A 55,982-nucleotide genomic window follows, 5' to 3' on the forward strand; every position below is an offset into this window, starting at 1 on the left:
GGGTCAGTTCGTCGGTCTCGGCCTTGCGCAACGCGGCCCCGAGCTTGGGTGAACGCGCCGACAGCAGCGCGACGATCTCCTCGACGTAGCGCCAGGCGGTGGCCACCGACACCCCGAAGCCCGCGGCGGCCTCGACGAACGTCTCGCCCTTGCGCAGATGCACCAGCGCCAAGAGGGCCTGCTGGCCGGGGTTCAGCAGCCGCCATCGCGACCTGATCGCCCGGCGATGGCGGCGGACGATCCCCGCCACGTACTTCAGCGTCGGGCGCGACAAATCCACGGCGGCACGGTAAAACAGCATGCAGAAGCTCCTGGTGAGACGGTGTGGTTGTGGTGATCAACCCGTCTACCAGGGGCTTCTCTGCGTCCGAGGAGACTCCATCAACTCGCGATCATGCTGTGATCAATCGACCCGCCCGAGGATGAAAAAGGGTCAGTGGGCTCGGCCTGGCAAGTCGGGAGCCAAAACACCACTATGCCACTACGGCTACGGCAAACCCTCAGCATGACGCGGCAGACATCTTCGTTTAAGGTGTCGGTGGCATGCGCTAACGGTCGTGGTTGCCCCGGCAACACGGCCGCGCACGGTTACGGGATTGGGAAGCGGGCCGGGATCGTTAGTTGGCAGCGGTGGGTGGCGGGGTTGTGCGTGCAGCCATGCGCGCGGTATTCCGTAGGGGGTACACCGTAGACCGGCGCGCGATCCCGTTCCGGCAACCCGTATCGCCGCAGCTTGAAGACCTTGAGGGGTACGGCTCCTACCCGCGGGCAGGCGGCGAGGGGCTGAACCAGAGGGGATTGGTGCCGCCGCGGGTGTAGTCGACGGTGATCTCATCGCCGGGGCTGACCTGCCGGGTGGCGATGATGTCGACGACGGCGGCGCCGAAGTCCTTGTGGTAGCGGGCGTTGGCGGCGGTGTCGTGGTTGTAGAGGCTGCCGTAGCCCAGAGCGATCGCCGCGGCCCCGGCGTCCCAGTCGAAGTAGTAGTCGTACAGCATGGTGCGGTCCAGCCGGGCGACCTGGTCGGGCGGGACGAGAAGGACCGGGCACCGCTCGATGAGCTGTCCGGCGGTGAACGCGCGCCGGGCGAACACGCCTCGCCCGTGCAGCCGGGACAGGTGCAGGCGAGCCCGACTCACCGCTGTCGCTGACAGACACACGAGATCGGCCACCAAAGGCGGCAGGAGGCAGAACCACGAGGTCATCAGGAGGTCACATGACAGCGGCGAACAGGAAGGCGGGCCAGGACGGCGGCCATCTCGGGCCCGCCGTCCCACCAGGCGGCGCAACTCGGGGAACGGCTGTCCGCAAGCCGACACGTCGACTTCCCGCCGTGATCGTCGCACTCGCCGCGGCCACCGCCACGCTGCCGATCGGAGGGACCGCATCCGCCGCCGGGCCGCCCGGAACCACCGCGCCGGACCCGGGCGAGACCCGCACCGCCAGCCCCACCGGATGGCGGTCCGCGTACAACAACCGATGCGTGGACGCCGACCTCGACACGATCGGCGGCAACGGCACCAAGGTCCAGTTCTGGGACTGCAACGGCCAGCCCCAGCAGCGCTTCTACTGACGCCCCGAGCGGCCGGTCGCCTTCGCATCGGTCGGGCCGGCCGTACGCCGGAGTTCCGGATCCGTGACAGCGATCCGGAACGTCCGGGTGCCGCTCTTGCACGGGTCAGCGGGTGCCGGTAGTGGTCACGTCCTGGAGGGGCGCAAGAGTTGATCTTCGCGTGATCCTGTTCGGAAACCGGTCAGGACGAATCGGGTGGGGAGCCCAGGACGCGGGTGACGATCTCGGCCAGATGCCGCAGGACAGACGCGGGTACGGGCTGCTTGTCGAGGCGGAAGTCGAACTCCCAGCCGCCGTCGCGGCGCCGCACCCGAATGCTGATCTTGGTTTGCAGCCAGGTGACCAGGGCCGCGATGACCACGAGGGCGGTGGCGGCGGCTTCGGTGCCGAGCTGCTCGTCGGCGGGCGGATCGGCGAGGACCGCCGCGGCCGAGGCCGAGGTGTCCGGGTCGGCCGCCAGCTCGGCGAGGAGGGTCCGCGCGGCCTGTTCATCGAGCCTTTCGGGCAGGGCGGCGGAACGGCCCGCCGCGGTGAGCAGCGCGGCCAGGAGTGCGCGGGCCTCGTCCTCCTCGGCGGGGACGTAGTCCTGGTCTGCGGACAGGTCCTCGGTGAGCTCCTGCAGCGACAGCAGGACGGAGCGGTCGGAAAGCGGCAGGGTCATGACGGACTCCAGCTTCCGAAGAGGGTGAGCGCGGCCCAATGGTAGGGGTGGGCGTGCCAGGGACGCGCGGGATTCTCGATCATCGCGCGCTGGGCCGTCCAGAGTGAGCGCCACAGCGGTTGTGCCTGGCCGCGGTACGTGGCGGCGAGGAGGAGGCGCGAGCTCTCCTCGGCGACGTCCCACAGCGGCGCGATGACGGTGCGGACGCCTGCGGTCAGCAGGGCCTGGGCCAGGCCGGTGACGTCCTCGGCGGTTTCGGTGTCCTGCGCTCCGGCCGAGCAGGCGCGCAGCGTCATCAGTTCGAGCTGGACGTGGGCGGCAGCCAGGTCGCGGGGGGTGAGCAGGTGGTCGTGACGGATGTGCACGGGTTGTGCCGAGGGATGGCGGGTCGGGCGGCTGCCGGCATGGGCGACCAGGAGGCCGGAGTCGAGGTGCTCGCGCGAGTCGAAGTAGCCGTGGCAGGTGAGGTGGGCGGTGCGCGCTTCGCGGAGCGCGGCGAGGATCGCCTCCCTGGTCGCCTCGGTCCCGGTCAGCTCGCGGACCTCTCGCCCCGTCCCGTCGAACAGTTCCCCGTCGCGCTCCAGCAACTCGGGCACGAGGTCCTCGCGGGCGGCGACCCCCGCACACAGCACCGGGCCGTCACCCGGCTCCGGGGCGGCCGAGCCGGAGCGGACCACCGCGGTCGCGCTGAGGACGTACACGAGCGCGTGGCTCAGAGCGAGCGGCCCCCCGTCGGGGGTGGGCAGCGCCGCCAGCGGCAACCTCAGCAAGGGGCCGTGGGGTGCGACGAGCAGCAGGTCCCTTCCGGCCACCGTGTCGATCCAGGGTTCCAGAAGAGCACTGAGATCTTCGAGGAATGCCAGGTCACGCCGCCAGGGCCGGCGTGGATGCAGCGGCGCCAGCGGCGGGAAGTCGTCGGGTGCGCCGTTGAAGGTGCGTTCGAGGCGGGTCGCCGCCTCTGCGATCCGCGCTCGTCCGATGGGGACCGACCACATCGCCAGGTGCCCGGTGGCGGGGACGAACACGAAGACGGCCGTCGCGTCCGCGCCGCAGAGGAAGGAGACGAACGCCGCCTCGTTCTCGCCGGCCAGCCGCTCTCGCAGTGCCGCGAAACTGACCGGGTCGTCGCTTTTCGCCTCCTCGTGCAGGTCGAAGGCCAACTCGACGGGAGAGGCGCCGCCCGGCAGCAGCAGCCGGTCGCCGTGCTCGGCGAGCAACGCGATCAGCCGTTCCCAGACCCTGTGGTGGGTGCGGACGACCGCGGCCCGGTCGGTCGCCTCCAGCAACTCCCCGCGCGACCGCCACAGCAGGTCGAACGCCTCCTGGCGGCCCGCCGGTTCCTCCGCCAGCAGTTCGGCCAGGTCGAGGGCGACGCGCAGTGCGTCCTGGCGGCCTTGGCCGCGTTCGTGGATCCGGCTGTGGAGGACACCGCGCAGGTCGTCCTCCGCTCCGGCACGGTCACCGCGCGCCCTTTTCAGCCGGGCCTCGCCGAGGGTGAAGGAGATCACGCCCTGTGCGCCTCCGTTGATGATGAGGCCCTCGAAAGCCGTCGGGTGGTGGCTCAGCAGGTCCGTCACCTCGTTGCCGCGCTCGTACCGGTCCGCCAGAGACCGCCGGACGAACGACCGGGTCCGCCCGTCGCTCCCTTCCCCCACGCGATAAGCGTTGAGGTAGGCGTTCGCGGCGTCCTGGTAGCGGCCCTCATCGGCGGCGAGGTCCCCGAGCCCGAACATGGCGATCGCGTGGCTGATGCCTGTCGCCCCGTACTCCCCGCAGATCTCGAGGACGCGTGTGTAGCAGGCCCGGGCAGTCGCGGCGTCGGACATCCCCGCGATGTTGTTCAACGAGGCGACGATCTGCCCGGGGTTCCCCGCGTCCGTGGCCCGCTGGAGCAAGCGCCGGAACTCGCGGACGGCCGTACGGGGCCGTCCGGACTTGGAGTACGACGCGGCGAAGTTGGTGAGCGCCTCGAAAGCCATGCCCTCGTGACCCGCCTCCCGCGCGAACTGCGCCGACGCCGCGTAGCAGGCGCGGCCGAGTTCGTAGGAGCCGACGTCCTCGTGGAGCAGCCCCTCCATGTTGGAGAAGCGGGCGGCGGCGTACAGACCCTGCGGCCGGTCGAGGAGCAGGCCGGGCGGCGGCCCATCGGCGCTCCGGTACACGAGGATCTCCAACGCCTCGGCCGACCTGCCGAAGCCGCGCAGCGCGTCGGCGAGCATGTGCCTGGCGGCAGCGGCGTCGGCGTAGTGCTCGGGCCGGAGCGGAAGCGCGTCGGCCTGCCGCACCAACGCCAGCGCCTCGTCCACCTGGTCGCGGCGGGCCAGCTCACCGATGGAGGTCTCCAGGACGTGACGCCGGTCGTCCTGCTCGGTCAGCTCCCGCCGCAGGTCCAGGTCGTCCGTGCTCCGGGCGTTGCGAGCGGCGGTCCGCTCGATCACCGGCCGCTGCTCCATGACGTGCCTCAGCACCAGGGCCGCCAGCCGCGCTTCCGCAGGCCGTCCGCCATCGACAAGCCGGTCCCGCCGCTCGGTCAGGTCGGCGACCAGCGCCCCGAACGTGTACGGCTCCCGCTCGGTGACGAGCGTGGTGATGATCTCCGTGACGGAAGCGGCGGTCATGAGCCGCTCGGCCAGCCGCCGGTCGACCTCACTCAAACCGCACCCCCACGGTCTCCATCGCCAGGACGACGTCCTGCCGGTCGGCGTCGGTCCTCGCCGTGTCCCAGGCGAGCGCGAAGTGCTTCCGCGACCTGCCCAGGTCGCGGGCGAACGCATAGAACTGGCCGAGGTGGAAGTGGGTCTCGTGCGGGATCTCCGCCTCCGCGGCGAGCGCGTCGGCGATCGCTCTGCCCTCCGCGTAGTCCTTCCGCCCCATCGCAGCCAGCATCAGCCCGATCCGGTACTCGTGGTTGCGCGGGAACCGCCGAGCCAGGCGGCGCAGCTCGGCCATCGCTTCCGGATCGCCCTGCAAAGCCTGCTGCACCACTTCCCGGCTGCGCCGCCGCCAGGCTCGGATCCGGGCTTCGTGCTCCGGACCGTGCTCGCGCATCAGATCGAGCACCGGCGAGTGCGGAGCACGTCGCTCCAACTCCGCCAAGATGCGCTCGTATTCGCCCGGGTCGCCGGCGTTCAGCAGCGCCGCGGCGAACAGTTCGAGCGCGGTCGGGTCCTCCGGCGCCTCGCGGTGGGCGTCGCGCGCGGCGTCCAGTACCTGGTCCGGGGTGACGTCACCGTCCGGCACGGCGGCCAAGCCCGTCAGGATCCGGACCAGCCTCTTGCGGTCGCCACTCTCGGCGACCCCTAGGGATATCCGTTCGCGCAGCGCCGCGGCCTGGTGCTCGAGCAATTCCCGGTTCTGCGCCGCTTCCCGTTCGGCCTGCGCGTACTCCGCGCGCCGCCGTTCCGCCAACGCTCGTAGTTCGGGATCGGCCGCTCCCGCGACGGCCGCCTCGAGTATCGCCGCGACCCGTCCGACCACCGGCACAGCCGACAACTCGGCCTGGGCGAGATTGAGCAGGGCGATCGTGTCGTCCGGATGTTCAGCGACATGTGCCCGCAGCACATCGGCCGCTTGCTCCGGGCGGCCCGCCATCGCCAATCCGACCGCGAGCCGGTTCACGCCGTTCGCTCCCGCGCCGGCGGCCGCGTTCTGCAGGCGTTGCAGCAGCCGTTCCGTCTCCGCGGCAGGTGCCCCCCGCAGGCGTTCGAGGACGCCGTCGTCCTCCCGATCCGATCTGAGCAGCCAGGTCCATTCGAGACCAGCCATGTTCCCTCCAGGGGCACATCGCGTCCCCCCAATTCTCTCGGACCCGCTGCGCTCTGTCCTCGCTTCCGCCGCTCACGCGCAGCCCGATACGGCCGGGAATGATCGGGAAACGACACCACCGAAGAGGCCTTCGGGAGGACCATGTGGTCCCGAGAAATGGCGTGGCAATGTCGCTGACTTCGGAAGACGTCCGTCAGTTCGCCGCTCTGACGGCTGCCGCAGTAGAGGGGGCGGAAGACCGGTCAGGCGTTGAAGACGGCCTCGGAGCGGTCGCGGCGTTCGTGCAGGTCCCAGTACAGGGGTGCGATCTGCTCGGGCGTGGCGGTCGGGCTGCCTTCCGGGGCGTCCACGACACCCTCGCCGATCCAGGCGTTGATCGCCACGTGCCCGGCGTACACGCCGGTGCCCGCCAACTCCTTGTTCAAGTTGATCACCCAGTTGCGCAGTGCCGCCTGGGCGGCGTTGGCGTTGCCGAGCATCGGCAGCGGGTCCACCGAGCCGCCGCCGGTGGTGAACAGCAACGTCCCGGTGCCGGCCTTGCGCATGGCGGGCAGTACCGCCCGGGTCGCCGCGACGGCGCCGTAAAAGCCGTATTCGATCATCGGCTGCAGATTGTCCACCGTGACCTGCGAGGGAGCGGCCATGGTGAGGCCGGGGACCGGGGAGTGCGGGGCCAGCGAATACTCCAGCACGTCGATGCCGCCGAAGCGGGCCTTGGCCGCGGCCAGGGCATCGGTCAGTGATGCGCGATCGAGGATGTCGGCGGGGAACGCGGCGGCGTTGATGCCTTCCCGGCCGAGCCGGCCGACCAGCGTCTCCAGCTTCTCCTTGGTGCGGGCGATCAGGGCGACGTCGAAGCCGCGGCCGCCGAAGGTGCGGGCGATGGCCAGGCCCATGCCACCGCGCGTGGAGTATGCCCTCACTCCGCTGGGCCGCAGCCTCCACCAGGTCGTCACGTCCCTGATCACCTGGGTCGCGGACCACCACGACCAGATCCGTGAACACCGGTCCACCACCGCCCCCGCCCCGTGATGTCCAGCGGGCCGCGGGGCCGAGGAGACCGCCCGACGCGGCCCGAAAGGGGATTACAGTCGGGCGGATGTCACTGACGCGGTTGGCCGTGATCGATGATGGTGAACCGTTGAGTTTCGCGGGGCCAGGAGCGGACGTGGTCAGCGCAGGCGGCGCCGATGTCGCCGTCGGACCGGACGGGACCGTGATCGTCGCGGCGGCCGGGGACGACCTGGCGACCAGCGGGGTACGAAACCGCGACACGTTCGCGCTCGTGGGCCCTATGCCGGGTGAGCTCGCCGCCCGGTTCCTGGGTGGCTGGTCCACCGAACCGTGGCTGCGATCCGGGTCCGAGTCGCAGCCGATCCACCTGTTCGTCCGAGTCCGGGAGGGCGCCCTTTATCTGGGCACGGTCGAGCACTCGCAGAGCGGTTGGGGCACTGCCCCCTACACACTCGAGGACTGCATGCTCCGTCTCGACCCGCCCCTGGACGTCGACGTGCTGGACCAGGTGCGTCCACCGAGCCCGACGCCCGGAGCCTTGCCGGGGCTGGAGTGGCTTGACCACCTCGACCGAGACCGCACCACCGCGCTACGGATGTTCATCAAGAGCTGGTACCCGGCTCCCGCCGAGGAGTCCGCACCCGCCGCGGCGGGCGAGGTACCACCCGCACTGGCGGAGTTCTACCGGCTCGCCCACGGACGCCCGCACATCCTGGGCAGGCAGAACTTCATCCGCCCGTCCACGGACCTGCACTTCGACGAGGACGGACTGCTGGTGTTCGGCCACGAGAACCAAGGGGCCTTCTACTGGGCGCTCGACCCGGCCGGAGACGACCCGGCGGTGTGGACCATCGAGCCGCCTACGCCCCGGCAGGCGGAGCACGAGCGGCTGAGCGGCTTCCTGGTCCAGTTCTCGCTGCACGAAGCCTTGATAAGCGCCCCCTACATCGCCACGACCGAGCCGATCCCGCGGCCGCTCGCCGATCTGCTGACCGACACGATGCGTCGAGTACCGCTCAACGCGTGGCTGTGGTCCCAGTACGAGACCTCCTTCTACGTCGCGCCCGGCTTGATCGCCCGCGTCAGCGACCAAGGCGACGGCCATTGCGGTGTATGGGTCGGTGCCGTGCACCGCAGCCTCCTGCGGCCGCTCGCGCACCTTGGTGTGCCGTGGCGAAGCTTTGACGGGTGAGCCGCCACAACGCGCAACGGCCATGGTCGCTAGTTGGTAGTTAGACTAGGGACTGGTAGTCAGTTAGGCTACTTACCATGCCACGGAACATTCCGCAGCAGTGGCTCCATGGATTTCTGGACGTGTGCCTGCTGTGCCTGCTCGCTGACCGTCGGGACTACGGGAGGGGGCTGGTCGAGCGCCTCGCCGAAGTGGGCTTCGACGAGGTTCCCGGAGGGACCCTGTATCCAGCTCTCTTGCGGCTGGAGAAGCAGGGGCTCGTGCGGACGGAGAAGGAGGTCTCGCCGTCCGGCCCGCCGCGGAAGTACTACGAGCTCACCGACCTCGGCTTGGCCGCTATGCACGAGCGGCGCAGTGCCTGGATGCAGTTCCGCGCTGCGATGAGCGCCGTGGTCGAAACCCCGACCGGGACGCACGCGCCGTCAGGGGGAATGTGATGCACGACGCCTGGGGAGCGCTGCTCTACCGGCACCTGAAAGACGCCGGGATCGAGGAAGCCGAGGCCGGTGATCTGACCAACGACGCACTGGCCGAGGCGGCGGCCGCCGGGGTCGAGCCCGGTTCGATGTACGGGCCGGCAGTGTCCTATGCGGGGGCTCTGGCCCGGACTGTGCGGCAGGCCACGAGGCATGCGGCGCCACCGCCGCGCAGGCGGGGCGCGGTCGTTCTTCGTCTGAGGGACGTGACCAAGCGCTATCGACGGCGCCAGGTGCTGCGCGGGGTGAATCTGGATCTGCACGCGGGAGAGGTCGCCGCGGTCGTCGGAGCCAACGGCTCGGGCAAATCGACGCTTCTCAACATATGCGCGGGGCTGACTCGCGCCTCGTCCGGGACGGTACAGCGCACTGAGCGGATCGGGTACGCGCCCCAGCACGACGGGGTCGCCCCCCTGCTGACCCCGTCGGAGCACTTCAGGCTCTTCGGCGCCGCCTACCGGATGAACCCCAAGGAAGCCGTCTCCGTCGGTTCCCATCTGGCCGCCCAGCTCGGCTGGTCTCCCCGGAAGAACGTGATCGCCTCCCATCTCTCCGGTGGGACGCAGCAGAAGCTCAACGTGGTTCTCAGCGAGTTGAACCGTCCTGAACTCATCCTGCTCGACGAGCCCTATCAGGGCTTCGACCAGGACTCCTACGTCGATTTCTGGGACCAGGTCTTCCGGTGGCGCGACGGAGGCGCCGGCGTGCTGGTCGTCACGCACATGCTCCACGACCTCGACCGTGTCGACCATGTTCTGGAACTGCAGCCGATAGGCGAGAACTGATGCTCCTGACCGTTGCCTCCATCAGCCTGCAAGAGATGATCCGCCGGCGCGTGGCCCTGCTGTTCGTCTTCCTGCTGCCGCTGGTGTTCTACCTGGTGCGCATCGACGTGCACTGGCAGGCGATCCGCTTCCTGTCCATCGGTGTGGGCTGGGCGGTCGCGACACTGGCCCTGTTCAGCCATGTCGGAGCGCGCCGCCTCGACCAGCGCCTCAGCGTGATCGGAGCATCGCCGACCGCCTTGTTCTTCGGCAGGCAGCTGGCGCTCGCGGCCGTCGGCGTCCTCGTCGCCGGGGTCTACTTCGGGCTGGTCGCCGTGACCCAGGACGATCTGCCGCGGCTCGCCGGAGTGGCCCTGCTGCTGGTGACGACCGTGCTGATCGGCGCGCCGCTGGGCGCGCTCGTCAGCCTCGCCATCTCCCGGGAACTCGAAGGCGCCCTCGCGCTGCTCTCCATCATGGCCCTGCAGCTTCTGGTCGATCCGGCCGGGGCGACGGCCAAACTCCTGCCGCTGTGGTCGACCCGGGAGCTGACGGCGTACGCGATCGAGGAGCACGGGTCCGGCAGCCTGAGCAGCGGGACGAGCCATTTCGCCCTGATGATGACGGTGTGCGTGCTCATCGCCTGGGGCGCCAGCGTCCTCCGCCTCAGGGCCATCCGCGTCGGCCCGGTACGGGTGCAGGAGCCGCCCCACACCGCCGCTCGAGTATCTTACTCTCAGGAGAGATAGTTTCAGACAAGATTTTCTTATATGGTATCCATGGGCGGCTTGCAGTGCACGATCACCGATCGCTGTAGTGGAGGAGACATGCCTGCTCACGGCTCCGCGCGCACCGGCGCGGACCAGGCCGCTCAAGTGCCCGCGACCGTCAACTGGGCGCTGGCCTGCATCGGGGTACTGCTCGTCGGGCACGTGTTCGCCTGGCTGTACCCACCGCAGGGCCTGACGGACGTCTTCCATCTCGTCTGGGGCGTGGCGTACGCCTGGCTGGCGCTGCTCCTGCGGCGGCCGCGCCCCTGGGCCAGGGCCTGGCTGACGGGCCTGCTGGCGGTCCAGTTCACCGGAAGGTTCGTTGTCTTCGCGGTCAACGACGACGACGTTCTGCTCCGCACGCTCGTCGTCATCGGCTGGCTGGTGACGCTGGCCGTCTTCATCCTGCTGTGGTCGCCCGCCTCGAACCGGTACTTCGCGTCCGCTCGGGCCTGATCCGGCGGGACGGTCAGCCAGGGTTGCGCGGGGCCGCGAGGTGGTGGCCGTGGCGGCGGAGCCAGAGGGCACGGTGGCGGGCGGCCCGGCGCCGGGCCAGCCGCATCGCCGGAGCGGGCACCGGTTCGCGGCCCCACAGCCGCAGGGTCTCCAGCATGCCGCCGGCGAAGCCGGCGCCGGCCGGTGTCAGGCCGTCACCGTCGAGAAGGCTTTCGGACGCGACCAGCGCCGCCGTGCGCCAGCGTTCGAACTCGGTGTGCGCGTGCATGTCGCCCGGCCGCCGGCGGCGCTCCCTGCGCCAGAAACCCGCCACGCCGAGGTGGGCGTAGGCGCCCTGGAGCAGGCCGTAGACCGGGCGCGGGTCGTCCCGCCACGGCGCGTAGTACCGGCGGTCATGGCCGGGACGGATCATCGGGACCGCCTCGATGAGCGCCGCGAGCTTCGCGTGCTGGACCTCGTGGGCCATGATCAAGGCCAGCTCACGGGCCTCGCCGGTGGTGGAGAACGCGAGACTGCCGTGCGCCTCGCGGGAACTGGCGCTGACCTGCCCGGTGCGGGGGCCGGTGAGCGGCGTCACCGCGCGGATGCCCGCGCCGATCTCCGCGGCGGTGGGGCCGTGGCGGAGCACCAGGATCCGCCAGGCCGCCGCGAGGTCGTCCTTCCACCGCGCGAGTTCGGGCTCCGGGAGCCGGCCGCGCACCGGCATGCCGGGGAGGCGGTACGGGTCGAGGTCGTCGAGCAGCACGTCGAGGGTCAGGCCGGCGGAGGACACCCTGAGGCGGCGCAGCCCGAGCCAGCCGGGCGCGTCCGACTCCGGATCCGCGGGGATCGCGACCCGGGTACCGGACGCCTCGACGAGCCCCTGGCCGGACGCCACCCGTACCGTCGCATGCGAGACGGGGCCGAGCACGGCCATGCCCAGAGACGGCAGCATGAGCCGCCCATCCGGCGCCGGGACGCTCACGGTGGCGCGGGCACCGGCGCGGACCGCCGCCGCGGCGGCGAGCGCGCTCAGCCGCTCCAGGCCGCCGTACGAGCGGTGGAGCCGCGCGTCCCGGATCGCGCGGCCCGCCCACGCGCCGACCGCGGGGTGGCAGATCACCTGCCGCACCGCCTCCGGGTGGACGGCCTGCAGGTCGGCGAGCATCTCGTAGGCCGCCCCGACCCGCCCCGCCGTCCGGGGGTCGCCGGACGCGCGCGCCGTCTCCGCCACGCCGCGCACCAGCAGCAGGTGCCGGCTGGCCTGGATCCCGCCGAGCATGCGCATCGCGGCGACGCCGCCACCGCCCGCGGCCAACTCCCGGAGGAGGTCAGCCGGCGGCCGGTGGTAGCGGATCTCCATCGCGCGCCTCTCGTCTCGCGGCCATGCGGGAAAGGTCGGAGGCGACCCTGGCACGGATGTGCATGATGAGCCGGAGAAGGTCAGGGCAATACACCGAGGGGTTGAGGAAACCGTTCCCGTCCCGGTAGCGGTGCGCGTAATGCCCGCCGCCGCACACCTTTTTCACCGGGCAGGACGAGCAGACCGGGCACAACGCGCGCAGACCGATCTGGCGGGCCGCGACGAACGGCGAGAGCAGCACCTCGTCGAACGAGTCGGTGAACACGTGCCGCCCCGTTTCGGGCGCGCCCGGGAATGCGGATTTGAGGCTGTCGGACTGCTCGATCGCCCCGTCGGTCTCGATCACGACCACGCCGACCGGGGACAGCCCGATCGCCTCGGTGGTGGACGCTCCGCCGAGCAGGAGCTGGAGGATCTCCTCGAAGAGCCGCACGCCCGTCTCCCGCCGCGGCGCCGCGTACCAGCGGTCGAACACCGCGGCCAGCCAGTCGCCGTACGGGGTCTCGCCGCGGTCGCCCCGTCCGGGGGGCGGCTCCGACCAGTTCGCGTGCGGTAGCAGCAGGTCGATGGCGGGCGGGCCGTGGCTCAGCAGGGCCTCGTAGGTCTCCACCGGGTCGTTGCGCGGGTCGACCGTGCACAGCAGCCCGGCGAACAGGTGGCGGTAGGGGCCGGAGGAGAGCCGGCCGAGCGCCGCCTCGACCTCGGCGTGGCTGCCCCGCCCGTCGGCGTGGCGGCGGTGCCGGTCGTGGGCGGCCGCGGTGCCGTCCAGGCTGACCCCGACCCGGACGTCCAGCTCGTCGAACAGCGCCAGTTCGCGGGTGCCGAGCCGGACGGCGTTGGTCTGCACGACGGCGCCCACCCGGTCGCGGCCGTCCGGGCCGGGGCCGGCAGCCCGGCGCACCGCGTCGCGGGTCGCGCGGACCGCGTCGCCGAGCAGGCCGGTCCCGGCCAGCAGCGGTTCGCCGCCGTGCAGGACGAGCGTGACGGCGTCGAGGTCGTGCGCCCGGACGTGGTCGGCGATGCGTGCGGCGGCCCGGCCGAGGACCTCGCGGGACATGGCCCGCGGGCGGCCGCGCCAGCTCTGGTCGCGGAGCTCGTAGACGTAGCAGTGGTCGCACGCGAGATCGCAGCGGCTGACGATCTTCAGGACGAACTCGCGGAACGGGGTCGGCCGCCAGCCGCCGTCCAGCAGCGCGCGAACGTCCAGCCCGGCCGGCCAGGCGTCGCCGAACGGGGGGTGCGGCGAGGCCCGAGAAGAGATTTTCATTGTCATCCGGATCCGTATCCCGGCACGGCGGCGGCCGCTTCGCCCTTCGTTCCGGGCGAAAACGGACCGCCCCTTACCCGATAGTCCGTCGCGGTGAGCCCCCACCACAAAATAACATCTAATTCGGAGGTGCACCCATGCCCGATCACGGAGGCGACTCGCCCGATCTTCTGCTCGATGTCAGCGCCATCCCCCTGCATGCCTTGGATGATCTCGGAGATTCCGTGCTGGCACGCGCCCTGGACCGCTTCTTTGTGTCACTTGACACAAACTCATTCGATGCGGTCGCCGCTTTCCAGTCCGCGTTCGAGGACGATATGCAATGACGCGTTAATGCGCCGCGCCGCCGGGGGCCGGGTCAGGGGTAGCGGATGGCCCTGATCTGCCGGATGAGCTCGCCGGCGCGCGGCAGCGCGGGATCGTTCTCGGGCGCCTGGGCCAGGAGGGCGTCCGCGAGGGCGTCGAGCATCGACGCGTCCTCGTGCCGGAGAGCACGCTGGACCAGGTTGACGAGCCGGTCCCTCGTGCTGCTGCCGCGGATGTCGAGCATGCCCACATCGTCCTCGATCAGCCGGATCAGCCCCCCGACCTCGCCCGACCGGATGGGGTCCACCATGTACAGGGCGTTCACGAGGCGCCCCTTGAGCTGTATCGGCACGCGCCCGGGGGTCGCGATCGGGGCCGGCGGCGGGGAGGCCGGTGCCGAGGCGTCGCCGAACGCGGGCGGCACCGCGCGCGCCTCGGCCTCGCCGAGCGGCGGCAGCGCGAGCGCGTCGGCCTCGACGATCCATCGCGCGATCTTGCCCACCGCGCCGCGGTACCGGTCGCCGCCCGCTCGCTTGAGGTCGATCAGCAGGTCGTCGCCGAGGCTCCGGTGGGTGCTGTGGAGCCGGGCCACCGCGGCGGGCGGCTTCGTCGCCCCGGACCAGCGCAGCGGCATCAGGCAGCGGGTGCGCGCCGTGCCGGGCGGCGCGTTCAGCCGCTCGATCCGCGCGGCGAAGATGCCCCATTCGCGGCCGCACCAGCGGCTCCTGCCGTAGTCGGCGGACAGCAGCGCGATCATGGAGCGCGCGGTGCGGGCCCGCTCGATGAGGACCCGTTCCCAGTCGTCACCCGGATACAGCCCCTCGCGGTCGAGGAAGCCGGCGTCCTTGCGGTCGCGGCCGAGCAGCAGCCGGACCTCCACGTCCAGATCGTCGAAGAACCCGGCGACGAGGTCCTGGTCCACGTGGCGCGCGTAGCTGACGAAGAAGGCGTAGGGCGTCTCGGACATGAGGCTCCAGAGGTCGCGAACGATCAGGGATAGCGGATGCGCTTGATCTGGTCGATGAGCTCGGCGACCCGGGACACCCCGGGCTCGTTCTCGGGCACGACGAGGCGGAGGGCTTCGAGCATCGCTTCGAGCATCCGCGCGTCTTCGTGCCGGAGAGCGCGGTTGGTCATATTGACGAGTGTCGCCCGTGGTGCGGAGCGCCGGACGCCCAACTTCCCGAACATGTCTTCGATCTCCGCGACCCATTCGGAGAGTTGATCGGAAAGAGGCTGAACCTCCTCCAGTGCGTTGACGAGCTGGGTCTTGTACGCCATCTCCACCTTGGGAGGCGACGGCCGCTCGGCCACAACCGGCTGCTCGCCCGGGGGGCGTGGCTCGTCCGGGGGAGGACGACGCGGAGGCGGCACGGTCGCGCCGAGGGCGGGCATGCGGCGGCCCAGCCTCATCAGGGCGAGGCAGGTGTCGACGTCGATATCCGGTTTCCCCAGCAGCAGGTCGCCCAGTTCGCTGAGCAGCGCGGGCCGGTGGCCCACCGCCTCGGCGAGCCGTTTCGCCCGCGCCGGGTCCAGCTCGGGCGCCTTCCGCATCAGCAGGATGATGGACTCCGCGAGGGTCAACGGGCCCAGCGGGAACGTCCGGACGCCGGGCACGCCCCGGTCGCGGGGCCCATGGGCGCCATGCGAGGTCAGCAGCACGTGCGCCGGTCCGTCGGGCAGGTGCCCGTCCAGGTCCGCGGCTGACCGCACGCCGTCGTACACGCTCAGCCACCACCGCTCCGTCCCGGCGGCGTCCCCCGCCTGCTTCCGGAAGGCGTCCACCTGCGCGTCGAGGCCGTCCTCGGCGCGGCAGTCGAACCACCAGATCATGGTGTAGCGCTGGCCGAAGCGGTGGCAGTACTCCAGGGCGAACGCGGACTTGCCGGACCGCTCCAGCCCGTCGCCGTCGACGACCAGGACCCGCTCCGTGGCGAGCAGTTCACCGACCTGCTCCAGCTCGTCGTCGCGGCCCGTGAAATGGGGGTCGCGCGGGCCGCGGCGGCAGACCGGCGGAGGCGTGCCGGGGAGGCGCAGCGGTTCGGGCAGGCTCGGGGAGTAGAGGGTCATGGGGCCGCGGTCAGGCAGGGCGTCTTCGGACCGCGTCGAGGAACGTCCTGATCACCGCGTCGCTGAGGCCGTGCATGCGGATGGCGCGTTTGCTGAGGCCGCCGGGCAGGGGGCCGCTGTCGACCTGGACGGGGATCACGGGGACGCCGCTTCCCGGCGGCGCGGTCAGGGCCTCCTCCCAGCCGAGGTCCTCCTCCCGCACCAGCGCCTCCATGTGCGGGGCGACGTAGTTCTGCGAGAGCACGGCGACGACGCGCTCACCGCTGCCGCGGGCGCGGTCGACGGAGACGCGCAGGGGCTCGCTGCGTCCGGCGTTCCAGCGGACGAGTTCCACGTCGTAGTCGTAGGTGCGCAGCAGGTTGCCGAGGTACTCGGCCCAGGGCAGGTCGGCCCCGACGTAGCTGATCGCCACGGTGCGCGGCGGGTCGTCGGCCTCGGCGCGCACCGCCACCGGCTCGGTGGTGCGGTCCGCGGAGCGGACGCCGAACGCGGGCCCGGTGGCCGCGGCCGCCGCGGGGTCGAGCGGTGCGAGGCCGGCGCTCTCGGCGTCGAAGACCCGCGCCGCGATCGCGCGCACCACGGCGTAGTAGCCGTCCTCCCCGTCCAGCCGATGGGTGCGCATGAGCTCCAGCACTCCGGCGCGGGTGGCCGGCTCGATGGCCGCGGCGGTCCAGGCCTCCGGCATCGGACGCATGATCGTCGGCACGTCGGCGGCGTCGATCGGCCGCCACCGGACGGGTATGAGGCACAGGTCGCGCGCAGGCCGGTGGGTCGCGAGCCGCTCCTCGAAGATCGCCCATTCGCGGCCGCAGTGCGGATCCCGGAGGTAGTCGGCGGAGATCAGCGCGACCATCGCCGCGGACTCGGCCGCGCCGTGGACGTCCGCGCCCCCGGCCTCGGCCAGCCATCCCTCGGCGAACAGGCCGCGCCGGACGCGCACCTCGCGTTCGAGGTCGGTGTGGAAGCGGCCGACCCACGCCCTGTCCGCACCCCGGGCGTAGCTAGTGAAGAAGTAGGTCTTCACGTCACCTCGCATGCGCAGAACACCTCTGCCCGGGGCGAGCCCCGCGCGGAGTCCGGGACGGAGGGTCGGGGACGGCCGTTGACTTTTCGTTCTCATCGTAAGGGATGAGACGCCGATGGCCGCCCCGAAGTGCGGAGAAGACCATTGGCGGGTCATAAAAGTCTGGCCATCACCGCACATCAGCGATCTAAACCAGCCCAATTCGGCCTGATGCGGTCATGTTTCACCGGTTTTGGGACAGCCCTAAACTGGGCTCACGTGATCGTTTGAATGAATGTCACGCCAAGAGGTGAGGCAGGGGCGCAGAGTGGATATACCATGTGCTATCCGTAGCATTTCTCAGCGGTTGTACACTTGTGTCCCAGAGTGGGGGCTAGGGTGACTCCACGGCGCGAAGAGGTGCCCGCCGCGGCATCCAGCGGAAAGATCGTCGCATTCCACGGCGGACAGCCGGGAATCGGCTGCTCCATGGCACTGGCGAACACGGCGTGGATTCTGGCCGACCACGGCCACAACGTGCTCGTCGCCGACTGGGCCATCGGCGCGCAGCGGCCTTCTGTCGATCAATATCTCGCCGGATTCTTTCCCAGCGAGGAGATCCCCGATGAGCAGCCGGGGATCTTCGATGTCGTGCGGGATTACTGGGACGTCGCGCGGCACGACTCCGCTCGCGATTCCGATCTCGGCGCGCTGTGGGAGCGGCACGGGCGGATCGGCGGGCACATCCTGACCCTCGGCTGGTCCCCGGCCGGGCTCGATTCCGGCCTCGCGGGAAAGCTCGCCTACCTCGGCCCCGGCCGGCGTTCCGACGACGGGTACTGGGCCGAGACGGAGAGCTTCGACTGGAAACTGTTCGTCGAGAGCCGGCCCGGCCGCCACTTCCTCGCATCGCTGCGCACCGAACTCGCGGAGAGCGGGTACGACTACGTCCTGCTCGACAGCCTCTCGGGGCGGCCCACCGTCACCCAGCACGGCGTCACCCACCTCGCCGACGTCCTGGTGGCCTGCTTCAAACTCGGCTACGCCCAGGAGATCAAGATCGCCGCCGAGCTGACGCGGACGCTGCGCCGGCTCACCGAGCGTCGCCCCGAAGGCCCGGTCCGGGTGCTACCCGTGCCGATGTGGGACGACCGGAACACCCTCGACGGCATGAAGCGCTTCGCCCGCAACCGGTTCGACCCGCTGCTCCAGGTGCCCGGCGAGGGCGAGCGGGCGCGGTACTGGGCCAACGTCACCGTCCCGGAGTCGCCCTACTTCCGGCGGCACCCGATCATCGCGGCCATCGCCGAGGACCCCGCCCAGCCGGGGACGGCGCTCAAGGCCTACGAGGCACTCGCCCAGGCCATCACCGGGGACCCCGCGACCAAGGCGAAGGCGCGCCCGGAGCCGGACCGGATGGCGCTGAAGCGTTCCCTGACCGCCCAGCCCGCGGCGGCCATGCAGGACGTGGCGATCCTGTCCTGCGTGGCGGACGGCCCCTGGGCGGACTGGATCACGTGGGTCCTGCGGAGTGCGCGGGTGCGGGTCAGGCCGTACGGCACACCGGGCTCGCCCGTCGAGACCACCATCGTGCTGCTCTCGCCGGACCTCGCGGAGGCGCCCGAGTTCGACGAGGCGTGGCCACTGATCGCGGACCTGAAGGCGGGCTCCCGCGCACGCGACGACAAGCGGCTGATCGGCGTCCGGGTCCGGGAGGGCGCGCTCCACGAGTCCCTGGCCCTCGCCGTCGACGTCGACCTGGTGCCCCACGGGGCCGACGCCGCCGCCGTGCGGCGGAAGCTGCTCACCACCTTCACCTGGCTGGACCAGCTCGAGCCCCGCGACGTGGACGCGCCGGACGCGCCCCGCTTCCCGAAGCGCCCCCCGCGTGTCCGGGAGGTCAGCGCGCCCGCGAAGAACTTCGTCGGACGGGACGGCCTTCTGCGCGACCTCCGCGACGCGCTCGTGCGCGACCGCGGCACCGGGCGCCCCACGGTGCTCACGGGCACGACGGCGATCGGGAAGAGCAGCGTCGCCGCGATGTACGCGTGGCTGTACGCCCACGACTACGACGTGATCTGGTGGATTCCCGCCGAGGACGCCCACCAGGTGCGGACCAAGCTGGCGGAGCTGCTGCCGCGGCTGCGCGAAGGCGCCCCCACCGACGCCCACGACGCCGTCGACCAGGTCCGGCGGGCACTGGCGGCCGGTGACGGCCCGGACCGGTGGCTGCTGATCTACGACGGCGCCGACGACCCGCGCGGGCTGGACGAGCTCATGCCGACCGGTGGGCCGGGCAACGTGCTGGTGACGTCCCGGCACGAGGGCTGGGCCTCGGCCGGGCACACCGTGCTGCCCGTCGGCCGCTTCGAGCGCGCCGAGAGCATCCGGCTCTTCCTGTCGCGCATCGGGGACTCGGACATCCCCAGGGTTCTGGCCGACCGGGTGGCCGAGCGCCTCCACGACCAGCCGCTCGCCATCGACCAGGCGGCGGGATGGGTCGCCACGACCTGGTCGGCGGCGCAGAGCCAGGAGGATCCGCCCACGGACCGCACGCCCAGGACGCTCGTCGACGAGTACCTCGACAAACTCGGCGGCAGGGACGAGATCACCGTTCCGGCCGGCGAGGAGCGGCCCGTGGAGCTCTCCCTGGACCGCCTCGCCGGCGAGCGGGCGGCGGGGCTCTGGCTGCTGCGCGTCTGCGCGTACCTGTCGCCGGACGGTGTCGCGATGGAGCTGGTCCGCTCCGCCGGGATGCGCGAGGAGGTCGGGAGGCACGACCCGGCCCTGGGTCTCGACGTCACCGTCGACGAGGTCGTCCAGACGCTCAAGCGCTACTCGCTGATCCGGGTCGACCAGCAGCTCGGCCGGCTGTGCGTGCACCCGCACACGCTGCGGATCGTCCGCGACCGGATGACGGCGGAGGAGCGGCACACGGCCCGCGCCTCGGCGCAGGCCGTGCTGGCGGCGGCCGTGCCCGGCGACGAGGCGTCCGGCGCCCTCCGGGAACGGCGCCACCGGGAGTTGCAGCGGCATGTGGCGGCCTGCGAGCTCGGCGACACGGTGAAGGCCGCCGACCCGGTGCGCGCGTGGGCCGTCCGGCAGGTCAGGCACCTGTACCTGACCAACGACTGGCAGGTGGCCGCCGACCTGGCCGACCAGTTGCGGGCCCGCTGGACCGACGACTTCGCGGAGGGCGACCGCTACCGGCTCGAGCTGCTCGTGGAGCTCGCCAACGCGCTGCGCGAGCTGGGCGACTACGCCCAGGCCGCCCACTGGGACGAGGAGGCCGGGCGGCTGCGCGAGGAGCACCTGCCGGCCAACCATCTGCTCGGCCTGAAGATCCGGCGGGCCGCCGGCGCGGACCTGCGCACCCAGGGGCGGTTCGGCGAGGCGGCGCGGCTGGACGAGCGAACGCTGGACGAGTTCCGCCGGCGGCTCGGCGAGGAGCACCCGGACACGCTGCGCGAGGCCAACAACCTCGCCGTCTCGTTCCGGTTGACCGGCGCGATCGAGGCGGCCTTGGAGCAGGACCGCTCCATCTACGAGACACGGCGCCGGGTGCTGGGCGAGCAGGCACCGGAGACCTGGCACACGCTCGTCATGCTCAGCATCGACTACCGGGAACTCGGCGACTACGCCAACGCCGTGAGCCATCTCGAGGAGGTGCTGGGCGAGCTCCGCTCCAGCGGGAGGGACAACACTCCCGCGGCCCTGCGGGCGGAGCAGGCCCTGGCCGTCACCCGGCGGTACGCCGGCCAGGCGGAAGAGGTGCTCGAGTCCCTCACCGGCACCTGGCACCGGAGCCGCGAGTTCTACGGTCCCCGCCACCCGGCCACGCTCTCCTGTGCCGTCAGCGTCGCGGCGACCCAGGCGGCTTCCGGCCGGACCGCGGACGCACTCGACCGCGGGCGGCTCAACCTGCGGTTCTACCGGGAGGGCTTCGGAGAGTCGCATCCGTTCACCCGCGCATGCGAGGCCAACCTCTCCGTGTACGCACGCCTGTGCGGACAGCTCGCCGAGGCCCTGCCCTACGCCGAGAAGGCGTGGCGGGCGCTGCACGAGGACGTCAACGTCGGGCCGAAGCACCCGTTCACGCTCGCCGCGGAGATCGGGTACGCCAACGCCCTGGCCGCCGTGGGAAGGGCAGACGCCGCATGCGAGCACGAGCGCCACGCCTACGCCGGCTACAGCGAACGGCTGGGAGAACGGCACCCGCTCAGCCAGATCGCCTACACCAACCTGCAGGTGACCGAGGACGCGAAGACCGGGGCCGACACCGGCCTGGACAGCGGCCTGCGCAGGGACATCGACATTGAGATTCCGTCGACGTGAGAAGCGTGGGAAAAGGGCGCGGCGACGCGGAACGGGGTATGTGATGACGACAGAGGTCCCCGAGAACGGCAACGGGCCGAGGCTGAAGAAGACCGAGGGGCAGCCGAACCGGTCGGCGGCCGGTCTGGAGAGGCTCAAGGACCTGGCCTGGCAGACGCTGAGGACCCGCAGGGTCCAGTACGTCGCGTACTACATCCAGGGCAACCAGCAGTTCTGGCAGGACACCTTCGACTCCGACGACGAGCCCGGCATCGACTCCCTGGACGACGCCAAGCGCAAGCGCGAGTCGCTGCACACCAGCGGCCAGCAGCTGCACTACGTCGTCGCGCGTCTGGACAAGGCGTTCGTGCCGGTCCGGAGCGGGCGCCTGATCCGGTGCGTGTTCGACGTCGGCGACGGGGCGCTCTTCTACCATTCGCCCTTCGCCGGGGAGTACCTGGTGGGCGCGGCTCTGGCGGAGACACCGGCGGACGAGGCCGACGCCGCCATGGGGCACCTGTGCGACCTGGTGCGGCTGGCCCGCGGCTACGGCGGCCACCTGAACCCGGGCGGCATGCACAGCGAGTACGACGTGGACGTCGAGGAGGCCGACCTGGCCGACGACGAGCCGTACATCGAGGAGTCCGGGCTCGACGGGGCCCGTGCGGAGCTCGCCGGCCACTTCCGTGCCGCGCTCAGCCCCGAGGCGCTGCACTTCGTGACGTACCTGGAGGGCGCCGAGCCGGTCCGGTCGGCAGACCTGCTCCGGCATCCGAAGCTGGCGGCGCTCACCGTCGACACCGACCACGACGAGCGCAGGAAGCACTACGAGCGCATCGGCAAGCTGACCTACATCACCAGCCACCGGCTGGACCGCACCCTCCTCCCGCTGCTCGGCGGGACGCTGCGGCGCGTGGTCCTCGACGTCGAGGCGGGCGCGCTGTACTACCGGCGGCTGGGAAGGGACGCCGCCCTCATCGGCGTGACCCTCGACCAGGCCAAGGTCGCCGTGGCGGAGGCGACGATGAACACGCTCGCGCAGGCGATCGCCGACCTGGAGCCCCGGCCGGAGTGAGCACGAGTCAGGGCAGGGCGGGGGCGTCGTTGCCGGAGACCTTGGCCATCCACGCCTCGTTCTGAGCGGAGATGACGAGCTCGCATTCGGCGACGAAGGCATCGTCGTCGGCGGTGGACGGGGCGTTCCGCTCGCGCCGGGCCAGCAGCCGGGTGAGCTGCTCGGCGGTCCGGGTGTACTCCAGTTGCCGGTACTCGTACTTGGCGGCGGCGGCGTGCGTGCCGACCGCGGCGGCGAGCATCGCGAACACGGCGACCCACGCGGCGATCTCCCCCACCTGGAAGGTTCCCGCGACCGCCCCGGCGACGGCGCCCGCGGCGCCCAGCGCGGCCTCGATCCGGCGGACGATCCGGACGCTGCGGCCCATCCGCAGCGCCTTGGGCCGGTAGTAGCCGTCCAGCTGCCCCTGGATCCGCTCGGTGACGTAGGAGCCGATGCCGGAGACCGCGGGGGGTGTCCGGGTGACCGGCTCGATGCCGGTGAGGCGGGGAAGCAGGTCGGCGCCGTCGGCCTCGATGCGTTCGGCCTCGTCCAGCAGGGGGCCGGGGCCGGTCGCGCCCCGGTACCTCCCCACCCCCGCCAGGTGGACGTACACCTCCGATTTCAGCGCCTCGGAGATGGAGCGGAGGCGCGTCCAGTCGCGGACGGCGTCCGGACCCGCGGACCGCGCGGTGAGCGGGACGAGCGCGGCGGCGACGGCGGCGCCGAAGGCGAGGAGCTCGCCGAGCAGCCCGAAGTCCATCGTCTGGGCGGCCGCGGCGCCCATCACCGCGGCGGCCGCGCCGAGCACCAGGCTCGCCAGCCGGGTCCGGCCGATCAGCCGGTTGAGCCGGTCGGCGGACTGCGACCAGACGCTCTGCCGGTCCCAGACCCGCTGGACCTCCGCGGGTCCGGTCGCCTCGCCCTGCATGCGGTCGCCTCCCTGCTGCGGCTGGGCTGTCATCGGTCGGCGCGGGGCGCGGAGGAGTGGACGGGCTGCTCGTCGCCGGGCCCGGGTGGAGCCGGCGCCATCCGCGCCGCCCTCACCTCCGGGGCGCCGGCGCGGGTCGTCCGGCGGGACGGGACCGGCCGGACGAGCCGGTCCCGGACGGCCGCCCACGAGCCGGCGCGCGCGTAGCCGGCGTTGGCGAGGGCGTGCAGCGCGTTGATGACGACGATCGCGGGCGCGACGGTCGCCACCACGCCGGGGAACAGCGGGGTGAGCAGGAGCGCGAGGACGATCGCCGTGATGCCGTTCTGCTGCGCGACCGCGAGCTGGGCGCGGTCGTCGGCGTCCTGCCCGCGCGTCAGCGGGAGGCTGACGAGTGCGTGCGCCGCGAACGCGGTCACGCCGAGCACGATCCCGGCGGCGAACAGCACCCGCACCGACAGCAGGAAGCCGACGCCGAGCACGGCGAGCACCAGGGCGGCCTGCGTCAGCTGCCCGAGCCGGCGTTCGAACGCCTCGGGGGCCCTGGCCAGGACGGGTCGGACGAAGAGGCCGACGAGCGCCACACCGAGCATCCAGAACTGGGACACCGCCACGACGCCGGCGGCCAGCAGCAGCCCGCAGCCCGCCGCGAACCCGGCGACCGTGCCCGGACGCCACTTCCGCAGCATCCACCACGCTCCGCACACCACCGCGGCGAAGGCGACGTTGGCGGCCACCCCGAGCAGGAAGCCGCCCAGGCCACCGCTCTGGAGCGCGGCCAGCTCGCCGGTGCGGTCGAGGTCGTAGGCCGCCACCGACAGCGTCGCCGCGTAGACGGTCAGCAGCGTCGTCACCGGATCGTCGAACGACGCCCACGCCAGCAGCAGCGTCTTGCCGCGCGGGGACAGCCGCGAGGAGTGCTGGAGCGCGGCGACCGAGAGCGGGTCGATCTGCGCGACCGCCACACCGAGCACCAGCGCCTCGGGGCCGGGGAACAGCGCCACCATGACCAGCGTGATGATCGTGGCCTTGACCAGCACGCCCACGGTGACCGCGAGCACCACGACACGCAGGTCCGCGCGCATCCGCGCGTGCTCGATCCCGTGGGTGCTGCCGTAGAGCCCGATGGCGAGCAGTGCCGAGACGGCGAGGAAATACGGCTGGCCGTTGACCAGATTTTCGACCCGTCCGGCTCCGGCGGCGCGGCCGGCCGAGACGCCCAGCGCGATAATGGCGAGTGCGACGACAAATCGCCGGGCCGCCGGGCCGCGGACCATTCTTGGCGGTCTCATTCGGGATGTCCCCTGTTCATAGCCCGTGGCCGCCCCCTCACGGGCCGCGTCGGCACCCACGTTCCACGTCACTACCGAGCCATTCGATAATAAGCCGCGGGCCCGCCGGTGACCACCATTCCATGAAAGATGTAACCGCGCGGTATGCGATCTTGACGGCCCGCTCGTCGATCAGTTGAATGGCGCGAACGGAGCCGGAAATGCGGGTTCCCGCGTGGCATGCCCGGATGACCTGAAGGACCCCGATCGCCGCTGGCGTCCGAGATCGGTCCGGCCGGGCAGGCCGCGAAACGCCGGCGTCACCGCACGCGCGCTACCGCGGCGACGGTGGACGGGCGCAGGCCGTTCGCCGCCCGGCGGGTCGCCATCTCCCGGACGCAGTACATCGTGATGGCCAGGGTGGCGGAGGAGCACGTGACCGGTTGCGGGTTCACGAAGGCGATGTAGGGGGTGACGGAGACCTGCCACGGGGCGATCACGGTGTCGAGAACCGCGATGGCGTTGCAGGCCGCGAGCGCGTAGCCCGCTTTGCGGGTCGAGGATCCGGTCCGGGGCGTGAGGGCGGCGGCCACGCCGAGCAGGCTCGTCAGGGCGGCGGTGGAGATGGCCAGTCTCCACCAGTAGTGGGAATCTCCCCGGTAGCTGCCGACCGTGCCGGCGATCACCACGATGTAGATCACGGCCAGGAGGAGGGGGAGGGCGAACCGGGTCACTCTCGTCACCGCCGCGCGCAGGCGCGGGCGCGCGATGAGCGCGAGATTGCCGACGAGCCAGGCGGTGGCGATGGTGACCACGAGGGCCCCCGTCGCCGCGTCTTGGGCGTCGGAGCGGCCGTTCATATTGATCGAGACCAGGATCGCGGTCGCGACCACGGTCAGCAGCCATACCGCGCCCGGCAGCCAGGAGCCGCCGATGGGCGGGATCCCCGCGTCCTGGGCCGGGGCCGCGTCCCGGGCCGGGACCGGGGCGCTGTCGTGCTGCCGGGTGAGCCTCCTGGTGGGCGCCGGCTGGTCGAGCCGCCGCAGGGCCTGGGCCGTGTCGGCCGCGGTCCTGTAGCGCTCGGCCGGTTCCTTCCTCAGCAGCTTGTGCACGAGAGCGTCCCACGTGCCGGGGATGCCGGGCCGCACCGAACTGGGGACGGGCGGCTCCTGGGTGAGGTGGGCGGTCAGGTAGCCGACGCCGTCGGGGGCCTGGAAGGGCAGGCGGCCGGTGATCATCTCGAACAGCAGGCATCCGAGCGCGTAGAGGTCGCTGGCCGGCTCGGGATGGCCGCGCGCCTGCTCGGGGGCCATGTACGGGGGCGTGCCGACGATGAACCCGGTGCGGGTGAGGCGGTCGCCGGTCGCGTACGGGTCGGCCGCTCGCGCGACGCCGAAGTCGAGGACCTTCACCGCGCCGGTGTGCGTGATGAAGATGTTGGACGGCTTGATGTCCCGGTGCATCACGCCCGCCGCGTGCGCCTCGCTCAGGGCGTCGCAGATCTGCGCGCCCCAGCGGGCCGCCTCGTCCAGGGTGACGCCGCCCCTGGCCAGCTTCGCGTCCAGGCCCTCGCCCCGGACCAGTTCCATCACCAGGAACGGGGCGTCGCCGTGGTCGGGGCCGCTCTCGCCGAGGTCGTGGACGGTCACGATGTGCGGATGCTGCAGTCGGCCGGTGATCCGGGCCTCGCGCAGGAACCGGGCGCGCGCCTCGCCGCCGCGGCTTCCGCCGCCGCCGAGCGACGAGATCAGCTTGACGGCGACCCGGCGGTCCAGCGTCTCGTCCTGGGCCTCCCAGACTTCGCCCATGCCGCCCTCGCCGAGCCGTCGCACCAGGCGGTAGCGGCCTCCCAGAACCTGGTCGCGCACTGCGGCCCCCTGCCCTCGGTTTCGCCTCGGCTGATCATGCCACGCCGCCCTCGGGGGCCTCGCCTGCCCGGAGGTAGCGGTGACCGAGGGCGGTCACGTGGGTGCGCAGTTCGGGTGGGGAGACCACGTCGAAGTCGAGGCCGAGCATCCCGAGGTAGGCGGCGATCGTCTCCAGGCTGTCGGCGCCGGTGGCCAGGACGCAGCGGTCCGCGGCCACGGGTTCGACCAGGCCGACCGTCGCGTTGATGCGGGCGAGGACATGGTCGGCCGGGGCGTGGACGGTCACGCGGGCGTGGACCTTCCAGCCGGTCGCGGCCACGTTCCGCAGGACGAACGAGGTGTAGTCGCCGCCGGGCAGCGGGGTCGGGGTGAAGGACGGTCCGCCGGGCGTGCGCAGGGTCATCAGGTCGGCTCGGTAGGCCGACCACTCGCCCGACTTCGGGTCCCGGGCGACGAGGTACCAGCGGCGGCGCCAGCTCACGAGGCGGTAGGGCTCCACCAGCTTGCGGCCCGGCGGCGCGGCCGTGGCGGACGGGGGCTCGTCGGCGGCGGGCTCGGCGGCGGTGGCGTAGTCGAAGCGGAGCTGGACGCCGTCGCGGATGGCGGAGGCGATCGCGGCGAGGAGCGCGCCGTCGGTCTCGGGGTCGGCCGCGTCGGTGTCGAGGTTCTCGGGTGCACGGGACGTGGCCTCGTGCAGGGCCAGGACCTTGCGGCGCAGCCGGTGCGGGAGCACCTGCTCCAGCTTCGCCAGGGCGCGGGCGCTGCTCTCGGAGATGCCGCCGACGCCGGCGGCCGCGCGCAGCCCGATCGCGACGGCGACCGCCTCCTCGTCGTCGAGCAGCAGCGGCGGCAGCCGGGTCCCCGCGCCGAGCCGGTAGGAGCCCGCCGCTCCCCGGGTCGCCTCGACCGGGTAGCCGAGGTCGCGCAGCCGCTCGATGTCGGTGCGTATCGTGCGGGACGTCACGCCGAGGCGCTCGGCGAGCTGCCCGCCCGTCCAGTCGCGCTGGGACTGGAACAGGGCGAGCAGCGCCAGCAGGCGCGCGGACGTTTGCAACATCTCTCCAGTATCCCGGCACATATAGGAAGTGACTCTTCCTATATGGCTCCTACCGTGAGGGCATGACGAACAAGCAGGGCTCCACCGAGATCCGTCCCTTCACCGTCTCGATCGAGCAGGCCGAGATCGACGACCTCCGCGCGCGGCTCTCCCGCACCCGCCTGCCCCGGCCGGCGGCGGCCGACGACTGGACGCTCGGCACCCCGAACGGCTACCTGCGCGAGACCGTCGAGTACTGGCGCAGCTCGTTCGACTGGCGCGCGGCCGAGGCGAGGATGAACGCGTTCCCGCACTACCTGACCGAGATCGACGGCCAGACCGTCCACTTCGTGCACGTGCCGTCGGCGGAGGCGGACGCGACGCCGCTGCTCCTGCTGCACACCTACCCGGGGTCGTTCGCCGACTACCTCGACATGATCGGCCCGCTCACCGACCCCGTCGCCCACGGCGGCCGGGCCGAGGACGCGTTCTCGGTGGTCGTCCCGTCGATCCCCGGCTTCGGCTTCAGCACGCCGCTGGAGGGCGGCGGCTGGACGCAGGCGAGGGTCGCCCGGACGCTCGACACCCTGATGCGCCGCCTCGGCTACGACTCCTACGGCGCGCACGGCAGCGACATGGGCGCGATGGTCTGCCGCGAGCTGGGCCTTCTGAGCCCGCCCGGGTTCCTCGGGATGCACGTCCTGCAGCTGTTCTCGTTCCCGTCCGGCGACCCCGCCGAGTTCGAGGGGTTCGGTCCGAAGGAGTACGCGGCGCTGGAGCACATGCAGTGGTTCCAGTCGGTCGGCGGCTACAACGCGATGAACGCCGCCCGCCCGCAGACGATCGGCGCGGCGGTGGCGGACTCGCCCGTGGGGCAGCTCGCCTACAGCGAACTGCTCAACTCGTTCGGCAACGGCACCAGCCTGGTGACGATCGACCAGATCCTGACGCAGGTGTCCCTCTACTGGTTCACCAACACGCAGGCCACCGCGAGCCGGTACTACTACGAGCAGGCCCGCGCGGAGGCCGATCCCGCGGTGAACACCGCGCCGACGGGCGTCGCCGTGTTCGCGGACGACTTCCAGACGATCAGGTCCCTCGCCGCCAGGGACAACACGAACATCGTGCACTGGAGCGAGTTCCCCAAGGCGGGTCACTTCGCCGCGATGGAGGCCCCCGGCGACGTCACCGCCGACATCCGCACCTTCTTCGCCGGGCTGCGCTGACCGGTCAGGCACCCGCCCAGATCCTGCGGAGGGGGCGCAGGCCCTCCTCCACGTACTCGGCGATCGGGCGGGTGCCGCCGTCGTCGAACCAGGATTCGAGGGCGGCGAAGTAGCCGAACGCCAGTGCGTTGGCCGCGACGCGGGCCTGGGACGGACTCAGGCCCGCGTTTTCGGCTGCCAGCAGCGGAGCGACCCGCTGGGCGGCGCGGTCGAGCGCCGCGCAGGCCGCCATGCGGACGGACGGCTCGGTGAAGAAGTAGCGCACGCGCCGCCAGGGGCCCCGGCCCTGGGACCCGTCCGGGTCGTGCGGCGGCGCCTCGTAGCGGCGGACCGCCTGGAGGAGGCTGCCTACGGGGTCGGCGGGATCGATGATGCCGGCGACCGCGTCCGCGCTCATGGTGTCGAACTCGTCGGCGACGAGCAGCCCCTCCTTGGTGCCGAAGTAGCGGTACACCGACGACGGGGAGACCTCGGCCGCGGCGGCGATCTCCTCGATCGTGACGGCGTCGAACCCGCGCTCGTCGAAGAGGTCGAGAGCCCGTTCCTGGATGGTGCGCATGGCGTTGCGCCGCCACTGCTCGCGAAGCCCTCCCATGGGGCGAAGTCTAGCAAGTGACTCTCTGCTTGAACTTGACTCTCAGCAAGTCGTACATAGAGTGACTTTCTGGAAGACAGTCACTGTCTGAAAGCGCCTCCGCCGGTGCGCCGCCGGTCCGGGCGCGGACAGACCCGGCATGACGAGGAGTTCTGGGATGGCAGTGCAAGCGACCGGAGCGTCGCGGCCCCGGGCGGCGATCACGGTGATGTGGGGCGGGCTCGCCCTCACGATCGTCGCGACGGTGTATCCGCTGGTCGATCTCGGTACGACGCACGTCCTGGCCGACCACGTCCGGGCGACGTACCCGGCCTATGACTCCGGGGAGGTCGACGCGGCCGTCACGGCCTATCTGGCGATCTTGTCCGTGGTGGGCGTGCTGGGGGTCCTCGGCTGGCTCGGCACGATGTGGGCGGTCCGCGGCCGCAGGGCCTGGGCGCCCTGGGCGGCGTCCGGGGTCTGGCTGGCCGCCGCCTGCCTCGCGCTCACCGGTCTGACCGTGAAGGACACCTCGGGCGAGGTGGGCCTGGCGCCGCCGCTCGCGTGGCTCCAGGTACTCCCCTGCGTGCCGGGGCTGGTGGCCGTGGTGCTGCTCTGGAGGAGGAGCCGATGACCTCCCGCGGAGTCGCCGGCGTCTTGCGGCAGCTCGGCGGGGCGAAGCGGCGCATGTACCGCGGCGGGCGCCCGTCCGGCCCGATGCGGCTGTGGAACCGGTTCGACGCGCTGCTGTACGCCACCGGCTGGGTGCGTCCCGCCCACACCGCCGTGCTGCGGGTGCGCGGGCGGCGCTCCGGCCGGGACACCGCCGTCCCCGTCGCCGTCGCGGACGTCGGCGGCGCGGAGTACCTGGTCTCGATGCTCGGACCGGACGCGAACTGGGTGCTCAACGTGGAGGCGGCGGGCCGGACCGCCGTGCTGGGACGGCGCGGCCGCGACGTCCCGGTACGGCTCGAACCCGTCCCGCCCGAGGACCGGGCGCCGATCCTGCGCCGCTACGCCGCCGTCGCCCCCGGAGCGCGCCCGCACCTGCGCCTCGGCCCGGCGGCCCCGCTCGGCGAGTTCGCACGCATCGCCGAGGAGCACCCCGTGTACCGCATCCGGGAGCGCTGACGACGGCGGGGGCGACTCACTACCTCGAATCGAGGTACTCTCTCCCCCATGCCTCGTGCTTGGACGAACGGTCTGCTCGCCGCGTGGGTCACGACGACGCTGGGCGTGCCGTTCCTGCTGATCTCCATCGCCGGGCGCGCGCTGCCGGCGGACGTGCTCGCCTGCGTCCGGTTCGGGCTCGGCTGCGCGACCCTGCTCGCGGTGATGGCGGTGCGCCGCGGGGCGGCGTCCTCGCTGGCGGCGATGGGACGCCTGCTGCGGGCCAGCCCGGTCGAGATGCTCGTGGTGGGGGTGTGCAGCGCGGCACTGCCGTCCGTGCTGATCACGGTGGGCGAGCATCACGTGCCCACCGGTGTGGTGTCGCTGCTGCTGGCGGGCACGCCCGTCTGGGTGGCGGTCGGCGGCCACGTCGTGCTGCCGGACGAGCGGCTGAAGGCGCGGCAGGTGGCATGCCTCGCCCTGGCGCTCGGAGGTCTCGCGGTGCTGACGACAGGCGGGTCCCTCAAGGGGGCGTCGCCGTGGGCGCTGCTTCCCGTGGCGGCCGCGATGAGTTACGCGGTCGGCAACCTGCTGGTGCGCGCCCGGCTCCGCAAGACCGACCCGCTCACCCTCACCTGCACGCAGATGCTGGTCGCGACCGCCGCCTCCGCGCCGTTCGCCCTCGCCCACGCGACGCGCCCCGATGGATCGCTCGGGCCGTGGCTCGCCGCGCTGGTCCTGGGTGTGGCCTGTTCCGGACTGGGCTGGTTGGCCAATACGGTGTTGATACAGCGGGTGGACGCCGTGCGGGCCTCTCTGGTGTCCTTCGCGGCACCGCTGGTCTCCGTGCTGCTCGGGGTGGTCGTCCTGGACGAGCGCCTGTCGCCGGCGCGGCTGGCGGCGGCCGGTGTCGTGCTCTCCGCCGTCGCGGCGTACGGGCTGGTGTCGCGCCCGGGCTTCCGGGGGCCGTTCGCGCGAAAGGGGCAGGCCATGCTCGAGACCGCCGTCCTCGGCTTCCTCGCCGAGCGTCCGATGCACGCGTTCGAGCTGCGGAAGCAGATCACGGCGCTGATGGGGCACGTCCGCCCGGTCAGCGACGGGTCCCTGTATCCGGCGGTGCGCCGGCTGGAGGAGCGGGGGCTGCTGACCCGGCGGGTCGAGCCCGGTTCGCGCGGGCCGGCGCGGTACGTGCTCGCGCTGACCGACGACGGCCGCGCCGAGCTGCGCCGCCGCCTCGCCGATCCCGACGACGTCGAGATCACCGACCGCAACCGGTACTTCACGATCCTGGCGTTCCTGCACCTGCTGCCCTCGGCGGCGGGCAGGGCGGAGGTCCTGCGGCGGCGGCTGGCCTTCCTGGACGACCCGAAGCGCGGGTTCTTCGTGACCGGAGACCGCGCGCTGCGACAGGACGAACTGGACTCGCCCTTCCGGGCCGGGATCCAGCACATCGCCCGCGTCACCTCGTCGGCCGAGCGCGCCTGGCTCGCCGAGACGCTCGCCGCGCTGGAAACGGGGAAGACCCCGGCGGCCGGGGGATGACATGATCGGCGGATGCCGATCGAGCCGCACCTGCTCGCCGTGTTCACGGCGACCACGATCGTCGCGCTGATCACTCCGGGGCCCGACATGCTGTTCGTGATGGGGTGCGGCGTGCGCGGCGGCGCCCGCGCCGGGCTGCTGGCCACGGTCGGCGTGATCACGGGCGACGCGCTGTACGTCGTCGCCGCCGCGGCCGGGCTCGCGGTGCTGCTGACGGCGTTCCCGGTCGTGTTCACGGTGATACGGATCGCCGGGGCCGCCTACCTGATCTACCTCGGCGTGCAGATGATCCGGAGGCGCAAGGACGGCCAGGCCGACGACCTGGCCGGCGGCGGGATGCGGGGGCGGCGCGCCTTCCTCAACGGCGTGGTGTCGTCCATGGCGAACCCGCAGACGTTCACGTTCATGGTCGCCTTCCTGCCCCAGTTCATCAGCCCCGCGGCGGGGCCCGTCTGGCTCCAGTTCGCCATCCTGGGCGCCATCCTGATCGTCCTGGAGTTCCTGGCGGACGGAACGGTCGGCGTCCTGGCCGGGCGGATCGGCGGCTGGCTTCGCCGGCGCCAGGCGGTGCGCCGCAGGATCGACGCCGCGACCGGGAGCGTGTTCATCGGCCTGGGCGTCACCCTCGCGGCGGAGCACTGACCGGGTCGGCCCGGCCCGATCGACGGGTCAGCGGCCCTGGTGGGTGTAGGCCGCCCAGGAGTACACGTCGTACAGGGGGCCGTCCGGGTCGCCCTCGTCCTCTTCCATCGCGAGGAGCAACTGATCGGCCATGCCCTCCGGCGCCTCGCGGGACGGGTCGAGCATCCAGAGCTGCGCCGCCCGCAGAGCGTCGCGGGGGGACAGCCCCCGATGGAGATGCCGGTAGTAGACGAACATGAGCAGGGACGCCGCCCGGTCGGGGATCTTCCATCGCGAGCCCACGGCGGTGACCGGGCCCGCGGCGAGGATGGCCGTCGACAGGGTGAGCGCCTCGTCGTAGTCGCCCACGGCGAGGTCGCTGACGCAGGCGGCCGCGGTGACCCGGCCGCCCGGCGCGGCGGGGTCGCGGCCGTGCGCGGTCCGCAGGATCCGCTCGATCGTCAGCGGCTGGCCGCCCGCCAGGTGGAAGAACGCCGCCGTCGGCTCGTCCCCGGCGAAGGCGTGGCAGGCCAGGTGGACGTCCGACGCCCCCGGGCGGCCCGGCGCCGGGAAGCCTTCCAGCACCTCGTCCGGAGTGCCGTCGCCCGAGCGCCCGGTGAGGTCCTCGTCGCCGAGGAGGCGCGCCCCGGGGAAGAAGTGGCGACGTATCTCCTTGCATTCGATGGGGGCGTAGTAGAGGGTCCCGGACGTGTCGCTGACGATCAGCGGGTCGTCCCCGACCGGGCGGACGGGCCGCTGGGCGACGTCCACGAGCTGGCGTCCTGACACGGCGTAGGAGAAGACCGCGTCGGCGCAGGCGTAGCGCGGCGGGCCCTCCTCGCGGGGGCGCCGGCGGGCAGCGTGCCATGGCACGACGCTCAGCCTTCCCACCGGGACGAGCACCAGCCGCGGCTCCCGGCCCGGCCACTGGTCCGCGCAGAGCCGGAGCAGCGGCCGCATCACGGCCGTATGGGCCCAGTCGCACAGTGCGTCCAGGACCCGCCGCCAGCGGTTGGACGCTATGGCGTCGCGGTCGGCGAGTTCCTCGGGGGTCATGGACTGCACCGCGTTGCTCGCGTCGATGTACTCGTCCAGGATGCCGCTGTACTCGTCCATCAGGAGCGGCATCGAGAGCGGGAGCAGCCGGCCGTCCGCGGTGACGACGATGCCGGTGCCCGCTCTGCCCGGTACCGGCGGCAGCAGGTAGACCATCGCGTCGGCACCGGTCGCGGCCAGCGCCCGCGCGATGTCCGCCGTGGACGGCGGGTTGAGCAGGCGGGTCTCCGCTGAGCCGCCGGCGAGCGCGGCCAGCGCCCGGCGGCCCAGCTCGGACGGGACGGCCAGCGCGCCCTGCGCCGTGAGCAGCTCCGTCAGGTCCTGGCCGCGCTCCCACGGCCGGGTGCCGTACGCGTCGGGGGCGGCGCGCCATTCTGCGGCGAGCGGGCCGTGACCCGCGTCCGCCAGCAGGGACGGCACGTCGGCCGCGGAGGTCGCGGCGTGCAGGACGAGCCCCCGCCCGAGCTCCAGGGCGGTCACCGCGCCGCCGAGGTCGCCGTCCCGCACGTGCCAGTCGACGATCTGCTCCGCCTGCGAGTAGACCGCCCGCGCACGGGTGAGGGCCTGCCCGGTCCCCGTCTGGAGCAGGACGGCCTTGCCGTGCGCCCGCAGCGCCGCGAGACCGGCCTCGCGCGCGGCGTCGTGGCGCCCCTCCTCCCGGCGCGTCATGGCGAGCAGCATCCGCATCCCGGCCTCGATGTCGGGGTTGGGCCGCACGCCGGGATCCGCCAGCAGCCCTTCCAGCCGGGACGCGGCCTCGGCGTACCAGCCGGGGTCGCGGGTGAGCCCCCCGAGCGCGTACCGCGCGGCGGCGGCGAAGATCGCCAGCCGGAGCAGGGCGTTCGCGTCGCCCGTCCCCTCGTCCAGGCCGAGATCGGCGATCCGCATGGCCTCCTTGGCCGCCGTCCGGTCCTGCGTGCCCATCGCGATGAGCAGGTGCCCGCTGGCGGCGCGCACCAGCGTGTACGGCCGGGCCGGATGGCCGGGCGGCTGCTCGGCCAGGCCGGCGCTCAGATGATCCGCCGCCTCCAGGAGCGCGGCCGCGCCGCCGCCGCGGCCCGTCAGCCCGTGCACGATCATTCCGGTGCCGAGCTCGGTCCGCATGCGCGCCCGGTGCGGGTGCGATTCGGGCAGGGAGTCCAGCGCGGCGCGCATCTCCGCCACGCCGCGGCCGACGAGTTCGGCCCCGTCGCCGAACGCCCCGCGGACGATGTCGACCCCGGCCCGGCCCGCCCGGAGCAGCGCCGGCGAGTCGGGCGAGAAGTGGTCCTCGTCCGCGCCGGACCGCCGGAAGTACTCCGCGACGATCTCGCGGTAGTGCTCGGCGGCCCGCAGGTCCTCCAGGTCGCGGCTCTCGTTGTAGCGCCGCGTCAGCGCGCCCGCGAGGGACTCGGCCACGGTCACCCGGTCCCGGTCGTCCGGGGGAAGCTCCCGGTACGCCGCCGTCAGGTGCCCGATCCCCTCGGCGAGGCCCGCGTCGTTCTGGCAGAGCATGATGCCGAGCGCGGCCCGTGTCCATTCCCGCCGCTCGGAGCCGGGGTCGTCGAGGGCCGCGCGCAGCAGGCCGATCGCGGTGGCGGTGTCGGCCGAGGACATGTCGTACGCCGACCGGGTCATCAGCCCGATCGCCACGTTCCGGATGAGCACGTCGCCGGGCGGGGTGCCGATGGGCAGCGTCTCCAGGGCGCGGGTCAGCCACGGCCCCGCGGCCCGCAGATCGGCCGCGTTCGAGGTGGCCTGGCCGCGCGCCGTGAGCAGCACCCCGATCAGGGCCGCGACGGTCGAGCACGCGTCCGGGTCGTCCCGCCAGTCGGGCTCGACCTCGATGAGCACGGCCGCGGCCCGCTCGATGTCGGCGAGGTCGGCGGCGCGGCCGCGGCGCGAGCGGGGCAGCCGGTCGTGCAGGGCGATCCCGAGCATGAGGCCGCTCAGCGTCCGGGCCTCCCCCGGTTCGAGCAGCTCCCACGCCTCCCCGGCGTGCTCGGCGATCCGGTCGAGGTCGTCGTCGGTCGCCGCGCCGTCGGCCCGCTTCGTGTACGCGTAGGCGAGGAGGCCGGCGAGGGGCCCGCGGGCATCGTCGCGCGCCGCCGCGAGCGCGGCCCCGTAGTGCTCGATCGCCGCCGTGAAGCCCGCGCGGCGGCCGTCCGGGGACGGGTCGCGGTCGGCGCCGGCGAAATGCAGGTCGCCGAGCATCTCGCGGGCGTGCGCGGCCGTCGCCTCCCCGGCGCCGTCCAGCAGTTGCTCGTAGCGGGCGATGGCGGCGAGCCGGTCGTCCTCCGCGCCCCTCGCCTCGAAGCGCCCCCGCAGCGCGTCGGCGAGGTAGCCGATCGTCCCGGGACGCGCTCCGGGGGCGCCGGCGACGCGGCCGAGCAGCTCCACCGCCCGCTCGGCGTCGCCGTCGCCGGGTTCGGGCGCGTCCGGCCAGGGATCGGTGCGGCGGTCCCAGTGCAGCTCTCCCAGGCGTCCCGTGACGCTCGACAGCGTCGCCTCGTCGGCGTGCCCGCCGGACTCCATGGCGGCCCGTAGCCGGGTCAGCAGGTCGATCGCAGCGTCGCGGTCCGCTCGGGCCAGGGCGATCTGGCCGTCGTCGGGGGCGTCGCCGGCGTCGAAGGCGTCGGCGAAGGCGAAGTAGCGGTGGTCGAAGCGGAGGGCCAGCGCCATGCCGTGCAGGTAGTCCAGCCACTGCCGCAGCGCGTCGCCGCCCGGGGAGTCGCCCGCCATGCGCCGGGCGCGTACGCAGTGGTCGATGGCCGCGTCCAGCTCGGCGCGCGGGACGTCCTCGTCACCGGCCATCCGTTCCTCGTACCTGTCGAGGAGCAGGGCGGCCAGGTCGGCGAGCGGTTCGCCGTCGTCCGGGTCCCCCGGGACCGACCGCAGCCAGGCGCGGAGGTGCTCGATCGCGGCGTCGCGGTCGGCCGCGGCACCGCCGAGGCGGTACCGCTCGGCCCGCGCCTGCCCGGCGAAGGAGAGCGCGTCGGCGTGGCCCTCGTCGCCGGCGTCGAGGGCGCGGACGGCCCACTCGGTGCAGTCGATGACCTCGTCGAGGTCGGCGGCGGCCTCGGCCCGCTCCTCCGGCTCCGCGGACTCGTACCGTTCGGCCAGCGCGGTCGCCAGTTCCAGCCGCAGCGCCGCCTCGGCCCGGGGCCCGCCGGGCACCACGACGAGCCGGGTCCGCAGCCAGTTGACGTAGTCGTGCAGGTCCGCCCGCGTCATGGCCTCACCTCTGACGTCATGGGGTCGCCTCCGAGTCGCCATCGCCCTGCGGCGGCGCGCTCTCCTGGCAGGGGGCGGCGGTTTCCGGCGCAGGCCATGACAGCGGGACCGCCGGATCGTCCGCCCAGCCGCCGAGGTACTCCGACAGCACCCGGCCCGCCGCGACGTCCCCCGTGGTGGACGTGGGCTGAGCGAACCCGACCGCGGTGTAGATCCGATCGCGGTAGCAGGTCACGAGCGCTTCGATGAGGTCGCAGTAGTTCTCCACCGCCTCCCGGACGCCCCGCATCAGCAAGGCGGTCACCAGTGCGACGCCCAGCACCCAGCCCACGGCGTACCGGGACGGGCCGAAGGTGGGCGTCCACAGGACGGCGGCCAGCGTCCACACCAGGTTCTGGCCGCGCAGCGTGACACGCCGCGACTCCTGGGCGAGCCGCGCCCGCGCGTCCGGCGGCAGCACCATCAGCAGGTGCTCCCAGCAGACGGTCAGGTTGAGGCCGTGCCGCCGCTGCACCCGTTCCACCATCGCCGCGAGCGCGCAGCCGATGCGGGTGGGCGCCATCAGCGTGTCGGCCGCCGGGTACCGGTACAGCTCGCCGATCGCGTCCCGTTCGATCCGGCCGCGCAGCGCGTCCCGGGCCATCTCCCGCTCCGCGGCGATCAGGTCGTCGGGCAGGGCGGCCCGCTCGGGGCCGGGGGCCTGCGCCGCCCGGCGGCGGCGCGCGATCTGGCGGCGCAGCAGCCACTCCCACAGCGGCCAGGCGGTCAGCCCGCCCGGCCGGGGCACGTCCCCCGCGATCACGTGGACGATCCGGGGCGTGGCCGCCGCGACCAGCAGCGCCGACCCGATCACCAGCGACCCCGCCAGGACGACCAGCGCCGCGTAGCCGACCGCGCCCGCCCCGTCCAGCCGGCACCAGGCGTGGCCCAGCGGGTCCTCCGGCCCGGCGGCCCGGCACGCGGTGGCGGTGCCGCCGCCGCTGACGAGCCGGGCGCTCAGGCCGATGGCCCAGAACGTCAGCGCCGCCGCCGCGACGTGCCCGGTCCACCGCTTCGTCCAGGGCCCGGCGAGCGACTCAAGAAGCTTGTCCACCCGCCCCTCCCGCGGGCGTCTGGGCGGCGGGAGGCGTCCGCGTCAGCACCTTGCCGTGCTCACCGCACCGGCCGCTGCCCAGCGACCCGTCGGGACGGGCGCGCTCCCTGGTCGGGCAGCCGGGCTCCGGGCAGTAGAAGTACGTCCCGGACCAGCCCGACCCGGCGCCCGGAGGCAGGATGTCACCCGAGCGGGTGCCGCTTCCGGGACGCCGCTTCTCCTCCGCGCTCCGGTCCTGCTCAACGCCTTCGTCGGTCATCCGTTCCCCCGTTTCCGAGCCGCCGGTGCGGTCACCGGTCGTCGACGACGAGATAGCCGAGCACCGCGACGGGCAGGAACAGCAGCAGGGCCGTCCAGAACGTGCCCGCGCCGCCGATCCCGGCCAGCCAGCGGGAGAGCCCCTCGCTGATCGGATTGATGAAGATGTGCAGCAGCCCGCCGAGCACTGAGTCGGCCTCGGGGCTCTCGCCCGCGAGCCAGTCGCGGAGGGCGGTGACGCCGCGATCGAACAGGTCCGGCCAGATCGCGATGACGAGCATGGCGGCGAGGCCCGCATGGAAGACGTCCCGCGCCCGGTCGCGCCGCGCCCGCCGGCGCCGCGCCCCCCAGCCCGCGACCACCGCCAGCGGAACGAGGATCGGCAGGTGCGCCACCGACACGTCCGCCGCCGCCCGTCCCGCGCCGGAGGTGTCGGCGAGCGGCACCTCGTGCGCGTAGACGGTGCGGATGATGACGCACGTCCAGAGCAGCGCCGTACAGGACGCGAACACGACGGCCCCGGTTCCGACCGGCCGCTGCACCAGGGCGCGGGCGCGGACGAGCGGCTCGTAGCGCCCGCGGGCGCGGACGCCGCGCCGCATGGCGGCGCGCGCCCCGGTGCCGAGGAGGGCGGCGCAGATCAGCCCCAGCACCGCCACCGGCCCGATCCAGCGGCCGGGCACGGCGCCGAAGTCGGAGAGCAGGCCGGCCGCGAAGTCCGGCACCGGCAGCGCGTGGCTCACCGGCATCCAGCGCGGCAGGCACGCGGCGGTGAAGACGAGGACGCCGGTCACCGCGAGGAGCGGCGCATGGCGGCGCCACAGCGCGGCGATCAGGAGGGACAGCAGGAGGAGAGCCGGCAGCACCGCGACCGTGGCGTCCGCGCCCGCCCTGCCCAGTAAGGCGCCCGTCTGGGTGAGCTCCTCGGTCGGCTCCATCGTGATGTCGTCCCGGAAGGCCCTGCCCAGGACCGTCGCCGACCAGGTGCAGGCCATGAGCATGAGCAGTGCCGCCAGCGCGCCGAGCAGGCCGTAGCCCACCGCCTCGGCGGGCTCGGTCCCGATCCGCACCTTGTGCGCGGCCCTGCGGGCGATGTGCCCTTGGGCGGCCCGTTCGCGCAGCGCCTCGACCGTCGCGGCCAGGGCGCGTCCCTCCAGGCTCGCCGGATCCGCTCCGGCCGCTCGGGTCCTGAGGGCTCGCCACCACGCGGGCCCGCCGATCAGCCTGCCGCCGGTGAGCCGCAGGACGGTTCGCTGAGCGGTGCCGTCCCTCGTGACCGGGTGCGCGGACTCGCCCGCGCCCAGCGTGAGGGCGATCGCCGTCATGTAGGCGTTCGCACGCTCGCGCCCGTTCAGCGGGTCCCAGGTCATCGGGCTCTCGCCGGGCCCGGCCCGGACCTCGGCGCGCAGGGACGCGACACGGTCCTCGACCAGCCGCATGATCACCGGCACGTCGTCGGCGACCCGCAGCAGGACGGCGCACCGGTCCTTGGGACGCCCCTGGTGGTCGCACCCGGCGTGCCCGCACGGCCGCCGCGCCGCGATGCGCAGCGCGTCCGAACCGAACAGCCGGGCGTAGACCGTGTCACCGGTGCCGGCATGCCCGGCCAGGCCCACGTCGTCGAGCCGGATCCCGTGCAGGGTGGGGACCACGTCCGGCGCGTAGGTGACGACGAAGTCCAGCACCAGCAGCGGGGCGGTGTCCGGGCTCACCGCGCCCAGCGTGCGGAGGTCGACGAGCGGGTTCCCGACGTCCTCCAGCAGCCATTTGGCGAAGTCGTTCCCCCGCGCGAGGAGCCACCGGGCCGCCTCCTCGGGCTCCCCGGCCATCGCCTCGGCGAGCGCCCGGGGGTTGTCGTAGGGGGCGCCGTGGAAGGTGATCGGGTTGGTGGCGCGCCGGGTGCCGTGCCCGGGGAGGACGGTCGGCCGGATGACGTCCGGGTCCTCCCCGGCCAGCCAGGCGCGGACCTGGGCGCCGCCCCAGCGGTCGTCGGGCTGCCGGGTGAACAGGCCCGCGAGCAGGCTGCGCCAGCGCGGGTCGGTGACGCCGTCCAGCGGCATCTCCACGTCCAGGACGAACGTCTCCCGCACGCCGTGCTCGGTGATGTCGTTGGCGTGGTGCGTCGCGCCGGTCAGCATCAGGTAGACGATCTCGCCGAGCGACCACCACGGCGACTCGGGCCGGCGCAGCCCGATCACGCCCTCCGGCGCGGTGTAGCCGGGAGCCGCGATGACCTGCCCGTTCATCCCGGTGACGGTCGCGCGCGCGACGCCGCCGAAGTCGGTCACCACGATCTGCTCGGACCCGTCCGCCGCCCGCCGGAACATCAGGTTGTCCGGCTTGAAGTCGATCGGGATCCGGTCGACGGGGTTCCGCCAGTACTCCAGCGCTTCGGCGAGCGCGGCCAGCAGGGCGCGGACGCGGTCGTCCGGCATCGGCCCGCCGGCGCCCTCGGCGAGGATCACATCCTCCAGGGAGGTGCCGAAGTACTCCATCTCGACCCAGCCGACCGTCCCGTACGGGGTGGTGACCTTGCCGAAGCCGCCCAGGCGCGGGGCGTGCCGGTCATAGTCGTGCTGCTTGAGGTGGCGGAGCAGGTCGAGGTCGATGGGCCGTTCCGCCCAGTGGACCTTGACGGCGACGGTCTCGCCGTCGGACCGGCGCCGCGCCTCCCACACCACGCCCTCCGTGCCGCGTCCGCGCTCCCCGTGCGGCTCGTACTCGGCGAGCAGTTCGGGCGGGAACTGCGCGGCGCCGCGCAGCGACTCACCCACCTCCGCGGCCCCGTTTCCCTCCCCTTGGACGGCGGTGCGCGGGCTGCCGGTGGTGTCCCCGTGCTGGATCATGGTCGGCGGGCTGCCCGTCCCGCCTTCCCCCTGGACGGTGGTCTCGGGGCTGCCCTGGCGGACGGTGGGCGGGCTGGCCAGGCGCTCGGGCCCGTCATCGGGCGGGGTCATGGCGCGCTCCTGAGTTCGCCGTTCTCATCGATCTCGAACACCGGCACCTCGACGTCCAGACCGAGCCGAAGCGTGTCGCCCGGACGCAGCGGCAGCGGCGTCACGGCCCGCTTGCCGTTGACGTAGGTGCCGTTGGTGGAACGCTGGTCGGCGACCCAGAGGGTCTCGGCGTCCCAGTACAGCCGCGCGTGGTGGCGGCTGATCTGCTCGTACTCGGCGAGGCCGTCGACCTTCGCGCAGTCGGGCTCGTCCCGTCCGAGCAGCAGGCCCTCGGGCTTCACCACGAGCAGGTCGCCGAGCAGGTGCAGCGCGATCACCGGACGGCGGCCGGACGGGGCGGAGGACGCCGCGCCGTCCGGCTGCTGGTACACCGTGCGCGGCGTGCCCGGCGCCGGCCCGGTATCCGCGCGCGGCTCCTCCGCGGGCGTCTCGACGCGCGCCGGTTCCAGCTTCACCTTGTGGGTGTCGCAGGAGCGCAGCACGGGCGATGTCGGGCAGCCCTCCGGGTCCTGCGGGCAGCGGAAGATCATGGTCGCCATGTGACCCCCTCGAACGTGACACCGCGGGCGCGCAGCGCCCGCTCCAGCCTTGCCATCGCGCCGCGCGCCGGGACGCCCGCGAACCACACGTTCGCGCCGTCGACCGAGAACTGCATCGGCGGGCGTTCCGGTTCGTGGTCCAGGTGGCGGTCGTAGCGGGCGTGGCCGAGCTCGGTCCGCGGCGTCAGCACCTGGTTGGCCGACCCCCGCCAGATCAGCCGGGTGGGACGGGCCGCGTCGTACCGGCCGGTGATGACGGCGTCGGCCCGGCGCAGCGGCGCCATGTCCACCTCGTCCGGCTCGTAGCCGGTGTAGACGAGCAGGTCGGCCTCGCGGCCCAGCTCGTCGCGGACGGCGGCGGCCATCTCCAGCAGCTCCGCCAGCTCGTCCGGCTGGGCCAGGGGCTCTCCCCCGCTGACCGTGAGCCCGTCCATCCCGTGCTCCAGCGCCTCGCGCCACATCCGCTCCAGGGTGGGGAGCGCCAGGTCCGAGCCGCCGGACGGGCTCCAGGTGTCGCGGGCCAGGCACCCCGTGCACGCCAGCGGGCAGCCCTGGAACCAGACGACCATCCGGCGTCCCGGGCCGAGCGCGGTGATGGGGCAGGACACCCGGCTCACGCGGGGCATCGGTCCACCTTCAGCCGCCAGGTGTCGCCCTCGGGCTCCATGTCGAGCACCGTGATCTCCTCACCGGGGGTGGGCGGACGGTCGAACAGCTCGGCCGCCAGGGGGTTCACCAGGGCCGCCTCGACGGCGTTCAGCACGCCCCGGCCGCCGTGGTCGAGCCGGGCCCTGGCCGCGAAGCGCAGCGTCTCGAAGGCCTCGTCGCCGATCGTCAGGCGCGCGCCGTGCCGGTCGGCCACCCGGCCCACGACGGAGTCGAGCGCGCGGTTGAGGATCCGCGGCACGTGCTCGGGCTGGATGAAGTCCATGACGATGAAGTTGTCGCCGAAGCGGTTGCGCAGCTCGGGCCGCCGGATCGTCTCGTCGAAGAACGTCCGGAACGCCTTGTCGAGGGCCTGCCGCACCTTCTCGGGGTCGTCGGTGTACTTCAGCCTGCGCTCGATGTCACCGGTCTTGGTGACGACCCCGAGGTTGGAGGTGAACACGAGGACGGTCTCGGTGAAGTGCACGGTGGCGCCCCGGCCGTCGGTGAGCCGGCCGTCCTCCAGGATCTGCAGGAACAGGTCGTAGAGCCGGGGGTGCGCCTTGTCGATCTCGTCGAACAGCAGCACGCTGATCGGGTTGGCGCGCACCGCGTTGATCAGCTCGCCGCCCGCGTCGAACCCGACGTAGCCGGGCGGCGCGCCGATCAGCCGGTCCCGCGCGTGCTCCTCGGCGAACTCGCTCATGTCGAACCGGATCGGCTCGGCGTCGTCGCCGAGGATCAGCTTGGCGATGCCCTTGGCCAGCTCGGTCTTGCCGACCCCGGTCGGGCCGGACAGGAACAGCACGCCGCGCGGCCGGTTCGGCGAGCTGGACGCCTGCGCGCCGGTGAGCCCGGTGACCGAGCGCTGGAAGATCTGCAGGGTCCGCGCGACCGCCCGCTCCTGGCCGATGACCTGCGCGTTGAGGATCTTCTCCCCCCGCTCGATCTTGGCGCGCAGCGCGGCGTCCGCCCACGGGTTGTCCAGCACGCCGACCCGGTAGAGCCGGACCGCCTCCTCCAGCCGCTCCAGCGGCAGGCCGCGGTGCTCGGCCATCCGGCCGATCGCCATCAGCTCCACGAGCTGCATCCCGTGGGTGATCCCGGCGAGCCGCCGGGCGGCCTGGGCGCGCTGCTCCGGCCCGGCGCCCGGGTCGACGTCGCGGAGCGCGTAGGCGGCCACGCGCTCCCGCTCGCCGAGCAGCGGCTCGGGGATCGCGATGACCCGCAGCCGCCGGCTGTCGGCGCCGAACTCGGGGGCGAGGTGGTCCTGCCGCTCGGTGACCCAGAAGATCGTGTTGTACGGCGTGACGCCCGGTCCGCGCACGGGCATCGCGGTGTGCCCGAGCGCCTCCGCCACGGTGAACAGGTCGCGGCCGAGGTCGCCGGCCTCGGAGTCGCCGCGGCCCACGCGGGCGGCGTAGGGGAAGACGAGCCCGATCGCGGCACCGCGCCAGCGCACCACGTCCACCAGGACCTGCCGGATCCGGGACAGCCGGACGGCGTCGGGGTTCTCACCGCGTCCGGGACGCGCCGCGTCGGCCTGGGACATCTCCCGCAGCGACTCGGGGCACGCGGGCTGCCCCGAGTCGGTCAGGGACAGCGGCCACAGCACCATCAGCTGGTCCAGCGGGCTGTGCTCGCCGAGCGCGCCGTAGCCGTGCCCGCGGCACACCCGCATGATGACGTCCTGCAGCGAATGCATGACGATCTCGCCCGAGCCGTCCTCGGCCGGCAGCGGGTACTGGTCGCGGACGTTGCCGGTCAGCAGGATCTGCGGATGGGTCAGCAGCGCCATGTCCAGTTCGCGGACCCAGGCGGGCAGGGCGGCGGCGCCGGGCGGCACCGCTCCTCCGGCGGGCACCGCTCCTCCAGTCGTCGGCGCCCCTCCGGTCGCCGTGGCTCCACCGGTCATCGGGGCCGTCACCGGCACGTCAGCGGTCATGGCGCCGCTCCCTCGCCCGCTCGTTCGTCCGCCCGGCGGAGTGCCTGCGGCGGCGCCTCGACCGGGTCTGCTCGACCGCCTGCCAGGACTCCTCGGCGGCGGCCGGCGGCGGCATCTGGCCCGGTCGCAGGCGGTAGGACCGCCGGATGTCGAGCCCGCGCCAGTCCTTGGCCAGGTCCCGCACCTTGTCGTTGAAGCTCATGTCGCAGAACGCCTGCTGGGCGGCCGTGTCGACGAGCGGGTCGGGCTCCTCGCCGGGTGCGAGCACCACGCTCGCGCGCATGCTCCCCCGGCTTCCCTGCATGGTGACGCGCAGGGCGTAGCGGTCGGCGCGCCAGGCGCCCGGCGGGGCGCCGGCGGCGTGCTCGGCCCGCGCCAGCCGGTCGCGGAAGTCCTCGCCGAGGTCGACGATCCGGTCTCCGTCCGCGGCCAGGACGGTGGCGAAGTCCTCGCCGACCTCGCAGCCGATCTCCCGCAGCGCCTCGGCCGTGGCCGCCGCGACCTTGTCCGCGGCCCGCTCCCGGGCGGCGGCGCGGTCCGCCTCGGCGACCGCCTCGGTGACCAGGTCCGAGACGGCCTCCAGGTCCGATCCGTGGTCGATGGCGGCGAGCAGGCGGGGCCGGTCGGCCTCGGCGGCGTGCCGGGCCAGGGCGCGCAGCCCCGCCCTGGTCCGCTCGTCCTGGTCGCTCTTCGCACGGCGCTCGATGGACGCGACCACGCGCTCCTCCAGCGTGCGCAGCGCCGTGCGCGCGGCCTGCACGGTCCGAGCCGTGGTGATGCCGGACGTCAGCGCGGCGAGCCCTTCGAGGTCGTCGGCGTGGCAGCGCGCGGCCTCCTCGGTCAGCAGGTCCTCGGCCCGGACCAGCAGCGACTCCCTGACCTCGGTGACGTCCCTCTCCCGCAGCGCGGAGCCCTCGCTCCGCGCCGGCGCCCCGCCGTCCGCCGCGCGGGTGCGTGCGGCCGCGGGCCGCGACGTGCGCGGGGGCCGGTGCCGCGACAGCCGTTCCGCCAGCTCACGCGTGGCCAGCCGGCCGGACTCGTCACGGAGCGTCCCGACCACCGCCTCGGCCGCGGCCACCCGCGCGGCCAGCGCGTCCGCGCTCTCGCCGGTGCCCGCCTCGGCGATGTCGGACGCCCCGGCGCGCAGGTCGCGGCTCCCCTTCCGGCGCAGCCGCTTCTCGAGCTGCCGGGCCTCGGCGCGCAGCTCGGCGAGGCGCGCGGCGAGTTCGCGGCGCCGGGCCTGCTCGCGCGCGGCCTCGGCCGCCGCGTAAATCCAGCCATAGCCTTCGGAACCGCTCATGAGACCCCCTGTCTCCCCGTCGCGCAACGGCCGGCGCGGCTTCCCCCGGCCGCCCGGCGCGAATGATGATAAGACCGAATTCAGGTTTTTCAATGGGAATGCCGAGGCCACTAAAAGCCACAAATGATCATCAGCCTGGACGGAACGACCCGACATTCGTCCGGGATCCGCCGTACTGTAGTTATTCGCCGATATAGCCGGGGAGGTCGCGCATGGCGGTACCGGACGCCATCAAGGCGCTTGCCGAGCATTGGGACGACACGGTCGGTGACCTGGACGAAGACCGGTTGCGCGCCATCGCCGCCGCCGGTCCGCCGGGCGACTCCGGCGACGCGGCCGTCCGCGCGGCCGCCCGGCGGGTGGCCGACGTCGTGGCCGCGGCGCTGCCCCGGCGGCACCCGGTGCACCGCGCGCTGACCGGGGGGACCCGGCTCGCCGTCGGCGACTGGACGGGCGCGAGGCCGGATCTGGCCGCGGTCACCGCCCTGGCCGCGGGCGCGCTGGCCGAGCGCGAGGCCGACGCGCGGCTCCTGGCCGCCCCGATGGTGCCGTGGGACGAGGTGCGCCGCCGGGGCATCGGCCTCGACGCCGACGACCTGATCCGGCTGGCCCCGCCGTCCGGCGGCGACCGCGCCCCGGCGTTCCAGTTCGACGACGCGGGCGCGCCCCGCCCGGTGGTGCTCGCGGTCAACCGGCTGCTCGCGGTCCGCGACGACCCGTGGGGCGTCGCCGACTGGTGGCTGGGCGGCAACGCCTGGCTCGCCGGCGTCCCCGCCGACCTCCTCGGCGAGGTCGACGACGAGACGCTGGTGAGCGCCGCCCGGGCCGAGACGGCGGTGGGCTGAGCCGTGCCGTTCACCGCGCCCCCGACCGCGGCCAAGACGACCCCGAACCGCACCGTGCTGCCGGCCGGCACGCGGCTGTGGCGCGTCCACCGCGGCACCCGCGGCCCCGGCGACTTCAAGCCGGTCCCCGCCGACCCGCACTTCGGCGGCGGCCGCTTCGACAGCATCCCCGGCGACGACGAGTACCCCTACCTCTACGCGGCGCCGGACCCGCGGACCGCGCTGCTGGAGACCCTGGTCCGCAGCATCCCGTTCGACGACCGCGGCGTCCGCTACCTGCGCCGCGCCGCGCTCGCCGGCATGGTGATCTCCGCCGTGGAGAGCACGTCCGACCTCGCGCTGATCTCGCTGCTTACCAGCGCCGACCTGGCCGCCGCCTGCCAGGACGAATGGCTGATCCACGCCGAGCCGCACGAGTACCCGCAGACCCGGCGGTGGGCCCGGTGGCTGCGCGGGCACGCGCCGTGGGGCCAGGGCCTGCTGTGGCCGTCGCGGCGCGACATCGGCCGGCCGTCCGCGATGCTGTTCGGCGACCGCGTCGACCCCGGCGAACTCGCCCCGGTGCCCGGTTCGGCGGTCGCGCTGGACGACGCCGCGGGCGCCCGCTGGCTGAACGAGCAGCTCGCGCCGTACCGGATCCGGGTCAAGCCGCCCCGTTCCCCACGCCGCGGCTGACCCCGCTGACCCCGCGAACATCCTCCGCACCCTTCTCTATCCGGCGTCCAGAACCGGACAAAGCCCAGCCAACCAGCGGGTCTGGTCGCGATCCGGGCCGGATTCGGGCGCGATCAGGGCAAGGCGGTCCGCTCGCGGTCGCGGGCGCGGAGCCCCTTCATGACGGCTTCCGCCGTGGCGGCGCTGCGGGCGATGAGGTGGACGTCCCACTCGCCGGACCGCATCTCCGGTTCGAGGGCGCCCCACAGGTAGGCGAAGGCGGTGTGCGGGGGCAGGCCGCCGCGGCCGGCGCCGAACACCGGGAAGCACAGCGAACGCAGCGACGGCTCGTGGCGCGCGCGCTCGTCACGTGCCAGCGCGAACACGTTGCGGACGGCGCGGACGACCGCGGATGCTTCGACGTCGTAGGTGTCGGTCCGGGGACGGGGCACCGCGACGGCCGCGTGATAGACGCGCTTGACGCCCTGGGCCCTCAGCTCACCGGGCGAGGTGGGGACGACGGTGCCCGCGAGGAGCGGGATGCCCTCTCGTCCTTCCTTGCGCAGCCATTCATGCAGCTCGTCCTGCAGCACGTCCTTGGAGATGGCCCCCATCGCGTCGCGCGTCGCCGCGGCACTGCGCAGGCTGGCGGAGAACGTGGAGCGGAACGTCTTGGACATCTCCAGGTACACGTTCTCGGACGAGACCAGGACGTCGACGCCGTGCAGGGTCTCCACGGGCTTGCGGTGCAGCGTCACCGCGCCCGCCGGCACGCTCACCTCGACACTGCCGCCCAGCGGGACGCCACCGGTGTCGGGCAGGGCGGCGGGGCACAGGTCCAGGATGCGCTGCGCCAGGTTGTCGATGACCAGGCGTTCCTGGCGCTTGCGGAACCGCTCGACGCTGACGCCGTAGACGGCGGCGGCCCGGCTGCGGCGGTCCTGGGCGGGCCAGTCGCGGGTACCGGGCACGAGGCCGAAGGTGTAGGCCGTCGCGGTGTCGAGGTTGCCCGCGAGGCCGGTCGCGGCGCGCTCGATGACGCGGGTCAGCGACGAGCGCACGCGGTCGTCGCCCACGGGGAGGCCCAGTGCCATGGCCGCGGCGCTCAGCGCGGGGAGGTCGACCTCGTGCAGGCGCAGCAGCCCGCGCTCGCGCACGGCGCGCAGGTCGGCGACCAGCGCGGCGTGGCCGAATGAGGCATGGCTGGTTTCGGAGGGCATGCCGCCATAGTCGCAATCGCGACCGGAAGCCGCGACCGTTCTGGTTTGGGTCGCCCTAATCCGGCCATCGGGGGCACCCGGCCGCGCCATGTGACGCGGACCGGTGGCTCTCCGGCGCGGAGGTCCACCGGTCCGCATGCGAGCCGGTTCACGCCGCCTGCGTGAGGACGCCCTCCGAACGGAGGATCCTGCGGGCGACGTACCGCTTCTTCCGCCAGCACAGCTGGGCGTGCAGCCGGATGAACCCGGCCTGCGTGGTGAACTGCGACACCCAGATCTGCACGGCACACCCGCCCCCGTCGAGCGGCTCGTAGTCCACCGAGATGGTCGGGCTGTGCAAGCGCAGGAGGGGCCGGAAGTTGTCCACCCCGAGGCCGTCGGTGCGCCGCCAGATCTTGCCGAACGACTCGTGGACGACCCGCCTCGCCTCCTCGGGCGGGAGCGCGGTCAGGACCTCCACCTGCTGCCGCCCCGCCACCTGCGTGAAGACCGCCCAGCCGAGCACCAGGAGGATGCCCGCGACGATCAGGAAGCCCGTCATCGGTTCACTTCTTCCAGTGGCCCTCGTGCTGCGGGCAGACCTGGCCGGTGTTCCGGCACTTGCTGCACGTCAGCCGGCCCCCCAGCGGACCGCTGCCCGACCGGCCCCCGTTGCAGCCCGGGCAGTCCTGGAGCGTCCGGTAGCACTTCTGGCACTGACTCATCGTGTCCCCGCTTTCCCCGTAGGTACGAACTTGCCATTACTTGTACCAATAGGGGGGCAGGAAATCTATGCCGCGCCCGGCGGACGACCGGGACGCGGCCGGATCGCGACCGGCGAATCACCGGGCCGGCGGGGCCGGGCTTATACATTCCCCGTATTTCCACGGGGAAATGGGCCTGTATTTCCCCGGAAAAATGATCTTTATTGGACGGGGATCAGGCGTCGAGTGTCGCGGCGAGCCGCTGGAGGAGCTCGGCGAGCCGCTCCCGTTCCGGCTCGGTGAGCCCGGCCAGCAGGCGGCGCTGGTTGTCGAGGTGGGCGGCGAGCAGCTCGTCGGTGAGGGCGACGCCCTCGGCGGTGAGCGTGACGAGGCGTCCGCGCGAGTCGTGCTCGGCGACGGTCCGGCTCACCAGGCCGCGGGCTTCGAGGCGGTCGACCCGCTTGGTGATGGCGCCGGTGGTGACCAGGACGGTGCGGCTGAGCTCGCCCGCCGACAGCGCGTAGGGCGGGCCGGAGCGGCGCAGCGCCGCGAGGACGTCGAAGTCGCCGTTGCCGAGGCCGGCGGCGGCGAACAGCGGGCGGAGCCGCTGGTCGGCCGCGTCGGTGACGCGGAAGAGCCGGCCGATGACCAGCATCGGCGTCGCGTCGAGGTCGGGCCGCTCGCGGTCCCACTGCGCGACCATGGCGGCGGTGGCGTCGGTGGCGTCGGCGTCGGCGTCGGTGGCGTCGGCCTCGGTGGCGTCGGTGGTGGCGTGGGGCTGCATGCCGTTGATGATATCTTCCACGGAAGCTAAAATAACTTCCATGGAAGATAATCTTGCCTCCCCGGCCCGGGTCGTCTGCTACTTCGACGCCGCCTGCCCCTTCGCCTGGATCACCTCCCGCTGGCTGCTGGAGGTCGAGCGGCTGGAGCCGGTCGACCTGGGCTTCCGCATCATGAGCCTGTCGGTGCTCAACGAGCACCGCGACATCGAGCCGTGGTACCGCGAGTTCAACGACCGCGCCTGGGGCCCGGCCCGGGTCTGCACGGCCGCAGAACTCGAGCACGGCACCGGGATCCTGCGCGACCTCTACACCGCGCTCGGCAACCGCATCCACGTGCAGGGCAACAAGGACTACGACACCGTCATCGCCGACGCTCTGGACGAACTCGGGCTGCCCGCGTCCCTGGCCGAGGCCGCCGCCACGGACGAATATGACGAGGCTCTGAGGGCCAGGCACCAGGCCGCACAGGACGCCCTCGGCGAGGAGGGCGGCACGCCCCTCGTCACCCTCGACGGCGCGACCTTCTTCGGTCCCGTCCTGAGCGTCGCACCGAAGGGGAAGGAGGCCGTCCGGCTGTTCCAGTCCCTGAGGACCCTGGCCGGGATGGACGCGTTCGCCGAGCTGAAGCGGTCTCGGGGCCCACTCGACTTCAGCTGAGCCGGGCGTCCGGGGAGGAGGCGGCAGGCGGACGTGACGTGGGGCTCATCCGCCCCCGACCCCTTGCATGGGACAAGGCGTCTCAGTAAATTCCGCGGCAGGGCCGGGCCCGCGGAGCCGGCCGTGCCGCGGGCGAGACGGGATCCGCCGCGAACGAGGAGGTCTCGATGACGCTGTCCACCACCACCGGAGCCGAGCCGTTCGACCAGGAGTACCGGGACCTGCTGCGGACGCTGTCCGAAGGGTCGGTGCACCGGCGCTTCGACCCCTTCCTCGACATCGACTGGGACGCGCCGGAGTTCGCCCTCGACCCGGACGACCCGCGCTGGGTGCTGTCGCCGGAGATCGACCCGCTGGGCGCGACGCGCTGGTACCGGGAGCTGCCGCTGGAGCGGCGGATCGAGATCGGGAAGTGGCGGATGGCCAACTCGATCAAGGTCGGCGCGGCGTTCGAGAGCATCCTGATCCGCGGGATGATGCAGTACATCATGCGGCTGCCGAACGGGTCGGCCGAGTTCCGCTACTGCCTCCACGAGATGACCGAGGAGTGCAACCACATCCAGATGTTCCAGGAGCTCGTCAACCGGATCGGCGTCGACGTGCCCGGGATGCGGCCGTGGTTCCGGCGGCTGTCGCCGCTGATCGGCGTGGCGGGCGGCTACGCGCACGTGGTGCTGTTCATCGGGATCCTCGCGGGCGAGGAGCCCATCGACCACTACCAGAAGGCCCTCATCCGGTCGGGCGAGCGCGTCCCGCCGGCGATGCTGCGCACGATGGAGATCCACATCGCCGAGGAGGCGCGGCACATCTCCTTCGCCGGGGACTTCCTGCGGGTGCACGTCCCGCGGATGGGCCGGGTGAGCCGGGCGGCGTGCGCGCTGGCGTTCCCGCTCGCGATGCGGTGGCTGGCCGGGGAGATCATGACGCCGCCGCGCTCGTTCGCGAAGCGGTTCGGCATCCCGCGCGAGGTCTACAAGGAGGCGTTCTGGCGCAGCCCGCACTCGCGCGCGATCCTCGCCGGGTACTTCGGCGACATGCGCAGGCTCGCCACCGACCTCGGGCTGATGACGCCGGCGGCCGAGCGCCTGTGGAGGCTCCTGCACATCGACGGGAAGCCGTCGCGGTACCGCGGCGAGCCGCACCGCGAAGCGCGCGGGCTCGCCTGATGCCGCACGTCGTCACGCAGTCGTGCTGCGGCGACGCGTCCTGCGTCTACACGTGCCCGGTCAACTGCATCCACCCGACACCGGACGAGCCGGACTTCGCGACCGCGGAGATGCTCTACATCGACCCGGCCGCCTGCGTCGACTGCGGCGCCTGCGTCTCGGCGTGCCCGGTGGACGCGATCAAGCCGCACACGAAGCTGTCGGAGGACGAGCGCGACTTCCTGTCGGTCAACTCCGCCTTCTACGACGCCCCGCGCACCCGGCCGCTGCTCGCCCCGACGGTGCCGCCGCTGCGCGTCCGCGAGCGGCCCGCGCCCCTGCGGGTCGCCGTCGTCGGGTCGGGACCGGCCGCGATGTACGCGGCCGACGAGGTGCTCACCGTCCCCGGCGCGCGCGTCACCATGTTCGAGCGGCTCCCGGTGCCCTACGGGCTGGCGCGGACGGGCGTCGCACCCGACCACCGCCGGACGCGGAAGGTGGCCGCGCAGTTCGACGCCATCCGCGCGCAGGACGGCCTCGACCTGCGTCTCGGCGTCGAGGTCGGCAAGGACGTGACGCACGATGACCTCCTCGCCGGCCACCACGCGGTCGTCTACGCGGTGGGGGCCTCCACGGACCGCCCGCTGGACGTCCCGGGGGCGGGGCTGCCCGGCACGGCGTCCGCCACCGAATTCGTCGCCTGGTACAACGGGCACCCCGACTTCGCCGACCGGACGTTCGACCTGTCGCACCCGCGCGTCGTCGTCATCGGCAACGGCAACGTCGCGCTGGACGTCGCCCGCATCCTCACCATCGACCCGGACTCCCTCGCCGGGACCGACATCGCGCCCGCCGCGCTGGACGCGCTGCGCCGCAGCCGGGTCGAGGAGGTCGTGGTCGCCGCCCGGCGCGGCCCGGCGCAGTCGGCGTTCACCCTCCCGGAGCTGATCGGCCTCCGCACCGCGCCCGGCGTCGGCCTCGCCGTCCCGCCGGACGACCTCGGCCCAGAAGGGGCGGGCGGGCCCAAGCTCGACGTGCTGCGCGGCCTCGACCCCGACCCGGCGGCGCCGCGCCGGATCCTGCTGCGGTACCTGCTGTCGCCGCTGCGGATCCTCGGCCGGGACCGCGCCGAGGGCGTCGAGTTCGGCCGCAACGCGCTCGCCGGGGACGGCGTCGAGCCGACCGGGCGGACGGAGACCGTGGACGCCGGGCTGGTGCTGACCGCGATCGGCTACCGGGGGCTGCCCGTCCCCGGCCTGCCGTTCGACGGCGCGACCGGCACCGTGCCGAACGAGCGGGGCCGCGTCGTCGACCCGGCGACCGGCCGGGCGGTGCCGGGCACGTTCGTCGCGGGCTGGATCAAGCGCGGCCCGACCGGTTTCATCGGCACGAACAAGTCGTGCGCGCAGGAGACCGTCCGGGCCCTGGTGGACGACTACAACGCGGGCGTCCTCGCCGAGCCGCGCACCGGTTCCGGCTCCGCGTCCGGTTCCGGCTTCGCGTCCGGTGCCGGCTCCGGCGAGCGGCCGGTCATCCGCTCGACGACCGTCCTGAGCTCCGTCTTGGGGTCGATCACGAGGCCCAGGGACCGGGCGGCGCCGTCCAGCATGAACCAGGCGTAGGCGGCGATCTCGGCCACGACCTCCGGGCGCGGCCTGCGCGGGGCGGGTTCGCGCACCCACTCCGTCAGCATCCCCTCGACCATCGTCACGATGGCCAGCGGGAGCGACTCCAGGCCGCGGTCGTCGAGGTCGAACGTCCCCAGGAACGCGCCGATGATCTCGCGCGCCCGGACCGCGATCCGGCCCCGGAGGCTGGTGACGGCGTCGGCGCCCGCGCGGTCGTCGTGGGTCGGCCCCTGCCCCATGAAGTCGTGCAGGCGGGGGTGCTCCGACATCCACCCGGCGACGGTGTCGACGGACCTGCGGAGGATCTCCTCGACCGAGCCGTCCGAGATGTCGAGCTTGGCCGCCAGCGTGCCCGCGAAGTCGTCCACGAGGTGGGACCTGATCCGGCGGTCGAGGTCGTCGCGGTCGGCGAACCGCCGGTACACGACGGACTTGGCGAGCCCGGCCCGCTTCGCGATCCGCTGCACCGGAATGTGCGTGCCGGGCGGGGTCTCCTCGATCAGCTCGACGGCGGCGCGCAGGATCATCAGCTCGCGGGCGGAGTTGTGCTCCTCCCAGCGCGCCTGGTACCCGCTCTCCGCACCCGCCATCGGCTCCCTCTCGCACCGGTCGACCCACCGACTCTACCGACCCGGCCACCCCGCGGACCCGGCCCCCTCGTCCGCGCATGGTTGCGATAACGGCTGATCTGTTCGCACTTTGTTCACGTCTATCACTGCGATGTTCGCAAAACAAGACGTTATCTTTTCTGGCACGCCGACCTATGATCAGCAGCGGTCACCCGGCACCGCCCGCCCACCCCGGGGCGGAAGGGCCGCCTCGCGCTGCCCTCGATCAACCGGAGGTCTGCATGTCTTCCCACGTCAGTCCGCTGTCGCGGCGGAAGTTCCTCGGCTGGAGCGGGGCCGGCGCGGCCACCGTGCTGCTCGGCACCGGCGCGCTCGGCGCGTCCGCCGCGCACGCCTACACGTTGCGCAAATCTGGTCTCTTCACATTGGGCATCGCATCGGGTGACCCGGCCCCGGACGGCTTCGTGCTCTGGACCCGGCTGGCGCCCGACCCGTTCGCCGCCGACGGCAGGGGCGGGATGCCCGACCGCCGCATCAAGGTGGAGTACGAGGTCGCGCACGACGAGGGCTTCCGCCGGATCGTCCGGCGGGGCGAGGCCGTCGCCGCGCCCGAGCTCGGCCACTCGGTGCACCCGGAGATCTCCGGGCTCGCGCCCGGCCGCGAGTACTTCTACCGCTTCCGCGCCGCCGGGGAGATCTCACCGGTCGGCCGCACCCGCACCATGCCCGCCGCCAGGTCGCTCCCCCGCGAGCTGTCGTTCGGCGTCGCGTCCTGCCAGGCGTGGCAGGACGGCTACTTCACGGCCTTCGACCACATGGCCCGGGAGGACTTCGACCTCATCGTCCACCTCGGCGACTACATCTACGAGTACGAGATCACGAACAACAACCGGCGGGGGGTGACCGTCCCGCCGCAGTTCGGGACGGAGACCTTCGACCTGGCCCGGTACCGCCTCCAGTACTCGCTCTACAAGGCCGAGGAGCCGCTCCAGCGGGCGCACGCGCAGTGCCCGTGGATCCACACCCTGGACGACCACGAGGTGGCGAACGACTGGGCGGGCGACACCGTCATCATGGGCCGGAACCCGAACCCGGACCCGGCCGAGTTCGCCGCCCGCAAGGCCGCCGCCTTCCAGGCGTTCTACGAGAACCTGCCGCTGCGCCGCGCCCAGATGCCCGCGGGCCCCGACATCCGGCTGCACCGGCGCATCTCCTACGGCCGCCTCGCCGACTTCACGATGATCGACACGCGCGGGCACCGCGACATCCAGGCGTGCTCGTACGGCAACGGGACGGGCCGCACCTCGTCCTGCGACGAGCGCTTCGACGCCGCCCGCACCATCCTCGGGGACGAGCAGCGCCGCTGGCTGCTGGACGGCCTGGCCCGCTCCCGGGCCCGCTGGCACATCCTCGGCAACCAGATGCCGATGGGCGAGACCGACTGGGACGAGGGCCCCGGCAAGGACGTGTGGGTCGACCCGTGGGACGGCTACGTCGCCGACCGCGACAAGGTCCTCGCCGCCGCGCACGAGCACGGCGTCCGGAACCTGGTCGTGCTCAGCGGCGACCGGCACCAGAACTACGCCGTCGACCTCAAGCGCGACTTCGACGAGCCCGGCTCGCCGACCGTCGCCACCGAGTTCGTCACGACGTCGGTCACCTCCGGCGGCGACGGCGCCGACATGGACGACCTCGGCCGCACGTTCCTGGCCGCGAACCCGCACATGCGGTTCTTCAACGCCCAGCGCGGCTACATCCGGGTCAACGTCGACCGCGACGCCTGGCGCAGCGACTTCCGCGTCCTGCCGTACGTCACCAGGCCGGGCGCGCCCGTCTCCACCCGGGCGTCCTTCGTCGTCGAGGACCGCCGCCCCGGCGTCCAGCCCGCCTGACAGCCCGCCCGACCGAAACAGCCGGCCTGACCGGAGCCGGACCGGGCCGGCGGGAATGGCCCGGTCCGGGTGGTCGGCGGCGCGATATCGCGGATAGTGTCGGGCGGCACGGGCGCTTGGGAATTCACCGAACCGGGGTGTTGTGCGGTGGGCCGTTGGGATGCCGTCATCGATGTCTCGAACGTGTGCTGGTCGGCGTACCTGCCGCCGCTCGGCAGGCGCACCCCGCGGTGGCACCGGCTGGAGCTGGTCATGGCCGCATGGCGGGAGCGGCACGGTGACGACGTGCGCTTCGACCTCGTCGCGGACGACTCATTGGTGCGCTCGCTCGACGACGTCCGGGAGTTCCGGCGGCTGAAGGCGTCCGGGGCGCTGGTGACCCGGCCGGTGGCCGACTCGCTGATCCTGGAGCGGGCGCGGGACCGCGGCCTGCACGTCATCACCCGCGACCACTACGTCGACCACCGGATCGACCACCCCTGGATCGAGCGGTCCCCCTCCCGGTTCCACTGCTGGAGCACTGAGGAGGGGGCCGTCCGGTTCGCGCCGCTCGGCATCCGGCCGTGCAGCCCGCAGACGGTCTCCGTGGCGCGGGAGGGCAAGGACCTCAAGCGCGCCCGCCTGGACGCCCGGAACCCGCGGCACCGCCGGATCCTGGAGACCCGCTGGAAGTGCGCCGACGAGCAGTGCGT

Annotated in this window: 50 protein-coding genes and 1 pseudogene (1 of these 51 running past the window's edge); 22 read left to right on the top strand and 29 right to left on the bottom strand. The window is 73.0% G+C overall.

Annotated elements, in window-relative coordinates:
- Positions 1-301, bottom strand: a 301-nt coding sequence (locus tag CHF16_RS31300; RefSeq protein ID WP_143228185.1) for a helix-turn-helix domain-containing protein, incomplete at its 3' end; no start/stop codon positions are given.
- Positions 302-758: 457 nt separating this feature from the next.
- Positions 759-1,139 carry an SET domain-containing protein-lysine N-methyltransferase gene (locus CHF16_RS31305; RefSeq protein ID WP_218826930.1) on the bottom strand — a complete coding sequence of 127 codons (381 nt, stop codon included), beginning with the start codon at positions 1,137-1,139 and terminating at the stop codon, positions 759-761.
- A 194-nt stretch (positions 1,140-1,333) separates the two neighbouring features.
- On the opposite strand from CHF16_RS31305, the gene CHF16_RS31310 reads away from it, so the two are divergent.
- Complete coding sequence (locus CHF16_RS31310) at positions 1,334-1,573, top strand: hypothetical protein (RefSeq protein WP_089329771.1); 240 nt, start codon at positions 1,334-1,336, stop codon at positions 1,571-1,573.
- Positions 1,574-1,754: 181 nt separating this feature from the next.
- Here the strand turns inward: CHF16_RS31310 and CHF16_RS31315 are convergent, their stop codons facing one another.
- The 4 genes from CHF16_RS31315 to CHF16_RS31330 form a co-directional block, all read right to left on the bottom strand.
- Positions 1,755-2,234, bottom strand: a complete 480-nt coding sequence (locus CHF16_RS31315; protein ID WP_089329772.1) for a hypothetical protein — start codon at positions 2,232-2,234, stop codon at positions 1,755-1,757.
- The gene (locus CHF16_RS31320; protein WP_089329773.1) at positions 2,231-4,888 is read right to left on the bottom strand and encodes a CHAT domain-containing tetratricopeptide repeat protein; all 2,658 of its coding nucleotides are present in this window, start codon (positions 4,886-4,888) and stop codon (positions 2,231-2,233) included. Before CHF16_RS31320 ends, CHF16_RS31315 begins: the two co-directional genes overlap by 4 nt.
- Positions 4,881-5,999, bottom strand: coding sequence for a tetratricopeptide repeat protein (locus tag CHF16_RS31325; RefSeq protein ID WP_089329774.1), 1,119 nt, complete (start codon positions 5,997-5,999; stop codon positions 4,881-4,883). The genes CHF16_RS31320 and CHF16_RS31325 overlap by 8 nt, the downstream gene beginning before the upstream one ends.
- A gap of 242 nt (positions 6,000-6,241) precedes the next feature.
- Positions 6,242-6,895, bottom strand: coding sequence for an SDR family NAD(P)-dependent oxidoreductase (locus CHF16_RS31330; RefSeq protein ID WP_089329775.1), 654 nt, complete (start codon positions 6,893-6,895; stop codon positions 6,242-6,244).
- On the opposite strand from CHF16_RS31330, the gene CHF16_RS41635 reads away from it, so the two are divergent.
- The 6 genes from CHF16_RS41635 (at position 6,882) to CHF16_RS31360 (ending at position 10,671) form a co-directional block, all read left to right on the top strand.
- Positions 6,882-7,031 (top strand): winged helix-turn-helix transcriptional regulator, encoded by a 150-nt coding sequence (locus tag CHF16_RS41635; RefSeq protein WP_245869589.1) that lies wholly within the window; start codon positions 6,882-6,884, stop codon positions 7,029-7,031. The two genes, CHF16_RS31330 and CHF16_RS41635, sit on opposite strands and share 14 nt — an antisense overlap.
- Positions 7,032-7,167: 136 nt before the next feature.
- Positions 7,168-8,205 carry a hypothetical protein gene (locus CHF16_RS31340; protein ID WP_089329777.1) on the top strand — a complete coding sequence of 346 codons (1,038 nt, stop codon included), beginning with the start codon at positions 7,168-7,170 and terminating at the stop codon, positions 8,203-8,205.
- A gap of 77 nt (positions 8,206-8,282) precedes the next feature.
- Positions 8,283-8,642, top strand: a complete 360-nt coding sequence (locus tag CHF16_RS31345) for a PadR family transcriptional regulator (protein WP_089329778.1) — start codon at positions 8,283-8,285, stop codon at positions 8,640-8,642.
- Positions 8,642-9,466, top strand: a complete 825-nt coding sequence (locus CHF16_RS31350; protein WP_089329827.1) for an ATP-binding cassette domain-containing protein — start codon at positions 8,642-8,644, stop codon at positions 9,464-9,466. The genes CHF16_RS31345 and CHF16_RS31350 overlap by 1 nt, the downstream gene beginning before the upstream one ends.
- Entirely contained in the window at positions 9,466-10,194 is a 729-nt protein-coding gene (locus CHF16_RS31355; protein ID WP_089329779.1) for an ABC transporter permease, read from the top strand. Before CHF16_RS31350 ends, CHF16_RS31355 begins: the two co-directional genes overlap by 1 nt.
- A 78-nt stretch (positions 10,195-10,272) precedes the next feature.
- Positions 10,273-10,671, top strand: a complete 399-nt coding sequence (locus tag CHF16_RS31360) for a hypothetical protein (RefSeq protein WP_089329780.1) — start codon at positions 10,273-10,275, stop codon at positions 10,669-10,671.
- Between the two features lie 13 nt (positions 10,672-10,684).
- On the opposite strand, the gene CHF16_RS31365 is transcribed toward CHF16_RS31360, so the two are convergent.
- Both CHF16_RS31365 and CHF16_RS31370 read right to left on the bottom strand, forming a co-directional pair.
- Positions 10,685-12,013, bottom strand: a complete 1,329-nt coding sequence (locus tag CHF16_RS31365; protein WP_089329781.1) for an aKG-HExxH-type peptide beta-hydroxylase — start codon at positions 12,011-12,013, stop codon at positions 10,685-10,687.
- On the bottom strand, positions 11,982-13,280 hold the full coding sequence (locus CHF16_RS31370) for an FxsB family cyclophane-forming radical SAM/SPASM peptide maturase (RefSeq protein WP_089329782.1): 1,299 nt from the start codon (positions 13,278-13,280) through the stop codon (positions 11,982-11,984). The genes CHF16_RS31365 and CHF16_RS31370 overlap by 32 nt, the downstream gene beginning before the upstream one ends.
- A 137-nt stretch (positions 13,281-13,417) precedes the next feature.
- On the opposite strand from CHF16_RS31370, the gene fxsA reads away from it, so the two are divergent.
- The gene (gene fxsA, locus CHF16_RS31375; protein WP_089329783.1) at positions 13,418-13,606 is read left to right on the top strand and encodes an FxSxx-COOH cyclophane-containing RiPP peptide; all 189 of its coding nucleotides are present in this window, start codon (positions 13,418-13,420) and stop codon (positions 13,604-13,606) included.
- A 32-nt stretch (positions 13,607-13,638) separates the two neighbouring features.
- On the opposite strand, the gene CHF16_RS31380 is transcribed toward fxsA, so the two are convergent.
- The 3 genes from CHF16_RS31380 to CHF16_RS31385 are packed head-to-tail and all read right to left on the bottom strand — an operon-like array spanning position 13,639 to position 16,692.
- Positions 13,639-14,553: a toll/interleukin-1 receptor domain-containing protein gene (locus CHF16_RS31380; RefSeq protein ID WP_179271790.1), complete on the bottom strand. Its 915-nt coding sequence runs from the start codon at positions 14,551-14,553 to the stop codon at positions 13,639-13,641.
- 23 nt (positions 14,554-14,576) lie between these two features.
- Positions 14,577-15,656, bottom strand: a complete 1,080-nt coding sequence (locus CHF16_RS40555) for a hypothetical protein (RefSeq protein ID WP_179271791.1) — start codon at positions 15,654-15,656, stop codon at positions 14,577-14,579.
- A 10-nt stretch (positions 15,657-15,666) separates the two neighbouring features.
- Complete coding sequence (locus CHF16_RS31385) at positions 15,667-16,692, bottom strand: toll/interleukin-1 receptor domain-containing protein (RefSeq protein WP_179271792.1); 1,026 nt, start codon at positions 16,690-16,692, stop codon at positions 15,667-15,669.
- 456 nt (positions 16,693-17,148) lie between these two features.
- Here CHF16_RS31385 and fxsT point away from each other — a divergent pair, with 456 nt between their 5' ends.
- Positions 17,149-20,994 (top strand): FxSxx-COOH system tetratricopeptide repeat protein, encoded by a 3,846-nt coding sequence (gene fxsT / locus CHF16_RS31390; protein ID WP_089329786.1) that lies wholly within the window; start codon positions 17,149-17,151, stop codon positions 20,992-20,994.
- A 43-nt stretch (positions 20,995-21,037) separates the two neighbouring features.
- The gene (locus CHF16_RS31395) at positions 21,038-22,048 is read left to right on the top strand and encodes a hypothetical protein (RefSeq protein ID WP_089329787.1); all 1,011 of its coding nucleotides are present in this window, start codon (positions 21,038-21,040) and stop codon (positions 22,046-22,048) included.
- 7 nt (positions 22,049-22,055) lie between these two features.
- Here CHF16_RS31395 and CHF16_RS31400 read toward each other — a convergent pair whose 3' ends face one another.
- From CHF16_RS31400 to CHF16_RS31415, 4 genes are all read right to left on the bottom strand, one after another.
- Complete coding sequence (locus tag CHF16_RS31400) at positions 22,056-22,958, bottom strand: DUF4231 domain-containing protein (RefSeq protein WP_179271793.1); 903 nt, start codon at positions 22,956-22,958, stop codon at positions 22,056-22,058.
- 29 nt (positions 22,959-22,987) lie between these two features.
- Positions 22,988-24,235, bottom strand: a complete 1,248-nt coding sequence (locus CHF16_RS31405) for a hypothetical protein (RefSeq protein WP_089329789.1) — start codon at positions 24,233-24,235, stop codon at positions 22,988-22,990.
- Between the two features lie 314 nt (positions 24,236-24,549).
- A complete protein-coding gene (locus CHF16_RS31410; protein WP_218826931.1) occupies positions 24,550-26,097 on the bottom strand; it encodes a serine/threonine-protein kinase in 1,548 nt (515 codons plus the stop codon).
- Positions 26,098-26,131: 34 nt separating this feature from the next.
- On the bottom strand, positions 26,132-27,154 hold the full coding sequence (locus CHF16_RS31415) for a helix-turn-helix transcriptional regulator (protein WP_089329790.1): 1,023 nt from the start codon (positions 27,152-27,154) through the stop codon (positions 26,132-26,134).
- A 62-nt stretch (positions 27,155-27,216) separates the two neighbouring features.
- On the opposite strand from CHF16_RS31415, the gene CHF16_RS31420 reads away from it, so the two are divergent.
- Complete coding sequence (locus CHF16_RS31420) at positions 27,217-28,359, top strand: epoxide hydrolase family protein (protein ID WP_089329791.1); 1,143 nt, start codon at positions 27,217-27,219, stop codon at positions 28,357-28,359.
- Between the two features lie 4 nt (positions 28,360-28,363).
- Here the strand turns inward: CHF16_RS31420 and CHF16_RS31425 are convergent, their stop codons facing one another.
- Positions 28,364-28,954: a TetR/AcrR family transcriptional regulator gene (locus CHF16_RS31425; protein ID WP_089329792.1), complete on the bottom strand. Its 591-nt coding sequence runs from the start codon at positions 28,952-28,954 to the stop codon at positions 28,364-28,366.
- A gap of 157 nt (positions 28,955-29,111) precedes the next feature.
- Between CHF16_RS31425 and CHF16_RS31430 the strand changes: the two genes are divergently transcribed.
- From CHF16_RS31430 to CHF16_RS31445, 4 genes are read left to right on the top strand one after another with little or no spacing between them, the layout of a single operon-like run.
- On the top strand, positions 29,112-29,567 hold the full coding sequence (locus tag CHF16_RS31430; protein ID WP_218826932.1) for a hypothetical protein: 456 nt from the start codon (positions 29,112-29,114) through the stop codon (positions 29,565-29,567).
- On the top strand, positions 29,564-30,064 hold the full coding sequence (locus CHF16_RS31435; RefSeq protein ID WP_089329793.1) for a nitroreductase/quinone reductase family protein: 501 nt from the start codon (positions 29,564-29,566) through the stop codon (positions 30,062-30,064). Before CHF16_RS31430 ends, CHF16_RS31435 begins: the two co-directional genes overlap by 4 nt.
- A gap of 48 nt (positions 30,065-30,112) precedes the next feature.
- Positions 30,113-31,585: an EamA family transporter gene (locus CHF16_RS31440; protein ID WP_143228186.1), complete on the top strand. Its 1,473-nt coding sequence runs from the start codon at positions 30,113-30,115 to the stop codon at positions 31,583-31,585.
- A gap of 12 nt (positions 31,586-31,597) precedes the next feature.
- Positions 31,598-32,227 (top strand): LysE family translocator, encoded by a 630-nt coding sequence (locus CHF16_RS31445; RefSeq protein WP_089329795.1) that lies wholly within the window; start codon positions 31,598-31,600, stop codon positions 32,225-32,227.
- A gap of 27 nt (positions 32,228-32,254) precedes the next feature.
- Here the strand turns inward: CHF16_RS31445 and CHF16_RS31450 are convergent, their stop codons facing one another.
- From CHF16_RS31450 to CHF16_RS31480, 8 genes are read right to left on the bottom strand one after another with little or no spacing between them, the layout of a single operon-like run.
- Positions 32,255-36,475, bottom strand: coding sequence for a CHAT domain-containing protein (locus CHF16_RS31450; RefSeq protein ID WP_089329796.1), 4,221 nt, complete (start codon positions 36,473-36,475; stop codon positions 32,255-32,257).
- A gap of 16 nt (positions 36,476-36,491) precedes the next feature.
- The gene (locus CHF16_RS31455) at positions 36,492-37,568 is read right to left on the bottom strand and encodes a hypothetical protein (protein WP_089329797.1); all 1,077 of its coding nucleotides are present in this window, start codon (positions 37,566-37,568) and stop codon (positions 36,492-36,494) included.
- Positions 37,552-37,827, bottom strand: a complete 276-nt coding sequence (locus CHF16_RS39765) for a hypothetical protein (RefSeq protein ID WP_143228187.1) — start codon at positions 37,825-37,827, stop codon at positions 37,552-37,554. The genes CHF16_RS31455 and CHF16_RS39765 overlap by 17 nt, the downstream gene beginning before the upstream one ends.
- 31 nt (positions 37,828-37,858) lie before the next feature.
- Positions 37,859-40,783, bottom strand: coding sequence for a protein kinase domain-containing protein (locus CHF16_RS31460; protein WP_089329798.1), 2,925 nt, complete (start codon positions 40,781-40,783; stop codon positions 37,859-37,861).
- Positions 40,780-41,322, bottom strand: coding sequence for an FHA domain-containing protein (locus tag CHF16_RS31465; protein WP_089329799.1), 543 nt, complete (start codon positions 41,320-41,322; stop codon positions 40,780-40,782). The genes CHF16_RS31460 and CHF16_RS31465 overlap by 4 nt, the downstream gene beginning before the upstream one ends.
- Positions 41,310-41,948, bottom strand: coding sequence for a 4Fe-4S single cluster domain-containing protein (locus CHF16_RS31470; RefSeq protein WP_089329800.1), 639 nt, complete (start codon positions 41,946-41,948; stop codon positions 41,310-41,312). The genes CHF16_RS31465 and CHF16_RS31470 overlap by 13 nt, the downstream gene beginning before the upstream one ends.
- Positions 41,936-43,912, bottom strand: coding sequence for an AAA family ATPase (locus CHF16_RS31475; protein WP_218826933.1), 1,977 nt, complete (start codon positions 43,910-43,912; stop codon positions 41,936-41,938). The genes CHF16_RS31470 and CHF16_RS31475 overlap by 13 nt, the downstream gene beginning before the upstream one ends.
- Positions 43,902-45,212: a hypothetical protein gene (locus tag CHF16_RS31480; RefSeq protein ID WP_089329801.1), complete on the bottom strand. Its 1,311-nt coding sequence runs from the start codon at positions 45,210-45,212 to the stop codon at positions 43,902-43,904. The genes CHF16_RS31475 and CHF16_RS31480 overlap by 11 nt, the downstream gene beginning before the upstream one ends.
- Positions 45,213-45,424: 212 nt before the next feature.
- Here CHF16_RS31480 and CHF16_RS31485 point away from each other — a divergent pair, with 212 nt between their 5' ends.
- Both CHF16_RS31485 and CHF16_RS31490 read left to right on the top strand, forming a co-directional pair.
- On the top strand, positions 45,425-46,057 hold the full coding sequence (locus tag CHF16_RS31485) for a hypothetical protein (protein ID WP_089329802.1): 633 nt from the start codon (positions 45,425-45,427) through the stop codon (positions 46,055-46,057).
- 3 nt (positions 46,058-46,060) lie between these two features.
- Positions 46,061-46,732, top strand: a complete 672-nt coding sequence (locus tag CHF16_RS31490; RefSeq protein ID WP_089329803.1) for an RES family NAD+ phosphorylase — start codon at positions 46,061-46,063, stop codon at positions 46,730-46,732.
- Positions 46,733-46,845: 113 nt separating this feature from the next.
- Here the strand turns inward: CHF16_RS31490 and CHF16_RS31495 are convergent, their stop codons facing one another.
- The 4 genes from CHF16_RS31495 to CHF16_RS31505 all read right to left on the bottom strand — a co-directional run bounded on the left by CHF16_RS31495 (position 46,846) and on the right by CHF16_RS31505 (position 49,419).
- Positions 46,846-47,931: a macro domain-containing protein gene (locus CHF16_RS31495; protein ID WP_089329804.1), complete on the bottom strand. Its 1,086-nt coding sequence runs from the start codon at positions 47,929-47,931 to the stop codon at positions 46,846-46,848.
- A 148-nt stretch (positions 47,932-48,079) separates the two neighbouring features.
- Positions 48,080-48,472, bottom strand: coding sequence for a hypothetical protein (locus CHF16_RS31500; protein ID WP_089329805.1), 393 nt, complete (start codon positions 48,470-48,472; stop codon positions 48,080-48,082).
- Between the two features lie 4 nt (positions 48,473-48,476).
- A complete protein-coding gene (locus CHF16_RS40560; RefSeq protein WP_179271794.1) occupies positions 48,477-48,635 on the bottom strand; it encodes a hypothetical protein in 159 nt (52 codons plus the stop codon).
- 214 nt (positions 48,636-48,849) lie between these two features.
- Complete coding sequence (locus CHF16_RS31505; protein WP_245869591.1) at positions 48,850-49,419, bottom strand: MarR family winged helix-turn-helix transcriptional regulator; 570 nt, start codon at positions 49,417-49,419, stop codon at positions 48,850-48,852.
- Positions 49,420-49,438: 19 nt separating this feature from the next.
- Between CHF16_RS31505 and CHF16_RS31510 the strand changes: the two genes are divergently transcribed.
- From CHF16_RS31510 to CHF16_RS31520, 3 genes are all read left to right on the top strand, one after another.
- The gene (locus CHF16_RS31510) at positions 49,439-50,056 is read left to right on the top strand and encodes a mycothiol-dependent nitroreductase Rv2466c family protein (RefSeq protein ID WP_089329807.1); all 618 of its coding nucleotides are present in this window, start codon (positions 49,439-49,441) and stop codon (positions 50,054-50,056) included.
- A 167-nt stretch (positions 50,057-50,223) separates the two neighbouring features.
- The gene (locus tag CHF16_RS31515) at positions 50,224-51,222 is read left to right on the top strand and encodes an AurF N-oxygenase family protein (protein WP_089329808.1); all 999 of its coding nucleotides are present in this window, start codon (positions 50,224-50,226) and stop codon (positions 51,220-51,222) included.
- Positions 51,222-52,823 carry an FAD-dependent oxidoreductase gene (locus CHF16_RS31520; RefSeq protein WP_089329809.1) on the top strand — a complete coding sequence of 534 codons (1,602 nt, stop codon included), beginning with the start codon at positions 51,222-51,224 and terminating at the stop codon, positions 52,821-52,823. Before CHF16_RS31515 ends, CHF16_RS31520 begins: the two co-directional genes overlap by 1 nt.
- Before the next feature lie 410 nt (positions 52,824-53,233).
- Here the strand turns inward: CHF16_RS31520 and CHF16_RS41980 are convergent.
- Positions 53,234-53,419: pseudogene (locus tag CHF16_RS41980) on the bottom strand (TetR family transcriptional regulator); the annotation flags it as partial.
- Positions 53,420-53,679: 260 nt separating this feature from the next.
- Here CHF16_RS41980 and CHF16_RS31530 point away from each other — a divergent pair.
- Positions 53,680-55,290 carry an alkaline phosphatase D family protein gene (locus CHF16_RS31530; protein ID WP_089329810.1) on the top strand — a complete coding sequence of 537 codons (1,611 nt, stop codon included), beginning with the start codon at positions 53,680-53,682 and terminating at the stop codon, positions 55,288-55,290.
- A gap of 147 nt (positions 55,291-55,437) precedes the next feature.
- Positions 55,438-55,982, top strand: the 5' end (the start) of a protein-coding gene (locus tag CHF16_RS31535; RefSeq protein WP_218826934.1) for an FHA domain-containing protein. 556 nt of this gene lie beyond the right edge of the window; 545 of the gene's 1,101 nt are visible here — the first part of the coding sequence; its start codon is at positions 55,438-55,440; its stop codon lies beyond the right edge, outside the window.

This window comes from Actinomadura meyerae, assembly GCF_900188445.1.
Taxonomy (GTDB): Bacteria; Actinomycetota; Actinomycetes; order Streptosporangiales; family Streptosporangiaceae; genus Spirillospora; species Spirillospora meyerae.

What these genes read in the sequence shown, in the direction of transcription:
- CHF16_RS31425 (WP_089329792.1), bottom strand. Translation starts at nt 28,954, where the DNA reads ATGGGAGGGCTTCGCGAGCAGTGGCGGCGCAACGCCATGCGCACCATC.
- CHF16_RS31330 (WP_089329775.1), bottom strand. Translation starts at nt 6,895, where the DNA reads ATGGGCCTGGCCATCGCCCGCACCTTCGGCGGCCGCGGCTTCGACGTC.
- CHF16_RS31470 (WP_089329800.1), bottom strand. Translation starts at nt 41,948, where the DNA reads ATGCCCCGCGTGAGCCGGGTGTCCTGCCCCATCACCGCGCTCGGCCCG.
- CHF16_RS31380 (WP_179271790.1), bottom strand. Translation starts at nt 14,553, where the DNA reads ATGTCCGAGACGCCCTACGCCTTCTTCGTCAGCTACGCGCGCCACGTG.
- CHF16_RS31360 (WP_089329780.1), top strand. Translation starts at nt 10,273, where the DNA reads ATGCCTGCTCACGGCTCCGCGCGCACCGGCGCGGACCAGGCCGCTCAA.
- CHF16_RS31345 (WP_089329778.1), top strand. Translation starts at nt 8,283, where the DNA reads ATGCCACGGAACATTCCGCAGCAGTGGCTCCATGGATTTCTGGACGTG.
- CHF16_RS31480 (WP_089329801.1), bottom strand. Translation starts at nt 45,212, where the DNA reads ATGAGCGGTTCCGAAGGCTATGGCTGGATTTACGCGGCGGCCGAGGCC.
- CHF16_RS40555 (WP_179271791.1), bottom strand. Translation starts at nt 15,656, where the DNA reads ATGACCCTCTACTCCCCGAGCCTGCCCGAACCGCTGCGCCTCCCCGGC.
- CHF16_RS31510 (WP_089329807.1), top strand. Translation starts at nt 49,439, where the DNA reads ATGGAAGATAATCTTGCCTCCCCGGCCCGGGTCGTCTGCTACTTCGAC.
- CHF16_RS31515 (WP_089329808.1), top strand. Translation starts at nt 50,224, where the DNA reads ATGACGCTGTCCACCACCACCGGAGCCGAGCCGTTCGACCAGGAGTAC.
- CHF16_RS31445 (WP_089329795.1), top strand. Translation starts at nt 31,598, where the DNA reads ATGCCGATCGAGCCGCACCTGCTCGCCGTGTTCACGGCGACCACGATC.
- CHF16_RS31325 (WP_089329774.1), bottom strand. Translation starts at nt 5,999, where the DNA reads ATGGCTGGTCTCGAATGGACCTGGCTGCTCAGATCGGATCGGGAGGAC.
- CHF16_RS41635 (WP_245869589.1), top strand. Translation starts at nt 6,882, where the DNA reads ATGGCCAGGCCCATGCCACCGCGCGTGGAGTATGCCCTCACTCCGCTG.
- CHF16_RS31350 (WP_089329827.1), top strand. Translation starts at nt 8,642, where the DNA reads ATGCACGACGCCTGGGGAGCGCTGCTCTACCGGCACCTGAAAGACGCC.
- CHF16_RS31430 (WP_218826932.1), top strand. Translation starts at nt 29,112, where the DNA reads ATGGCAGTGCAAGCGACCGGAGCGTCGCGGCCCCGGGCGGCGATCACG.
- fxsA (WP_089329783.1), top strand. Translation starts at nt 13,418, where the DNA reads ATGCCCGATCACGGAGGCGACTCGCCCGATCTTCTGCTCGATGTCAGC.
- CHF16_RS31415 (WP_089329790.1), bottom strand. Translation starts at nt 27,154, where the DNA reads ATGTTGCAAACGTCCGCGCGCCTGCTGGCGCTGCTCGCCCTGTTCCAG.
- CHF16_RS31355 (WP_089329779.1), top strand. Translation starts at nt 9,466, where the DNA reads ATGCTCCTGACCGTTGCCTCCATCAGCCTGCAAGAGATGATCCGCCGG.
- CHF16_RS31530 (WP_089329810.1), top strand. Translation starts at nt 53,680, where the DNA reads ATGTCTTCCCACGTCAGTCCGCTGTCGCGGCGGAAGTTCCTCGGCTGG.
- CHF16_RS31400 (WP_179271793.1), bottom strand. Translation starts at nt 22,958, where the DNA reads ATGCAGGGCGAGGCGACCGGACCCGCGGAGGTCCAGCGGGTCTGGGAC.
- CHF16_RS31450 (WP_089329796.1), bottom strand. Translation starts at nt 36,475, where the DNA reads ATGACGCGGGCGGACCTGCACGACTACGTCAACTGGCTGCGGACCCGG.
- CHF16_RS31315 (WP_089329772.1), bottom strand. Translation starts at nt 2,234, where the DNA reads ATGACCCTGCCGCTTTCCGACCGCTCCGTCCTGCTGTCGCTGCAGGAG.
- CHF16_RS31465 (WP_089329799.1), bottom strand. Translation starts at nt 41,322, where the DNA reads ATGGCGACCATGATCTTCCGCTGCCCGCAGGACCCGGAGGGCTGCCCG.
- CHF16_RS39765 (WP_143228187.1), bottom strand. Translation starts at nt 37,827, where the DNA reads ATGACCGACGAAGGCGTTGAGCAGGACCGGAGCGCGGAGGAGAAGCGG.
- CHF16_RS31485 (WP_089329802.1), top strand. Translation starts at nt 45,425, where the DNA reads ATGGCGGTACCGGACGCCATCAAGGCGCTTGCCGAGCATTGGGACGAC.
- CHF16_RS31440 (WP_143228186.1), top strand. Translation starts at nt 30,113, where the DNA reads ATGCCTCGTGCTTGGACGAACGGTCTGCTCGCCGCGTGGGTCACGACG.
- CHF16_RS31385 (WP_179271792.1), bottom strand. Translation starts at nt 16,692, where the DNA reads ATGCGAGGTGACGTGAAGACCTACTTCTTCACTAGCTACGCCCGGGGT.
- CHF16_RS31460 (WP_089329798.1), bottom strand. Translation starts at nt 40,783, where the DNA reads ATGACCCCGCCCGATGACGGGCCCGAGCGCCTGGCCAGCCCGCCCACC.
- fxsT (WP_089329786.1), top strand. Translation starts at nt 17,149, where the DNA reads ATGGCACTGGCGAACACGGCGTGGATTCTGGCCGACCACGGCCACAAC.
- CHF16_RS31495 (WP_089329804.1), bottom strand. Translation starts at nt 47,931, where the DNA reads ATGCCCTCCGAAACCAGCCATGCCTCATTCGGCCACGCCGCGCTGGTC.
- CHF16_RS31475 (WP_218826933.1), bottom strand. Translation starts at nt 43,912, where the DNA reads ATGACCGCTGACGTGCCGGTGACGGCCCCGATGACCGGTGGAGCCACG.
- CHF16_RS31370 (WP_089329782.1), bottom strand. Translation starts at nt 13,280, where the DNA reads ATGAAAATCTCTTCTCGGGCCTCGCCGCACCCCCCGTTCGGCGACGCC.
- CHF16_RS31500 (WP_089329805.1), bottom strand. Translation starts at nt 48,472, where the DNA reads ATGACGGGCTTCCTGATCGTCGCGGGCATCCTCCTGGTGCTCGGCTGG.
- CHF16_RS31395 (WP_089329787.1), top strand. Translation starts at nt 21,038, where the DNA reads ATGACGACAGAGGTCCCCGAGAACGGCAACGGGCCGAGGCTGAAGAAG.
- CHF16_RS40560 (WP_179271794.1), bottom strand. Translation starts at nt 48,635, where the DNA reads ATGAGTCAGTGCCAGAAGTGCTACCGGACGCTCCAGGACTGCCCGGGC.
- CHF16_RS31405 (WP_089329789.1), bottom strand. Translation starts at nt 24,235, where the DNA reads ATGGTCCGCGGCCCGGCGGCCCGGCGATTTGTCGTCGCACTCGCCATT.
- CHF16_RS31365 (WP_089329781.1), bottom strand. Translation starts at nt 12,013, where the DNA reads ATGGAGATCCGCTACCACCGGCCGCCGGCTGACCTCCTCCGGGAGTTG.
- CHF16_RS31420 (WP_089329791.1), top strand. Translation starts at nt 27,217, where the DNA reads ATGACGAACAAGCAGGGCTCCACCGAGATCCGTCCCTTCACCGTCTCG.
- CHF16_RS31435 (WP_089329793.1), top strand. Translation starts at nt 29,564, where the DNA reads ATGACCTCCCGCGGAGTCGCCGGCGTCTTGCGGCAGCTCGGCGGGGCG.
- CHF16_RS31520 (WP_089329809.1), top strand. Translation starts at nt 51,222, where the DNA reads ATGCCGCACGTCGTCACGCAGTCGTGCTGCGGCGACGCGTCCTGCGTC.